The organism is Oceanisphaera arctica (assembly GCF_002936955.1).
GTDB lineage: Bacteria > Pseudomonadota > Gammaproteobacteria > Enterobacterales > Aeromonadaceae > Oceanimonas > Oceanimonas arctica.
In genome coordinates, this window is sequence record NZ_MPZM01000017.1 from 1 (window position 1) to 57,544 (window position 57,544).

Annotated in this window: 50 protein-coding genes and 5 tRNA genes; 18 read left to right on the top strand and 37 right to left on the bottom strand. The window is 58.3% G+C overall.

Translation table 11 applies throughout. The features are described 5' to 3' along the window. Nucleotides 1-422: 422 nt before the first annotated feature. The gene (gene hrpB, locus UN63_RS09350; RefSeq protein WP_244905172.1) at nt 423-1,781 is read right to left on the bottom strand and encodes an ATP-dependent helicase HrpB; all 1,359 of its coding nucleotides are present in this window, start codon (nt 1,779-1,781) and stop codon (nt 423-425) included. A 70-nt stretch (nt 1,782-1,851) separates the two neighbouring features. On the opposite strand from hrpB, the gene thpR reads away from it, so the two are divergent. Next, nucleotides 1,852-2,373: an RNA 2',3'-cyclic phosphodiesterase gene (gene thpR, locus UN63_RS09355; RefSeq protein ID WP_229793557.1), complete on the top strand. Its 522-nt coding sequence runs from the start codon at nt 1,852-1,854 to the stop codon at nt 2,371-2,373. Between the two features lie 553 nt (nt 2,374-2,926). Here thpR and sfsA read toward each other — a convergent pair. Further along, nucleotides 2,927-3,676, bottom strand: a complete 750-nt coding sequence (gene sfsA / locus UN63_RS09365) for a DNA/RNA nuclease SfsA (RefSeq protein ID WP_104486499.1) — start codon at nt 3,674-3,676, stop codon at nt 2,927-2,929. Between the two features lie 295 nt (nt 3,677-3,971). Here sfsA and dksA point away from each other — a divergent pair, with 295 nt between their 5' ends. From dksA to panD, 7 genes are all read left to right on the top strand, one after another. Continuing rightward, nucleotides 3,972-4,424 (top strand): RNA polymerase-binding protein DksA, encoded by a 453-nt coding sequence (gene dksA / locus UN63_RS09370; protein ID WP_104486500.1) that lies wholly within the window; start codon nt 3,972-3,974, stop codon nt 4,422-4,424. 15 nt (nt 4,425-4,439) lie between these two features. Then, nucleotides 4,440-5,363 carry a tRNA glutamyl-Q(34) synthetase GluQRS gene (gene gluQRS, locus UN63_RS09375; RefSeq protein ID WP_104486501.1) on the top strand — a complete coding sequence of 308 codons (924 nt, stop codon included), beginning with the start codon at nt 4,440-4,442 and terminating at the stop codon, nt 5,361-5,363. Between the two features lie 73 nt (nt 5,364-5,436). After that, nucleotides 5,437-6,795: a polynucleotide adenylyltransferase PcnB gene (pcnB, locus tag UN63_RS09380; RefSeq protein WP_229793560.1), complete on the top strand. Its 1,359-nt coding sequence runs from the start codon at nt 5,437-5,439 to the stop codon at nt 6,793-6,795. Then, nucleotides 6,792-7,280 carry a 2-amino-4-hydroxy-6-hydroxymethyldihydropteridine diphosphokinase gene (gene folK, locus UN63_RS09385; protein WP_104486503.1) on the top strand — a complete coding sequence of 163 codons (489 nt, stop codon included), beginning with the start codon at nt 6,792-6,794 and terminating at the stop codon, nt 7,278-7,280. Before pcnB ends, folK begins: the two co-directional genes overlap by 4 nt. An 11-nt stretch (nt 7,281-7,291) precedes the next feature. After that, nucleotides 7,292-8,086, top strand: coding sequence for a 3-methyl-2-oxobutanoate hydroxymethyltransferase (gene panB, locus UN63_RS09390; RefSeq protein WP_104486504.1), 795 nt, complete (start codon nt 7,292-7,294; stop codon nt 8,084-8,086). 9 nt (nt 8,087-8,095) lie between these two features. After that, complete coding sequence (gene panC, locus UN63_RS09395) at nt 8,096-8,944, top strand: pantoate--beta-alanine ligase (protein WP_104486505.1); 849 nt, start codon at nt 8,096-8,098, stop codon at nt 8,942-8,944. Between the two features lie 109 nt (nt 8,945-9,053). Further along, nucleotides 9,054-9,434, top strand: coding sequence for an aspartate 1-decarboxylase (gene panD / locus UN63_RS09400; RefSeq protein WP_104486553.1), 381 nt, complete (start codon nt 9,054-9,056; stop codon nt 9,432-9,434). Between the two features lie 58 nt (nt 9,435-9,492). Here the strand turns inward: panD and UN63_RS09405 are convergent, their stop codons facing one another. From UN63_RS09405 to mpl, 5 genes are all read right to left on the bottom strand, one after another. Next, on the bottom strand, nt 9,493-10,266 hold the full coding sequence (locus UN63_RS09405) for an ABC transporter permease (RefSeq protein ID WP_104486506.1): 774 nt from the start codon (nt 10,264-10,266) through the stop codon (nt 9,493-9,495). Next, nucleotides 10,263-11,186 carry an ABC transporter ATP-binding protein gene (locus tag UN63_RS09410; RefSeq protein ID WP_104486507.1) on the bottom strand — a complete coding sequence of 308 codons (924 nt, stop codon included), beginning with the start codon at nt 11,184-11,186 and terminating at the stop codon, nt 10,263-10,265. Before UN63_RS09410 ends, UN63_RS09405 begins: the two co-directional genes overlap by 4 nt. A gap of 96 nt (nt 11,187-11,282) precedes the next feature. After that, the gene (hpt, locus tag UN63_RS09415) at nt 11,283-11,813 is read right to left on the bottom strand and encodes a hypoxanthine phosphoribosyltransferase (protein ID WP_104486508.1); all 531 of its coding nucleotides are present in this window, start codon (nt 11,811-11,813) and stop codon (nt 11,283-11,285) included. A gap of 81 nt (nt 11,814-11,894) precedes the next feature. Next, the gene (locus tag UN63_RS09420; protein WP_104486509.1) at nt 11,895-12,533 is read right to left on the bottom strand and encodes a flavin prenyltransferase UbiX; all 639 of its coding nucleotides are present in this window, start codon (nt 12,531-12,533) and stop codon (nt 11,895-11,897) included. Further along, nucleotides 12,520-13,893, bottom strand: a complete 1,374-nt coding sequence (mpl, locus tag UN63_RS09425) for a UDP-N-acetylmuramate:L-alanyl-gamma-D-glutamyl-meso-diaminopimelate ligase (RefSeq protein ID WP_104486510.1) — start codon at nt 13,891-13,893, stop codon at nt 12,520-12,522. The genes UN63_RS09420 and mpl overlap by 14 nt, the downstream gene beginning before the upstream one ends. Nucleotides 13,894-14,088: 195 nt before the next feature. Here mpl and ppa point away from each other — a divergent pair, with 195 nt between their 5' ends. Beyond that, entirely contained in the window at nt 14,089-14,619 is a 531-nt protein-coding gene (ppa, locus tag UN63_RS09430; protein ID WP_104486511.1) for an inorganic diphosphatase, read from the top strand. Nucleotides 14,620-15,161: 542 nt separating this feature from the next. On the opposite strand, the gene cysG is transcribed toward ppa, so the two are convergent. The 18 genes from cysG to UN63_RS09520 all read right to left on the bottom strand — a co-directional run bounded on the left by cysG (nt 15,162) and on the right by UN63_RS09520 (nt 35,363). Further along, complete coding sequence (cysG, locus tag UN63_RS09435) at nt 15,162-16,559, bottom strand: siroheme synthase CysG (protein WP_104486512.1); 1,398 nt, start codon at nt 16,557-16,559, stop codon at nt 15,162-15,164. 166 nt (nt 16,560-16,725) lie between these two features. After that, nucleotides 16,726-17,505 (bottom strand): phosphoadenylyl-sulfate reductase, encoded by a 780-nt coding sequence (locus tag UN63_RS09440; protein ID WP_104486513.1) that lies wholly within the window; start codon nt 17,503-17,505, stop codon nt 16,726-16,728. Beyond that, the gene (gene cysI, locus UN63_RS09445) at nt 17,483-19,186 is read right to left on the bottom strand and encodes an assimilatory sulfite reductase (NADPH) hemoprotein subunit (RefSeq protein WP_104486514.1); all 1,704 of its coding nucleotides are present in this window, start codon (nt 19,184-19,186) and stop codon (nt 17,483-17,485) included. The genes UN63_RS09440 and cysI overlap by 23 nt, the downstream gene beginning before the upstream one ends. Further along, nucleotides 19,186-20,982, bottom strand: a complete 1,797-nt coding sequence (locus tag UN63_RS09450; RefSeq protein ID WP_104486515.1) for an assimilatory sulfite reductase (NADPH) flavoprotein subunit — start codon at nt 20,980-20,982, stop codon at nt 19,186-19,188. Before UN63_RS09450 ends, cysI begins: the two co-directional genes overlap by 1 nt. Before the next feature lie 603 nt (nt 20,983-21,585). Further along, nucleotides 21,586-25,797 carry a DNA-directed RNA polymerase subunit beta' gene (gene rpoC / locus UN63_RS09455; RefSeq protein WP_104486516.1) on the bottom strand — a complete coding sequence of 1,404 codons (4,212 nt, stop codon included), beginning with the start codon at nt 25,795-25,797 and terminating at the stop codon, nt 21,586-21,588. 85 nt (nt 25,798-25,882) lie between these two features. Next, nucleotides 25,883-29,911: a DNA-directed RNA polymerase subunit beta gene (gene rpoB, locus UN63_RS09460; protein ID WP_104486517.1), complete on the bottom strand. Its 4,029-nt coding sequence runs from the start codon at nt 29,909-29,911 to the stop codon at nt 25,883-25,885. 223 nt (nt 29,912-30,134) lie between these two features. Continuing rightward, nucleotides 30,135-30,497: a 50S ribosomal protein L7/L12 gene (gene rplL / locus UN63_RS09465; RefSeq protein ID WP_104486518.1), complete on the bottom strand. Its 363-nt coding sequence runs from the start codon at nt 30,495-30,497 to the stop codon at nt 30,135-30,137. Between the two features lie 54 nt (nt 30,498-30,551). Then, a complete protein-coding gene (gene rplJ / locus UN63_RS09470; protein ID WP_104486519.1) occupies nt 30,552-31,055 on the bottom strand; it encodes a 50S ribosomal protein L10 in 504 nt (167 codons plus the stop codon). A gap of 241 nt (nt 31,056-31,296) precedes the next feature. Then, on the bottom strand, nt 31,297-31,992 hold the full coding sequence (gene rplA, locus UN63_RS09475) for a 50S ribosomal protein L1 (protein ID WP_104486520.1): 696 nt from the start codon (nt 31,990-31,992) through the stop codon (nt 31,297-31,299). Nucleotides 31,993-31,996: 4 nt separating this feature from the next. Then, nucleotides 31,997-32,425: a 50S ribosomal protein L11 gene (gene rplK, locus UN63_RS09480; RefSeq protein ID WP_104486521.1), complete on the bottom strand. Its 429-nt coding sequence runs from the start codon at nt 32,423-32,425 to the stop codon at nt 31,997-31,999. 128 nt (nt 32,426-32,553) lie between these two features. After that, nucleotides 32,554-33,102 carry a transcription termination/antitermination protein NusG gene (nusG, locus tag UN63_RS09485; protein WP_104486522.1) on the bottom strand — a complete coding sequence of 183 codons (549 nt, stop codon included), beginning with the start codon at nt 33,100-33,102 and terminating at the stop codon, nt 32,554-32,556. A gap of 9 nt (nt 33,103-33,111) precedes the next feature. Next, nucleotides 33,112-33,483 (bottom strand): preprotein translocase subunit SecE, encoded by a 372-nt coding sequence (gene secE, locus UN63_RS09490; protein ID WP_104486523.1) that lies wholly within the window; start codon nt 33,481-33,483, stop codon nt 33,112-33,114. Between the two features lie 66 nt (nt 33,484-33,549). Continuing rightward, nucleotides 33,550-33,626, bottom strand: a tRNA-Trp gene (locus tag UN63_RS09495). A gap of 51 nt (nt 33,627-33,677) precedes the next feature. Then, entirely contained in the window at nt 33,678-34,862 is a 1,185-nt protein-coding gene (gene tuf, locus UN63_RS09500; protein WP_104486524.1) for an elongation factor Tu, read from the bottom strand. A 106-nt stretch (nt 34,863-34,968) separates the two neighbouring features. After that, nucleotides 34,969-35,044: transfer RNA gene (locus UN63_RS09505), tRNA-Thr, on the bottom strand. A gap of 3 nt (nt 35,045-35,047) precedes the next feature. Then, nucleotides 35,048-35,122 (bottom strand) — tRNA-Gly (locus tag UN63_RS09510). A gap of 71 nt (nt 35,123-35,193) precedes the next feature. Next, nucleotides 35,194-35,278: transfer RNA gene (locus UN63_RS09515), tRNA-Tyr, on the bottom strand. Between the two features lie 9 nt (nt 35,279-35,287). Further along, a tRNA-Thr gene (locus tag UN63_RS09520) sits at nt 35,288-35,363 on the bottom strand. 259 nt (nt 35,364-35,622) lie between these two features. Between UN63_RS09520 and coaA the strand changes: the two genes are divergently transcribed. After that, nucleotides 35,623-36,564 (top strand): type I pantothenate kinase, encoded by a 942-nt coding sequence (coaA, locus tag UN63_RS09525; protein ID WP_104486525.1) that lies wholly within the window; start codon nt 35,623-35,625, stop codon nt 36,562-36,564. 411 nt (nt 36,565-36,975) lie between these two features. Here the strand turns inward: coaA and birA are convergent, their stop codons facing one another. After that, a complete protein-coding gene (gene birA / locus UN63_RS09530) occupies nt 36,976-37,950 on the bottom strand; it encodes a bifunctional biotin--[acetyl-CoA-carboxylase] ligase/biotin operon repressor BirA (protein WP_104486526.1) in 975 nt (324 codons plus the stop codon). Further along, complete coding sequence (murB, locus tag UN63_RS09535; RefSeq protein WP_104486527.1) at nt 37,938-38,972, bottom strand: UDP-N-acetylmuramate dehydrogenase; 1,035 nt, start codon at nt 38,970-38,972, stop codon at nt 37,938-37,940. The genes birA and murB overlap by 13 nt, the downstream gene beginning before the upstream one ends. Before the next feature lie 206 nt (nt 38,973-39,178). Between murB and UN63_RS09540 the strand changes: the two genes are divergently transcribed. From UN63_RS09540 to UN63_RS09550, 3 genes are read left to right on the top strand one after another with little or no spacing between them, the layout of a single operon-like run. Further along, complete coding sequence (locus UN63_RS09540; protein WP_104486528.1) at nt 39,179-39,589, top strand: ketosteroid isomerase-related protein; 411 nt, start codon at nt 39,179-39,181, stop codon at nt 39,587-39,589. Beyond that, nucleotides 39,589-40,197, top strand: coding sequence for a GNAT family N-acetyltransferase (locus tag UN63_RS09545; protein ID WP_104486529.1), 609 nt, complete (start codon nt 39,589-39,591; stop codon nt 40,195-40,197). Before UN63_RS09540 ends, UN63_RS09545 begins: the two co-directional genes overlap by 1 nt. Further along, on the top strand, nt 40,194-41,060 hold the full coding sequence (locus UN63_RS09550; protein ID WP_104486530.1) for a carbon-nitrogen hydrolase family protein: 867 nt from the start codon (nt 40,194-40,196) through the stop codon (nt 41,058-41,060). Before UN63_RS09545 ends, UN63_RS09550 begins: the two co-directional genes overlap by 4 nt. A 553-nt stretch (nt 41,061-41,613) precedes the next feature. On the opposite strand, the gene UN63_RS09555 is transcribed toward UN63_RS09550, so the two are convergent. The 8 genes from UN63_RS09555 to UN63_RS09590 form a co-directional block, all read right to left on the bottom strand. Then, complete coding sequence (locus tag UN63_RS09555) at nt 41,614-42,687, bottom strand: trypsin-like peptidase domain-containing protein (RefSeq protein WP_104486531.1); 1,074 nt, start codon at nt 42,685-42,687, stop codon at nt 41,614-41,616. A 73-nt stretch (nt 42,688-42,760) separates the two neighbouring features. Further along, nucleotides 42,761-44,704: a DNA topoisomerase III gene (locus UN63_RS09560; RefSeq protein WP_104486532.1), complete on the bottom strand. Its 1,944-nt coding sequence runs from the start codon at nt 44,702-44,704 to the stop codon at nt 42,761-42,763. Between the two features lie 68 nt (nt 44,705-44,772). Beyond that, nucleotides 44,773-45,234: a hypothetical protein gene (locus UN63_RS09565; protein WP_104486533.1), complete on the bottom strand. Its 462-nt coding sequence runs from the start codon at nt 45,232-45,234 to the stop codon at nt 44,773-44,775. 309 nt (nt 45,235-45,543) lie between these two features. Next, on the bottom strand, nt 45,544-46,164 hold the full coding sequence (locus UN63_RS09570) for a protein-methionine-sulfoxide reductase heme-binding subunit MsrQ (RefSeq protein ID WP_373294618.1): 621 nt from the start codon (nt 46,162-46,164) through the stop codon (nt 45,544-45,546). After that, nucleotides 46,164-47,189: a protein-methionine-sulfoxide reductase catalytic subunit MsrP gene (msrP, locus tag UN63_RS09575; protein WP_104486535.1), complete on the bottom strand. Its 1,026-nt coding sequence runs from the start codon at nt 47,187-47,189 to the stop codon at nt 46,164-46,166. Before msrP ends, UN63_RS09570 begins: the two co-directional genes overlap by 1 nt. 73 nt (nt 47,190-47,262) lie before the next feature. Further along, nucleotides 47,263-48,606 carry a sigma 54-interacting transcriptional regulator gene (locus tag UN63_RS09580; RefSeq protein WP_104486536.1) on the bottom strand — a complete coding sequence of 448 codons (1,344 nt, stop codon included), beginning with the start codon at nt 48,604-48,606 and terminating at the stop codon, nt 47,263-47,265. A 5-nt stretch (nt 48,607-48,611) separates the two neighbouring features. After that, nucleotides 48,612-49,115: a hypothetical protein gene (locus tag UN63_RS09585; protein ID WP_104486537.1), complete on the bottom strand. Its 504-nt coding sequence runs from the start codon at nt 49,113-49,115 to the stop codon at nt 48,612-48,614. Next, nucleotides 49,108-50,547: a sensor histidine kinase gene (locus tag UN63_RS09590; protein WP_104486538.1), complete on the bottom strand. Its 1,440-nt coding sequence runs from the start codon at nt 50,545-50,547 to the stop codon at nt 49,108-49,110. Before UN63_RS09590 ends, UN63_RS09585 begins: the two co-directional genes overlap by 8 nt. A gap of 504 nt (nt 50,548-51,051) precedes the next feature. Here UN63_RS09590 and UN63_RS09595 point away from each other — a divergent pair. Beyond that, nucleotides 51,052-51,459 (top strand): CBS domain-containing protein, encoded by a 408-nt coding sequence (locus UN63_RS09595; RefSeq protein ID WP_104486539.1) that lies wholly within the window; start codon nt 51,052-51,054, stop codon nt 51,457-51,459. A 65-nt stretch (nt 51,460-51,524) separates the two neighbouring features. On the opposite strand, the gene asnA is transcribed toward UN63_RS09595, so the two are convergent. Next, nucleotides 51,525-52,517: an aspartate--ammonia ligase gene (asnA, locus tag UN63_RS09600; protein ID WP_104486540.1), complete on the bottom strand. Its 993-nt coding sequence runs from the start codon at nt 52,515-52,517 to the stop codon at nt 51,525-51,527. 142 nt (nt 52,518-52,659) lie between these two features. Here asnA and asnC point away from each other — a divergent pair, with 142 nt between their 5' ends. Then, nucleotides 52,660-53,130 (top strand): transcriptional regulator AsnC, encoded by a 471-nt coding sequence (gene asnC / locus UN63_RS09605; protein WP_104486541.1) that lies wholly within the window; start codon nt 52,660-52,662, stop codon nt 53,128-53,130. A gap of 211 nt (nt 53,131-53,341) precedes the next feature. On the opposite strand, the gene UN63_RS09610 is transcribed toward asnC, so the two are convergent. After that, nucleotides 53,342-53,863 (bottom strand): hypothetical protein, encoded by a 522-nt coding sequence (locus tag UN63_RS09610; RefSeq protein ID WP_104486542.1) that lies wholly within the window; start codon nt 53,861-53,863, stop codon nt 53,342-53,344. A gap of 178 nt (nt 53,864-54,041) precedes the next feature. Between UN63_RS09610 and UN63_RS09615 the strand changes: the two genes are divergently transcribed. From UN63_RS09615 to UN63_RS09625, 3 genes are all read left to right on the top strand, one after another. Continuing rightward, a complete protein-coding gene (locus tag UN63_RS09615; protein WP_104486543.1) occupies nt 54,042-54,770 on the top strand; it encodes a response regulator in 729 nt (242 codons plus the stop codon). Then, complete coding sequence (locus UN63_RS09620) at nt 54,760-56,127, top strand: ATP-binding protein (protein ID WP_104486544.1); 1,368 nt, start codon at nt 54,760-54,762, stop codon at nt 56,125-56,127. The genes UN63_RS09615 and UN63_RS09620 overlap by 11 nt, the downstream gene beginning before the upstream one ends. 68 nt (nt 56,128-56,195) lie before the next feature. After that, nucleotides 56,196-57,464, top strand: coding sequence for an O-acetylhomoserine aminocarboxypropyltransferase/cysteine synthase family protein (locus tag UN63_RS09625; RefSeq protein WP_104486545.1), 1,269 nt, complete (start codon nt 56,196-56,198; stop codon nt 57,462-57,464). Nucleotides 57,465-57,544: the final 80 nt, after the last annotated feature.

The following is a 57,544-nucleotide window of genomic DNA, read 5'->3' on the forward strand; positions in this document are numbered from 1 at the left end:
CGCGATCGCCCCCGCCCCCAGCGCCGCCATATCGACCGGCCCATCGGGCTTTTCGACCGTACCACGACCGGGCCGGGTCGTTGGCCCCTTGGAAGGTTACCGGGGACGGTTCGTAGTACTTACCCTACGACGGGTCCCAACCCCGGGGAAAACCCTAACGGACCCCCGGACGTACGTCCGGTCGTCCTACCGACCGGTCCGGACCGACTACGGGGCCAAGGGCCCAAACCCGGAATTTACCGGTAAGGTTCGTTGGGGTCCGGGTTCGGGTCCCTACGTCCGAAAAGGGGGCCCCCAACGAACTAACGGGGTACGGTACCCGGGCCGGCGCACTTTCGTCCTGTTTCAGCCGTTTGAACCAACGCCGGGCCGCCGGTTTCAGCCGTCCCTGACGCGCCAATAGCTGTCCCGACAAGGGGCCATTATCCCAGCGGCCTTCCTCCACGCAGGGCCACCAGATAGGCCGCATCGGCCAAGGCCCCAGCCCGGCCCTGCCGTTGCCAGTCTTTCGCCGTCAACAGCAACTGCCCCAGCCAGGGCTCTGTGCCCAGTTGCCAGACCTGTCGCCCGAGCGGGGTGAGCTGAGCCCCCGTCAGTAAGCCCAGGCTTGCGAGCTGGTTGCGGGCCGCCGCCAGCAGGGGGGAGGGTGGCGGCGTCAGCAAGGGCAGCTGCTCGGGCTCGGCGCCCCAGGCGGCGCATTCCAGCAAGAAGCTTGCCAGGTCACTCTGTTCGATTTCCGCCGGGCGCCGGGCCGCCAGCCGCTCCTGTTGCTCCTGACTCCATAGCCGCAGACAGGCGCCGGGCTGCAAGCGCCCGGCCCGACCGGCCCGCTGGGTGGCCGAGGCCTGGCTAATCTGTCGGCTGTGCAGCCGGGTAATGCCTGACTGGGGCTCGAACTGTGACTGTCGCTCCAGTCCCGAGTCCACCACTATGCTGATGCCGTCGATGGTAAGCGAGGTTTCTGCCACATTGGTGGCCAGCACCACTTTTCGCCGCCCGGGTCCGGCGGGAGCAATGGCCGCCTGCTGTTCGGCCAGCGTCAACCGGCCATAAAGCGGCCTGAGCTCAACCTCCGAGCCTGTTTTGCCGTTCAGCCAATCCTGAGTGCCGCGGATTTCCCGCTCACCGGGCAGAAAGGCCAGTACGCTGCCATCAAAATGATCCAGCGCCGCCAGTATGGCCCGGCCCATGGCTTCATCCAGCCGGCTGTGCTGATTACGGGGCTGATATTCCAGCGTCACCGGAAAACTACGCCCGGCGCTCTGCACCACGGCCGCATCGGGCAGCAGGCTGTCGAGCGCCAGCCCCTCCAGGGTCGCGGACATCACCATGATTTTGAGGTCTTCACGCAGCGCCTGACATTCCAGGGCGAAGGCCAGCGCCAAGTCTGCCTGCAGGCTGCGTTCGTGAAATTCATCGAATATCAGCAGCCCGACGCCGTCCAGCTCCGGATCGGCCTGCAGCATACGCGTCAGCACCCCCTCGGTGACCACTTCCAGCCGGGTGTCTTTGCCGACCCGGCTTTCACCGCGCATGCGATAGCCGATGCGGCCACCCGGCGTTTCACCCAGCTGCGTCGCCAGATACTGGGCGATGGTGCGCGCCGCCAGCCGCCGGGGCTCCAGCATGATGATACGGCCCCGGATCTCGGCCTGCTCCAGCAGCCATAATGGCAGCCAGGTGGATTTACCGGCGCCGGGTGGCGCTTCGATGATGATCTGGGACGCCGTTAGCGCCTGCTGTAACCGGGGCAGGGCCTCGACGATGGGAAGCTGATTCACGTGATTACCTGACTGATCGAAAACGACTATATTGTGCCAAAAGCCCCGGAAAAGGACTACGGTATTGAACATGGATACATCGCGGTTGTTTCTGGCCTTTCCCGCCGACGACCAGGCCCCGGCTCTGAGCCGGTTGCAGGACCGTCTGGCCCTGGCCGGGCGACGAATACCGGCCAGCCAGTTTCACCTGACGCTACGCTTTCTCGGGCCACTCACGCCGGTACAGTCCGGCTCCTTGTTGAAACAGCTACCGAAGATGCGGCTACCTGCCTTCACGCTGGAACTGGATCGGCTCGGCAGCTTTCCCCGAGCCAAGGTGGTCTGGATAGGCCCTTCTCGGGTTCCCTTCGCCCTCTCTACGCTATCCGATGAACTGGCCGCACGTTGTGCCGCCCTTAAGCTGGGGCCGCCTCACAGAGCCTTTCGGCCGCATATTACCCTGTTCCGCCATGACAGCACCCAGGAGTTGCCGCCGATCACCCCCATCCGCTATCGTCCCTCGCGGCTGTGCCTCTACAGCTCCACCTTGAGCGAGCAAGGTCCCAACTACCATATTCTGCAATCCTGGCCGCTGACAGATAGCTTTAACTGAGATGGCAATCAGCTACCGGTTAAAAGGGACGAAGTTTGGAACCGGCTTTCTCTGAAAGCTGAAAACCTGCCTCCTTGTCACAAATCCACTTGCTGAACAAAGAGGCAGCAGGGTTACCCTCACCCGACACGCTTCAAGTACGTCCATGTAACGCTCAGCACATAACATCCCTGTCATGTGACGGTCGGCTGAGGCAATCCCTGTTGCCTCTTGCATGACCCGGAGCTGTCTGTGGGAAGTGTTATCAGGCGACTCCGTTGCCCTGATGAGGGTAAAGGGTGTCCGCTCAGCAGACCATCTGACCGACATGGATGGCGGGAATGCTGGGACGGCAGGAGCATTTCCCGGCCGCGCCAAAGATGCCGCGGTTGAGCCTCAAGGGGGCGAGCTTGCTCGCCGTGACGAGCCGTTTCAGCCTGACCGAATATCCAGTGAATATTCGCAGCAGGCTGAAACAGCGAGTGTCATGTCATACGGCGTGTCGGCGGAGTGGTGCCCTTTGCCCGATTTCATGCTGCCATAATAGGCAAAAACCTGCTTCCAGGGGGCCGCCTCACGCCCCATTATTCACATGCATGTCAAACGGCAGCGCCTGTACCAACTGCATGCCGCCGGGGCTGATGTCGGCCCGCCAAGCCAGACATTCCACCCCCGCCGCCAGCGCCTCGGCCACCAGGGCGCCATAGGCCGAATCCAAATGACTAGCCGGACTGACGCGCTCGATGCCGGTATGCAGCACACAGAACAGCAGTACCGCCCTGTGCCCGTTATTAACGCAGTCGATCAGCTCCCGCACATGCTTCTGCGCCCTGAGACTCTCGGTATCCGGAAAATAGCCCTGACCGGTCATCTCTCCCTCACTCTCATCCAACAGGGTCACGCTCTTGACCTCCACATAACAGACCGGCTCAACGCCGCCGCTCAGCAAAAAGTCGATGCGGCTGCCCTCGTTGCCGTAGCGGACCTCGGCCCTGATATCGCCATATTGCGCCAGCTGTGGAATTCGCTTCTGCTCCAGCGCTTCACCCACCAGCAGGTTGGCCCGGGCGGTATTGACACAGATGAAATCACCGCGCTGGTTTTCGACCAGCTCCCAAGTATGAGCATATTTGCGTTTTTGGTTGTCTGATGTAGAGAAGTACACCGTCCAGCCCGGCTCGGCACAGCCGGTCATTTTGCCAGTATTGGGGCAATGAATGGTCAGCGGAGCCTCTGGCGAAGAGTCCTGATGGATGACGTCGGCCAGAAAGCGCTTGTAGCGCCGGATCAACTGCCCTCGGCACAAAGAAGAGGAAAACTGCACGATTGTACCTATAGTTCATGAATAGAGTTTGATAGTAATCTTTATCACAGCCCCGACTCTACTCTTGAAAATACTGTTCCTCATCCCCATATGGAGGGCTCACCAAGAAGCTGCCGCTCTTTACGACCCGGGCCACTCAACCAGAGTAATTTCAGAAAAAAGTGGTTATGGTCGTATTTAAGGGTCGATTTTCGCAGAAACAGCAATGCAAAATTGCCTTGCCAATATGCTTTCTGCTATAGATAGCCGCTTCTTAACATTGGTTGGCGCAATATTGCTTTTTAGGAGATACGGAATGCCAGCAGTCGAAACCAAAAAATCTCTCGGTATTCTGGCCATTGCCGGTGTTGAGCCCTACCAGGCGAAGCCCGACGAAGAATACATGAACGATGCGCAAAAAACGCACTTTCGCAAAATTCTGGGTGCCTGGCGCAATCAGTTGCGCGAAGAAGTGGATCGCACCATGGGCTACATGAAAGACGAAGCAGCCAACTTCCCCGATCCGGTGGACAGAGCCGCTCAGGAAGAAGAATTCGCGCTTGAACTGCGTGCCCGGGATCGGGAGCGCAAGCTGATCAAGAAGATCGAAAAAACCATGCAGAAAATCGAAGAAGACGACTTCGGCTATTGCGAGCACTGCGGCGTGGAAATCGGCATTCGCCGACTGGAAGCACGCCCCACCGCCGATCTGTGCATCGACTGCAAGACCCTGGCCGAGATCAAGGAAAAACAGATGGCCGGTTACTAAACCGTCCCTGCCAACATGAACAAGACCGCGCCCAACTGCTACATTGGGCGCTTTGCCCCCTCGCCCAGCGGCCCCCTTCACTTCGGCTCTCTGATAGCCGCCCTCGGCAGCTATCTGCAAGCCAGAAGTCATCAGGGTCAATGGTTGCTGCGTATCGAAGACCTGGATCCGCCGCGGGAGGTTCCCGGGGCGGCCGATGCCATATTGCGCACCCTGGACTCCTTTGGTCTGCACTGGGACGATTCCGTCGTGTATCAGAGTCAACGACTCGAGGTGTACCGGGCCGTGCTGGACGACTGGGCCCGACGAGGGTTGACCTATCACTGCCACTGTACCCGCAAGATGGTAAGCGCCACCGGCGGCTTTTATAACGGCCATTGTCGTGATCTTGCTCTGCCGGCCGAAAACGCGGCCATCAGACTGGTTATGGACCAGCCGGTTTACGGCTTTCATGACCGGCTGCAGGGGGTCATCACAGTGCCCGTCGCGCTGGCCGAAGAAGACTTTATCGTGCGTCGTCGCGACGGGCTCTACGCCTATAATCTGGCGGTGGTGGTCGACGATGCCGAGACTGGTATTACCGAGGTGGTACGGGGTGCCGACCTGCTCGACCCCACGGTACGCCAGATTGCACTTTACCGGATGTTGAATGCACCGGAGCCCGGTTGGCTGCATCTGCCGCTGGCTCTGTATTCAGGCCATAAACTGTCCAAGCAGAATCACGCTCCGGCACTGGATGACCAGCAGCCGGGCAAGACGCTCTGGCACGCGCTGGATTTTCTCGGACAAGAACCCCCGCCGGCACTTTTTGGTGCCGGTGCTGCCGAACTACTGCTCTGGGCTTGCCGTCACTGGCGCCTGGATCGAGTGGCCAGCAGACCAAATATCGAGCTGAAGTGCGCAGACAGTTCGCATTTTCAGCGCCCTGCGCTATTATAGTGCGCCGATTTTTTTAGCTTAAGGCCTTGCGAGGTGTCCTATTTTTTCCCAGATTGCTGGCTTTTGTAGAAAGCTGCTTACCCGACAACAGGAGGCGTTGCCATTGCAACCCGTGGTTCTAGAGCGCGCCCAACATGGTATTTCGCGCCGACAGATCAGTGAAAACGCCCTCAAAGTACTGTATCGCCTGAACAAGGCGGGCTTCGATGCCTACCTGGTCGGTGGTGGTGTGCGTGACTTGCTGCTGGGCAGATTGCCCAAGGACTTTGATGTCTCCACCAACGCCACCCCTGACCAGATAAAGCAGCTTTTCAGCAACTGCCGTCTGGTTGGTCGCCGTTTTCGCCTGGCCCACGTGCTGTTTGGTCGCGATGTGATCGAGGTGGCCACCTTCCGCGGCCATCACCATCAGGTTAATACCAACAAGAACGTCTCGTCCCAGTCTTCCGAAGGCATGTTGCTGCGCGACAACGTCTACGGCACCATCGAAGAAGACGCGGAGCGCCGCGACTTTACCGTTAACGCCCTCTATTACAATATTGCCGACTTCAGCGTGGTCGGTTTTGCCAATGGAATCAAGGATCTGGAAGCGCGTCGTCTGGAACTGATCGGCGACCCGGAAACCCGCTATCGGGAAGATCCGGTGCGCATGATCCGGGCGGTACGTTTTTCCGCCAAGCTCGGTCTGACCATCAGCCCCCGCACCGAAGCGCCCATTCACAGCCTGGCGCCGCTGCTGGCCGATATACCCGCCGCCCGACTGTTCGAAGAAACACTCAAGCTGTTTCTTGCCGGTCACGGACTGGAAACCTATCGCCAGTTGCAGCAATACGGCCTCTTTGCGCCGTTATTTCCGGAAGCTGCCGAGGTCATGGGCGCGGGCAAGAATCGCTACGGTCGCTTCATCGAGCTGGCGCTGACCAACACTGACGAGCGTATCGCCCAGGATATGCGGGTTACCCCCGCCTTCTTGTACGCCGCCCTTCTGTGGGGTCCGGTAGAAACCCGCACCCAGGCCTTCATGAATGAAGGCGGCCTGAACCATTACGACGCCTTTATGCTGGCCACCGATGATGTGCTGGGTCGCCAGGTGAAAACCGTCGCTATTCCTCGTCGTTTCAGCTCTGTGGTACGCGATATCTGGCAGCTGCAGGATCGTCTCACCAAGCGCAGCGGTAAGCGGCCGCACCGCCTGCTCGAGCATCCCAAGTTCCGCGCCGGCTACGACTTTTTGCTGCTGCGTGCCGAACTGGACCCGCGCCTGAAGGAGCTAGCCGAATGGTGGACCGATTTTCAGGTCGCCAACCCGGTCGAACGGCAACAGCCGGCCCGGGGTGCGCAGGAAGCTCCCGCCCATGCGGCTAACGAGTCCGAACCACGCAAGCCACGCAAACGGCCACGTCGTCGTCCGCGTCGGAAAAAAGACGCATGACCACCGTATTTGTCGCCCTCGGTGCCAACCTTGGCGAGCCGCTGGCACAAATCAGGGCGGCTCAGCTCGCCCTGGCCTCGCTGGCCACAGCGGGCAGCCTTCAGCATTCGCCGCTGTATCAAAGTCTGCCCATGGGGCCGGCAGATCAGCCGCCCTATATCAACGGGGTATCGATGTTTGATACCCGGCTCGAGCCACATGACCTGCTGGATGCGTTACAACGCATAGAGCAGGCACACGGCCGGGTACGCAAGGAAGAACGATGGGGACCTCGCACCCTGGATCTGGACATGCTGCTCTATGGCGAACGCCACATAGAAGATGAACGGTTGACGGTCCCCCACTATGGCATGAAGCAACGGGAATTTGTGCTTTACCCGCTGGCAGATCTGGCTTCTGGCCTGACACTGCCTTGCGGTACTCCCCTGGCCCAGCTGTTGCAACAGTGCCCGGCCAATAGCATGACCCGACTGCCTCCGCAGTAAAGGAATCACTCATGAGTAAAATCACCACGGCACGCCTGCTGGCGATGAAACAGGCCCGGCAGAAAATCGCCATGATCACCGCCTATGATGCCACCTTTGCCACACTATTCGAACAAGCCGGCGTGCATGCTATTCTGATCGGCGACTCTCTCGGCATGGTACTGCAGGGCGAGGACAGCACCCTCAAGGTGACGGTCGAGGATATCGCCTACCACACAAAATCTGTGGCCAACGGCTGTGAAAAGTCGCTTATCGTCGCCGATATGCCGTTTATGAGTTACAGCAATCCAGAGCAGGCCTGTGCCAGCGCCGCCGCCCTGATGCGCGCCGGTGCCCACATGGTCAAGCTGGAAGGCGGCGACTGGCTGGCCGAGAGCGTCACCCAGCTGACCCGTCAGGGCATTCCGGTGTGCGGTCATCTGGGCCTGACGCCGCAGTCGGTACACGTGTTCGGCGGCTTCAAGCTACAGGGCCGTGAGACCGAGCAGGCCGAGCAAATCAAACGCCATGCCAGAGCGCTGGAAGCCGCCGGCATTCAGCTGCTGGTGCTGGAATGCGTGCCAAGCCAGCTTGCCACCGATATCAGTCAGATGCTGAGCATTCCGGTGATCGGTATCGGCGCCGGTGCCAATACCGACGGTCAGGTGCTGGTGATGCAGGACGCCCTGGGGCTCACTACCGGCTATGTGCCCAGATTCACCAAGAACTTCCTGGCCGACAACGGCAACGTCAAGGCCGCCATCGAAGCCTATGTAGCCGACGTGACCGAGGGCCGTTTCCCTGGCCCGGAACACAGTTTTAACTGAGGACAGACAATGCAGCTGGTCAGCACCCCGGACGAATTAAGAGCCGTCATCAACGGCTGGCGCCGCCACGGCGAGCGTATCGGCTTCGTACCCACCATGGGCAACCTGCACCCGGGGCACCTGGAACTGGTCAAGCAGGCCAGGACCCTCTGCGATCGCGTAGTAGTCAGCATCTTCGTCAATCCGATGCAGTTTGACCGGGCCGCCGATCTCGAAGCCTATCCACGCACCCTGGAGCAGGACTGCGAGCGGCTGGGTGAACTGGCGGATATCGTCTTTACGCCCACGCCGGCGCTGATGTACCCCGATGGCCAGCAGCAGCAAACCCGGGTCGTGGTGCCCGGCATCGCCGAGGTGCTGGAAGGCGCCCTGCGTCCGGGTCACTTCGACGGCGTCAGTACCGTCGTGTGCAAGCTGTTCAACCTGGTGCAACCGGATCTGGCCTGCTTCGGCGAAAAAGACTACCAGCAGCTGGCGCTAATCCGTAAAATGACCGCCGATTTGAACATGCCGGTCGAGATCCTCGGCGTGCCCACTGTACGCGCCGAAGACGGCCTGGCGCTGAGTTCCCGCAATGGTTATCTGACCGACGCCGAACGCGCTCAGGCCCCCGAGCTTGCCGCCACCATGAACTGGCTGGCCAGTCGCATGGCCGACGGCGAGCGGGATATTGAACGGCTGGCAGCAGAAGGCAGTGCCCGGCTGAACGACGCCGGCTTTCGTACCGACGGCATCGATATCGTCGATGCGGACATCCTGTTGCCGTTAACAGCGCAGAGTCGGGCAGTCGTCATCCTGATGGCCGCCTTTCTCGGCAAGGCCCGACTGATAGACAATAAAGTCGTGCCCCTGAAGTGACACTCAGCTGTCGCCAAGGAGAAGGAGCCTGATTCCTCTTCTGTGTGCCGGCACTGAACCAGTAAGCCCTTGAGGCAGTAGTAAAAATGGAGACAAGGTAAAGATGGACATGCAACGCATTATGCTCAGAGGCAAGCTGCACCAGGCCCGGGTCACCCACGCCGAGCTGAACTACGAAGGCTCCTGCGCCATCGATCAGGATCTGCTGGACGCGGTCAACATCCGCGAATACGAGCAGATCGATATCTACAACATCGAAAACGGTGAGCGCTTCCACACCTACGCCATTTCCGGCGAACGTGGCTCGAAGATGATTTCGCTGAACGGCGCCGCCGCCCGCAAGGCCGCCGTGGGCGACCGCATCATCATCTGCGCCTATGCACCGATGAGCGAGCTGCAAATCGAAAGCTACGATCCCAACCTGGTGTATCTGGATGCGGACAACAACATAGTACGCACCAGCAAGAACATCCCCCTGCAGCTGGCCTGATCGCTACCATTCCCCGCAGGTTATATGCAAAAGGCAGCCAGTTGGCTGCCTTTTGCATTCAGGAGCGTAATCCGCGCCCGGTGTGAATTAGATACCAGGCCAGCCCGTAGAACAGGGCGATAACGCCGATGATAATGCCGTAGGCGATGGTCAGCGGCACGTCGGAGATACCGAGAAAACCATAGCGGAAGGCATTCACCATATAGAGTACCGGATTGGCATGAGAAACTGCCTGCCAGAACTCGGGTAACAAATTGATGGAGTAGAACACCCCGCCCAGATAAGTCAGCGGCGTCAGCACAAAGGTCGGAATGATGCTGATATCGTCGAAGCTGCGGGCAAAGATGGCGTTGAGCAGGCCCGCCAGCGAAAACAGCACCGAAGTCAGAAACACGGTAAAGATCACGCTGAACAGGTGGCTTATCTGTAAGTCGACAAAAAACAACGACACCAGGCTGACGATCAAGCCCACCAGCAGGCCCCGTACCACGCCGCCGCCCACATAGCCGGCAATAATCACATAGGTCGGTACCGGCGCCACCAGCAATTCTTCCACGTTGCGCTGGAACTTGCTGCTGAAAAACGACGAGGCCACGTTCGAGTACGAGTTGGTGATCACAGACATCATGATCAGGCCCGGCACTATGAAGGCCATATAGGAATAACCGCCCATATCGCCGATACGGCTGCCGATGAGGTTGCCGAAAATCACGAAATACAGGGTCATGGTAATGGCCGGCGGCACCAGGGTCTGTACCCAAATCCGGGTAAAGCGTACGATTTCCCGGTGCAAGATGCTGTTGAAGGCAACGTAATAATTTTTTCCGCTCATGCCGTCGTTCTCCCCTGCTCCACCAGCGTGACGAATAGTTCTTCCAGCCGGTTGGCCTTGTTACGCATACTCAGCACCCGAATCCCCTGCTCGTTGAGCTGGGCAAAGACGCCGTTCAGCCCCTGCTCTTTCTTCACTTCCACTTCCAGGGTGTGATCGTCCAGCAACTGCCAGTTGAAACCGGACAGAAAGGGTTCCCGACTGTCGGTAGCCAGATCCAGAATAAAGGTTTCCACGTTGAGCTTGCCGAGTAACCCCTTCATGCTGGTGTTCTCGACCAACCGCCCCTTGTCGATGATGCCGATATTCCGGCACAGCATCTCCGCTTCTTCCAGGTAGTGGGTGGTCAGGATAATGGTAATGCCCTGTTCGTTGATATCCTTGAGAAAATCCCACATGGCCCGGCGAATTTCGATATCGACCCCAGCGGTAGGCTCATCAAGAATCAACAACTTGGGCTCGTGCATCAGAGCCCGGGCTATCATCAGTCGTCGCTTCATGCCGCCGGACAGGGTGCGGGCGGGCACATCTCGCTTGTCCCACAGATCCAGCTGTTTCAGGTAACGTTCGGCGCGAGTCTTGGCTTCCTGACGCTCAACCCCGTACAGGCCGGCCTGGTTAACGACTATCTGGCCGACTTTTTCAAACTGGTTGAAGTTGAACTCCTGGGGCACCAGACCAATCTGGGTCTTTGCCTGATTCAGGTGAGTATCGATATCGTAACCGAAGACTTTTACCTTGCCGGCCGTCTTGTTCACCAGAGAGGAAATAATACCGATGGTGGTGGATTTTCCCGCCCCGTTGGGGCCGAGTAAGGCATAAAAATCGCCCTTGTTGACTGTTAGATCTATGCCCTTCAAGGCTTCTACGCCACCGGCGTAGGTCTTGCGCAGGCCATCAATCTCCAGTGCTTTGGTCATTATTGGCTCCATAGAATAAAAAATACCCGGGGCAGGTAACGGGCAAGAACCCGTCGCCCCATTCCCAGGCAGACTTGGCGTATAAGCAAAAAATTCTTAATCGAGCGGTATCACCTTACCGATATAAGGCAGGTTGCGATACAACTGGGCATAATCGATGCCGTAGCCGACCACGAATTCGTCGGGAATAGTAAAGCCGATCCAGTCTACCGGCACCTGTACTTCGCGGCGGTTGGGTTTGTCGAGCAGCGAGCAGATGGTCAGCGAGGCCGGGTTGCGCAGCGACAGTATCTCCTTGACCTTGCTCAGGGTGTAGCCGGTGTCGATGATGTCTTCGACGATCAACACGTGCTTGCCGTGGATCTCGTCGTCCAGATCCTTGAGGATCCGCACGTCGCGGTTACTTTCCATGCTGCTGCCGTAGCTGGAGGCGGTCATGAAATCGAGCCGCACCGGCAGGGTAAGCTGGCGACACAAATCGGCCATAAACACACAGGAGCCACGCAGTAGCCCAACCATCACCAACTCATCAACTCCCTTATAATGGGCGTTGATCTGCTCGCCCAGGACCTGGATCCTGGCGTTAACTTCCTCGGTGCTGATCAGGACGTCTACTCTGTGTTTCATTTTTAGCTCCGCTGGGCCTGAAATGCCCGACTGTGATTAAAGCGGTATTCTAGCGGAATTCTCGCTTATCTGCATACCGGGTCAGCTTTCCGACCCGCCATAGCCCCACCGCGGCACCAGATCCTGATCCACCTCGAGATGATCCAGAATGCGCGCCACCATGAAGTCGACCAGATCAGCTATGGTGCGCGGCTGATGATAAAATCCCGGCGACGCCGGCATTATGGTCACACCCAGCCGCGCCAGCTTGAGCAGATTTTCCAGATGCAGCGCCGAGAATGGCGACTCTCGTGGCACCAGGATCAACTGACCCTTTTCCTTGATCACCACATCGGCGGCACGCTCGATCAGGTTATCCGACGATCCCATGGCGATGGATGCCACAGTGCCCATGGAGCAGGGGCAGATCACCATGCGCCGCGGCGCGCCCGAGCCCGAGGCCACCGGTGAAAACCACTCTTCCTTGCCGTAGACCAGAAGCTGCTCCGGGGCCGCCTGATAGCGTTCGGTCAGCAGGGCCGCCAGCGCTTCCGGTTTGCCCGGCCACTGCTCGCCCTCTTCGGTAGCCAACACCACCCGCGCGGCGCTGGACACCAAAAGGTGCACCTGCATGCCGGCGGCCAGCAGGCGCCCCAGCAGTGCCAGCGCATAGGGAGCGCCGGACGCGCCGGACAAGGCCAGGGTGATCTGTCGATGCCGCGGGTACTTATGCACAGACATGAGCCGCCTCCAGCGCCTGCAGTAGGCGGTCGTGAATGCCGCCGAAGCCGCCGTTACTCATCACCAGGATCTGATCGCCCGGCTGTGCCGCCTCGATCAGGGCCGCGATCAGCGCGTCCAACTCCTCAAACACCCGGCCTTGAGGGCAGAGTTCGGCCACCGCCGTCAAATCCCAGTTCAGGCCCGGGGGCCGGAACAGATAGGTCTGATCCGCCAATTGCAGGGAGTCCGCCAGGGGCTGCTGGTGCACGCCCATCTTCATGGTGTTGGATCGCGGCTCCAGCACCGCCAGTACCCGGCCACCTTCTTGAGCCTTCACCTGAGCCTTGAGCCCGGCCAGGGTCCATTCGATGGCGGTGGGATGATGGGCAAAGTCGTCCCATACCCGAATGCCGGCCACCTCGCCTTTCAGCTCCATGCGCCGCTTCGGCGACACGAAGAGGCACAGCGACTTTATGGCTTCCGCCACCGGCACACCCACATGACGCGCGGCGGCCAGCGCCATCAGGCCGTTGTGCACGTTATGCAAGCCGATACAGCCCCAGTGCACTTCGCCGACCGGTTTGCCGTCGAGCAAGACGGCAAAGTGGCCGCCATCGGCTTGCAAGGGCTCGGCCTGCCACAGACCGTCTTCGCCCAGATATTCCACCTCACTCCAACAGCCCATGGCCAGCACCTGGTCCAGCGCCGGCGTCCGGGTCGGCACCAGCACTCGGCCGTGGCCCGGCACCATCCGCAGCAGATGATGAAACTGCCGCTGGATAGCCGCCAGATCGTCGAAGATGTCTGCATGATCAAACTCGAGATTATTGAGGATCAGAGTGCTGGGCCGGTAGTGCACGAATTTGGATCGCTTGTCGAAGAAGGCGCTGTCGTATTCGTCGGCCTCGATCACGAAGAAGGGTGCCTCGCCCAGACGGGCGGACACCTCGAAGTTGCCGGGCACACCACCTATCAGAAAGCCGGGCGCAAGGCCGCAGTCTTCCAGAATCCAGGCCAGCATGCCGGCTGTGGTGGTTTTGCCATGAGTGCCGGACACCGCCAGCACCCAGCGATCCTGCAGCACATGCTCCAGCAGCCACTGGGGACCCGAGGTATAGGGAATGCGACGATCCAGCACCGCCTCCACGCAGGGATTACCCCGGCTCATGGCGTTGCCCACCACCACCAGATCCGGCGCCGGATCCAGCTGGGCGGGATCATAACCTTCGATCAGTTCGATGCCCTGGCGTTCGAGCTGGGTACTCATCGGCGGATAGACGTTGGCGTCGCTGCCGGTGACGCGATAGCCCAGCTGTTTGGCCAGTACCGCCAGCCCGCCCATGAAAGTGCCGCAAATACCGAGAATATGAATGTGCATAAAATGCCCTTGGCTGCTGTATTGAGCGCATTCTAACAATCCGCCGTCGCTTTGGGCACTTGTATGGTGATCTGTGCGACAGCGGTTATAATGTGCGCCTTGATAACCGTTACCCATTTGTATAACAGATGTCCCCCGGCGTGGGTGATAAACTCGGTAATCAAACCCGTCACAGACAACACTAAAGGAAACGTCATGAGCCTGAACCAGGTACCGGCCGGAAAAAGCCTGCCCGAAGATATCTATGTAGTGATCGAGATCCCGCAGAACGCCGATCCCATCAAATATGAAGTAGATAAAGACACCGGAGCGATTTTTGTCGATCGTTTCATGTCTACTCCCATGTTCTATCCCTGCAACTACGGCTACGTAAACAACACCCTGTCTCTGGACGGCGACCCGGTTGACGTACTGGTACCCACCCCGCATCCGCTGGTGCATGGCTCCGTGATCCGCTGCCGCCCGGTTGGCGTGCTGAACATGACCGACGAATCCGGTGAAGACGCCAAGATACTGGCAGTTCCGCATAGCAAGCTGACCAAGGAATACGACCATATTCAGGACATCAACGATGTACCCGAACTACTCAAGGCGCAGATCAAGCACTTCTTCGAGCGTTACAAAGAGCTGGAAGCAGGCAAGTGGGTCAAACTGGAAGGATGGGGCGATAAAGCCGCCGCCGAAGCCGAGATTCTCAGCTCCGCCGAGCGTTACAACAAGGCCTGATCGCCTCTGTTGATGACAAGACGTCAAAAAAGAGCACTTCGGTGCTCTTTTTTTATGCCCGCGGCGGGTGTGGCAGACAGATAATATGGCGGACTAAATAAGGCCAGCCTGGGGCTTATTCTATGATGGCGATGATGGTCGCCAGTATCCCCAGGCTTGAGAGATAGCCCACCAACAGGAGCAACCTGCCCATGCTGGGTTTACCTTTCTGGATTTGTTGCATGTGCATCCGGCGCTCCTCTTTAAAATTAAGGTTAAGGCCTTAATTTTAACATGATCGCAACCTTGTTAACAATAGAAGTCTATGGTGACTAAAAACGCAGTACAGGAGCATAAAATCAAGAACCGCAATACACTGCTTCTCAGCCTGCCCGAAGTAGATCTGGTGAGTTATCGGTACTGCTGCTGTCACCGCTGGGGCAACTGAGTCAGAAATGACTGAAACGTGAGGCGTGAGGCGTGAGGCGTGAGGCGTGAGGCATGAGGCGTGAGGCGTGAGGCAACTCAGTTTATCTTACTTCCTCACGCCTTATCTATGATTCTCAAGCGTATTGTTCTTGCCCGATGTCGGTTTCGGGCTGGGGGTTGAACCAGGCCAGGGAGTCGGCCAGTGCAGCCACTTCGCCGATGACCATCAGGGAGGGGCTGACGACTTGCTCCGCCAGAGCGCCCAGCTCCCTGAGCTCACCACGCACCACTCGCTGATGCACAGTCGTACCACGCTCGATCAGCGCTACCGGGGTGGCTGCGTCCAGGCCGTGTTCGATCAGCTGTTGCTGAATATGGGCCGAGCGCATCAACCCCATGTAGATCACCAGGGTCTGGCGGCCCCGGGCCAGCGAGGCCCAGTCCGGCTCCTTGCCGTCTTTTTTGCTGTGGCCTGTGATAAAGACCGCACTCTGGGCGTGATCCCTGTGAGTCAGAGGGATGCCCGCATAAGCGGTGGCCCCGGCGGCGGCGGTGATGCCCGGCACCACCTGATAGCGAATGCCCGCAGCCTTCAGGCTCTGCAGCTCTTCGGCACCACGACCGAACATGAAGGGGTCGCCCCCTTTCAGTCGCACCACCCGCTTGCCTGCCTGCGCCTGCTCCACCAGCAACTGATTGATCTGATCCTGGGGTACGCTGTGATGACCGGCTTTCTTGCCCACCGAAATCAGCTCGGCCTCGGGACGGATCAGCGCCAGTATTTCTTCCGACACCAGCTGATCGAACAGCACCACCTCGGCTTTCTGCAATTCATTGAGGGCCTTGATGGTCAGCAAGTCCGGATCACCGGGGCCAGAGCCTACCAGTATCACTTCACCGGTCTGGGGCTTCTGTATCTCCTGCTGCAGCCAGAGCTCGGCGGCGGCAAGATTGCCCTGTTTCAGAAAGGCATTCAGGGTCGTATCGTCCTGGGTCCGGGCCCAGAACCGGCGCCGCGCATCGCTGCTGTCCAGCGTCCGCTTGACCTTTTGCCGTAATTTACCCGCCACCAGACTGAGCTGACCCCAGTGTTTCGGCAAAAGAGCATCCAGCCGGGCACGCAACAGACGCGCCAGCCAGGGTGCATCGCCCCCGGTACTGAAAGCCACCTGTATCGGAAGACGTTCGACGATAGAAGGAAAGATCACCGCCGATCGCTTGCTGTCGTCGGCCTTGTTGACCAGCAGTCCACGCTGATTGGCGAGCTGATAAACCAGGGCGTTGACTTCGGTATTGTCGGTTGCCGCCACCACCAGAAACTGGTCGTCGAGGTAGCTTTCGGAAAACACATCGTTCTGCCAGACAAACTGCGCCTGCAGCCGCTGCAACTCGGGAGAAAGCTCGGGTGCTACCACAGTGACCCGGGCCCCCCGCGCCAGCAGAACCCGGACCTTACGGGCCGCCACGGCACCACCACCCACCACCAGACAAGGGCGGTGCTTGATTTTGATAAACAGGGGCAGATGTTCCATGGCCGGCTCCATTGATTCATTGAGATAGACCGACTATAAACAGAAATGAATAGCTCGCAAAAGAATATAAAATGACTTTTTATTCCAAACTGATATTAAGGAAGCGAGAGGTCAAGAAGAGAGGGTAAAGAAACACGGCCGACCGGCGCCGGCCCGTGCAGTTCGATCAGATGCCGCTGCCGTCTGACTCGGGGGTTTCATGCAGGCCGCATTCCCGCTTCAGACCATTGAAGCGGGTATCGGCTTCGCTCATGCCCGGCTCCCACCTGGTGGTGGTGTGTACATCGCCGACCGAGACATAGCCCTGCTCCCACAAAGGGTGATACGGCAGATCGAATTCCTTGAGGTAGTAGTGTACGTCCTTGTTGCTCCAGTCGATGATCGGCAGAAACTTGAACAGGCCGTTCTGCAGCCCCAGCACCTGCAGCTTGCCGCGGGTATCGGACTGGCTGCGACGCAGGCCGGAAAACCAGGTACTGGCCTGCAGATCACGCAGGGCACGCTGCATCGGCTCCACCTTATTGAGCTGGTTGTAGCGGCTGATGCCCTCTACCCCCTGCTCCCACAGCTTGCCGTAACGGGCTTCCTGCCAAGCGGCCGAACTGGCGGCCTGATAGACCTTGAGGTTCAGCCCCAGACGCTCGGTCAGCTCATCGATGAAACGATAGGTTTCCGGGAACAGATAGCCGGTATCGGTGAGAATCACCGGTACGTCGGCTTTCTCTTGCGTCACCAGATGCAGCATCACCGCCGCCTGAATACCGAAACTGGAGGAGAGCACCGGCTCTCCTTCCAGATTCTCCAGTGCCCAGCGTACCCGCTCGGCGGCCGTCATGGCCGCCAGTTGCCGGTTAAGGGGAGCCAGAAACTCCTGCTGCTCCGCCCGGGACAGACTGTTCAGCTCGTTCAGGCAGGGCTGCAGACTAGATGTCATAGTTGCTGGCATAAAAATCCCTCGCTGAATCTATTACCGGCGCTATGATGCCGGCCCGGATAACAAAGTCGCCGAAGCCTTCGCCCGCTTCGCGCTCGGTCGCCCAGCGACCGATAAGGCCGTCCATCTCTTCCAGGATCTGAGCGTCGGTGATGTTTTCCTTGTACATGCGCGGAATACGGGTGCCTTCCCGATTGCCGCCCAGGTGCAGGTTGTAACGCCCCGGCGCCTTGCCCACCAGACCAATCTCGGCCAGCATGGCCCGTCCACAGCCGTTGGGGCAACCGGTCACCCGGAAGATGATGTTTTCACCGGCCATGTCATGTTTGGCCAGCAGGCCTTCGATGTCGGTGACATAGGCGGGCAGCATGCGCTCCGCTTCGGCCATCGCCAGCGGACAGGTCGGCAGGGCCACACAGGCCATGGAGTTCTTGCGCTGCTCCGAGACACTGTCTTCCAGCAGGCCATGCGCCCGTGCCAGCTGCTCTATGGTGTCCTTGTCCCCGGCGGCCACGCCGGCGATGATCAGGTTCTGGTTGGCGGTCAGACGGAAGTCGCCCTTGTGCACCCTGGCAATCTCGCGCATGCCGGTTTTCAGCGGCTTGCCCGGATAATCCAGCAGACGACCGTTTTCGATAAACAGGGTCAGATGGTGTTTGCCATCTATGCCTTCCACCCAGCCGAAGCGATCACCGCGTTCGGTAAATTCATAGGGCCGCGTGTCGGCAAAGGCAATACCGGCCCGCTTCTCGACCTCGGCCTTGAATACCTCGACGCCCACCCGCTCCAGGGTGTACTTGGTCTTGGCGTTCTTGCGGTTGCTGCGGTTACCCATGTCACGCTGGGTAGTCACCACGGCGGCCGCCACATCCAAGGTGTGGGACAACGGAATAAAACCGAAGTCGGTCGCCTTGCGCGGATAGGTGGCGTTATCGCCGTGCGTCATGGCCAGGCCACCGCCTACCAGCACGTTGAAGCCCACCAGCTTGCCGTTGTCGGCGATGGCGATGAAGTTCAGATCGTTGGCATGCACGTCCACGTCGTTCTGGGGCGGTATCACCACAGTGGTCTTGAACTTGCGCGGCAGATAGTTGGAGCCCAGTATCGGCTCTTCGTCCGGGGTGTCCAGACGCTCGCCGTCCAGCCAGATCTCGGTATAGGCACGGGTCTTCGGCAACAGGTGCTCGGAGATTTTCTTGGCCCACTCGTAGGCTTCCTGGTGCAGCTCGGACTCAACCGGGTTGCTGGTACAGAGCACGTTGCGATTAACGTCACCGGCTGTGGCGATGGAGTCAATACCGGTGCTGTTCAGCACCTGATGCATGTGCTTGATGTCACGCTTGAGCACGCCGTGAAACTGGAAGGTCTGACGGGTGGTCAGGCGAATGCTGCCATAGATACTGCTCTCTTCGGCAAACTTGTCGATCGCCAGCCACTGATCGGGGTTGATGATGCCGCCGGGCAGGCGGGCCCGCAGCATGACGTTGTGCAGGGGTTCCAGCTTCTGGGCGGTACGCTCGTTGCGGATATCGCGATCGTCCTGCTGATACATGCCATGAAAGCGGATCAGCTGGAAGTTGTCGCCGTTGAAGCCACCGGTCAGTTCGTCCTGCAGATCCTGCTCTATGGTGCCGCGCAGGAAGTTGCTCTCGCGCTTGAGGCGCTCGTTGTCGGACAGTTTTTGTTCGCTCATCAGTAAACATCCCTCTGGTAACGCTTGGCGCTGCGCAGCGCATCTACATAGTCTTCGGCCTGTTCACGGCTCTTGTTGCCGTGCGCGGCCACCAGCTCGATCAGGGCCTCATGTACGTCTTTGGCCATCTTGTTGGCATCGCCACACACATAGAAGTGGGCGCCCTGCTCCAGCCAGGCATACACCTCGGCACCCTGCTCACGCAGCTTGTGCTGAACGTAGACCTTTTCCTGCTGATCCCGGCTGAAGGCCAGTGAGATCTTGTTGAGCAGGCCGCTCTTGACGTAACGCTGCCACTCGGTCTGGTAGAGGAAGTCCTGGGTAAAGTGCGGATTGCCGAAGAACAACCAGTTCTGGCCATCCGCATCCCGGGCTTCCCGCTCCTGCATGAAGGCACGGAAGGGCGCTATGCCAGTGCCCGGCCCCACCATTATCACCGGGGTGTCGTCACTGGCCGGCAGACGGAAGTTATCGTTGTGCTCGACAAAGACCCGCACCTGGCCGCCTTCTTCCAACCGATCCGACAGGAAGGAGGAGGCACCACCGGCACGGGCTTCGCCGTCCTGTTCGAAACGCACCACGCCCACGGTCAGATGAACTTCTTCTTCCACTTCCGCCTGAGCCGAAGCGATGGAATAGAGGCGCGGTGTCAGGCGGCGCAGGGCCCCCTGCAGCTGCTCGGCGGTAAGGCTGGCTGGCTGCTCCCGGACTATGTCCAGGATCTGGTGGTTGGCGCAGTATTCACGCAAGGCCGCCTTGTCGGCCAGCAGCTGCTGCAGCTTGTCGGCACCGGACAGTTCGGCATAGGCCTGCACAAAGCTGGCGTAACCCTGGGTCAGCTCATAGTGGTTGATCAGCGCCTCGCGGATGCTGACCGACTCATTGTCTATCTTGACCTGGGTGTCGGCCGACAGTTCAAGCAATGCCAGCAGGGCATCGACCAGGCTTTCGTCGTTGCTAAACCAGACACCCAGGGCATCGCCGGGCTGATAGCTCAGATCAGAGCCTTCGAGCGATATCTCGAAATGACGGATATCCTTGTCGGAATCACGGCCGGTGACCTTCTGATTGGTCACCAGCTCGGCCGTAAAAGGGTTCTTCTTATTGTAGAGACTGGCCGCGCCCTGGGTCAGGCCAACAGTCGGGGCCACGTCATTGGCGGCCTCCAGCTGCAGCGCATCCTTTACCAGCGCAACCACAGACTGACTCCAGCTCTCGGCGACCGCATCGTAGTCCACGTCGCAGTCTAGCCTGCCCAGCAAGGGCGTTGCACCGGCCTTCTGCAGATACTCGTCGAAGTCTTTGCCGGTCTGGCAGAAGAATTCGTAAGACGAATCTCCCAATCCCAGCACGCCGTAATGAAGGCCATCCAGCTTGCCGGCCTTGCCGGCTTTCAACTGCTTGTGGAACTCGATGGCGTCATCGGGCGCCTCACCCTCACCATTGGTGCTGGCGACGATCAGTACATGCGTCTCTTTCTTGAGCTGCTTGATCTTGTAGTCGGCCGCGTTAAACAGATCGACCGCTACGCCGTTGGCTCTGGCCTGGGCCTTGAGCGCCTCGGCCACGCCCTTGGCGTTACCGGTCTGAGAGGCATAGATGATGGTCAGCTTGCCGGCAGGCTGAGCCGCCGCCGCAGGAGCCGCGACACCGCCCGGCTGCTGGCTGATGCCGTAAAAATAACCGCTGACCCAGGCCAGCTGAGTCGCACTCAACTCGGCTGCCACCTGAGTAAGCTTATGGACTTGCTGTTCGTTGAGCGGGCTGGCAGACGCCGCGAGTTCCTTTAAAAGCATGACATTCACTTCCACTTTTCCAGATTGGATACAGCTTAAGCCAAGGCAAGGATAAACAATAAAGAATAAAAGATGATTTTTTATACTTATAAAGAATATGAAAGGAACATGAGGGGTGAAGAGTGAGGCGTGAGGAGAATTGCAGACCTGGCTCGGGATGGTTTTATACCAATCCCAGTAAAGATCTGATCACCTTTTAGATTTGGGCTCCAGAGGCAACACAGTCACCTCCCACGACGCGCTACGAGTACATCCCTGTAAGCTCGGACATGCCATCCCTGGCATGTCACGGTCGTGGGAGATGTTCTCTGTTGCCTCTGCTATAGCACCGAGTCGTCCGCAGACGGCGCCAACAGGCAACTCCGGTGCATCAGGGAGGATAAAGGGATCTGCTCAGCCGACCATCCGCGCCACGGATGGCACGGCTGAGCCTCCAGGGAAGGATTCACGGCGAGTCGGGAGAGCGGGCCCTTTATCCGACGTTTATACAAAAATGAAAGAGATCATTTATTTAGTGGAATTGGTATTACGCCTCTCCCCCTCACAGAATAAAAAAAGGCCCCCTTGCGGGAGCCCTTGTCTTATCAGCGAGTCGAGATAATTTTATTCTTCGTTGCCGCCGGCCGCGTTCAGCAGGTTGGCCAGGTTCTGTTCGGCTTCGTCTGCCGATACAGTCATCGGCTGTTCCGGATTACGGTTGCCGTGGCGGCTCTGATGGTAGGCGAAACCGGTACCGGCAGGTACCAGACGGCCCACAATCACGTTTTCCTTCAGGCCGCGCAGATCATCTACCTTGCCGGAGACGGCTGCTTCGGTCAGCACTCGGGTGGTTTCCTGGAAGGACGCCGCCGAGATGAAGGATTCGGTGCTCAGAGAAGCCTTGGTAATACCCATCAGCACGTGACGGTAAACAACAGGCTGCTTGCCTGCGGCTTCCAGTGCACGGTTGGCCTGACGGATACGAACCACTTCGGCCTGTTCACTGGTGATGAAGTCGGAGTCACCGGCGTTCATGATCTCGGCACGACGCAGCATCTGACGGACGATGGTCTCGATGTGCTTGTCGTTGATCTTAACGCCCTGCAGACGGTAAACCTCCTGCACCTCGTTGACGATATAGTTCGCCACCGGGCTGATACCACGCAAACGCAGGATATCGTGCGGAGATTCGGGACCGTCGGCCAGTACTTCGCCTTTTTCGACCTTTTCACCTTCGAACACGTTGAGGTGACGCCATTTCGGAATCATCTCTTCGTAAGCATCGCCACCTTCCAGTGGGGTAATGACCAGACGGCGCTTGCCTTTGGTCTCTTTACCGAAGGAAATGGTGCCGGATACTTCGGCCAGAATGGCCGGTTCTTTCGGCTGACGGGCTTCGAACAAGTCGGCAACCCGCGGCAGACCACCGGTGATGTCCTTGGTACCACTGGATTCCTGCGGGATACGCGCAACCGCGTCACCCACGTTCACCACGGCACCATCTTCCAGACTGACGATGGCACGGCCAGGCAGGAAGTAGAGGGCAGACAAGTCGGTACCGGGGATGAACACATCCTTGCCCGCATCGTCGACCAGTTTCACGGTCGGACGCAGTTCTTTACCAGAAGCCGGACGCTCGTTGACATCCATCACCACGATGCTGGACAGACCGGTCAGTTCGTCGGTCTGACGGCTAATGGTCACGCCATCGATCATGTCGATGAACTTGATCTGACCCGCTACCTCGGTAACGATTGGGTGCGTGTGCGGATCCCAGTTTGCCACTATCTGGCCAACCTGTACCAGCTCACCGTCGGCTTTATCCAGCAGGGCACCGTAAGGCAGCTTGTGGTTTTCCCGGGTCTGACCCATCTCGTCGATGATGGTCAGTTCGGAAGAACGCGACACGATAACGGTCTTGCCGTCGGCATTGGTAACGAACTTGGCGTTCTGCAGCTTTAAAGTACCGGCATTTTTCACCTGAATACTGTTTTCTGCTGCCGCTCGTGATGCCGCACCACCGATGTGGAAGGTCCGCATGGTCAGCTGGGTACCGGGTTCACCGATAGACTGAGCCGCAATAACACCAACCGCTTCGCCCTGGTTCACCAGGTGGCCACGGGCCAGGTCACGGCCGTAACAATGCGCACAAACACCGTGGTCGTTATCACAAGAGATAACGGAGCGTACCTTGATGCGGTCGACAGAGCTGTCTTCCAACTCGTCACACCACTTCTCGTCGAGTAGGGTGTTACGAGCCACCAGGATTTCGCTTTCGGTGCCCGGGCGGATCACGTCTTCAGCCACAACACGGCCCAATACGCGCTCACGCAACGGTTCAACTACGTCACCACCTTCAATCAAGGAGGTAATCCACAAGCCATTGAAGGTGCCACAGTCATCGGTAGTGATAACCAGATCCTGTGCCACATCTACCAGACGACGAGTCAGGTAACCGGAGTTAGCGGTCTTCAGTGCGGTATCCGCCAGACCCTTACGAGCACCGTGGGTCGAGATGAAGTACTGCAGTACGTTCAGACCTTCACGGAAGTTCGCGATAATCGGCGTTTCGATGATGGAGCCATCCGGCTTGGCCATCAGACCACGCATACCCGCCAACTGACGGATCTGAGCGGCACTGCCTCGAGCGCCGGAGTCGGCCATCATAAAGATGCTGTTGAACGAGTCCTGCAGCTCTTCTTTGCCGTCACGATTGATTACCACGTCTTTCGACAGGTTTTCCATCATCGCCTTGGACACACGCTCGTTGGCGCTGGCCCAGATATCGATAACCTTGTTGTAACGCTCACCGGCGGTAACCAGACCAGACTGGAACTGCTCCTGAATTTCGGTTACTTCCGCTTCGGCATCGGCAATGATGTCTTTCTTGGCATCCGGGATCACCATGTCGTTGATACCGACAGATACGCCGGACAGGGTGGCGTAATGGAAACCGGTATACATCAGCTGATCGGCGAAGATCACGGAATCTTTCAGACCCAGACGACGGTAACAGCCGTTCAGCAGCTTGGAGATCTGCTTCTTGCCCATGGCCTGATCGATCATGCCGAACGGCAGACCCTTGGGCACGATCAGAGACAGGATGGCACGACCGATGGTGGTATCACGGATAGCGGTGGTTTTCACTTCGCTGCCGTCTTCCATACGTTCGAAGTCGGTGATCCGAACTTTAACCTTGGCGTGCAGCTCTGCGTGACCGGCACGATAGACCTTTTCGGCCTCTTTCGCGCTGGTCAGCAACATGCCTTCGCCCTTGGCGTTGATCCGGTCGCGGGTCATGTAATACAGACCCAATACCACGTCCTGTGAAGGAACTATGATAGGTTCGCCGTTGGCCGGTGACAGGATGTTGTTGGTAGACATCATCAGTGCACGGGCTTCAAGCTGCGCTTCGATAGTCAGCGGTACGTGTACCGCCATCTGGTCACCATCGAAGTCGGCGTTATAGGCCGCACATACCAGCGGGTGCAGCTGGATGGCCTTACCTTCGATCAGAACCGGCTCGAACGCCTGGATACCCAGACGGTGCAGAGTCGGTGCCCGGTTCAGCAGTACCGGGTGCTCGCGGATGACGTCGTCCAGGATATCCCAGACCACGGCTTCCTCGCGCTCAACCATTTTCTTGGCAGCCTTGATGGTGGTCGCTAAACCACGGGCTTCCAGCTTGCCGTAGATGAAGGGCTTGAACAGTTCCAGCGCCATCTTCTTGGGCAGACCGCACTGGTGCAGACGCAAGGTCGGACCCACGGTGATAACGGAACGACCGGAGTAGTCGACGCGCTTACCCAGCAAGTTCTGACGGAAACGACCCTGTTTACCCTTGATCATGTCGGCCAGGGACTTCAGCGGGCGCTTGTTGGAGCCGGTGATGGCGCGGCCACGACGACCGTTGTCCAGCAGGGCATCCACAGACTCCTGCAGCATCCGCTTTTCGTTGCGCACTATGATATCGGGTGCAGCCAGGTCCAGCAGGCGCTTTAGACGGTTGTTACGGTTGATCACTCGGCGATACAGATCGTTCAGATCCGAGGTCGCGAAGCGACCGCCGTCCAGGGGTACCAGCGGACGCAAGTCCGGCGGCAGCACTGGCAGCACTGTCATGACCATCCACTCGGGCTTATTGCCTGAGCCAAAGAAGGCTTCCATCAGCTTGAAGCGCTTGGTGATTTTCTTGCGCTTGGTTTCGGAGTTGGTCTGACCCAGCTCTTCACGCATGGTGTTGATTTCGCTTTCCAGATCGATGGCACGCAGCAAAGCCAGTACGGCCTCGGCACCCATCTTGGCGTCGAATTCATCACCCCATTCTTCCAGCGCATCCAGGTACTGTTCTTCAGACAGCATCTGGCTCCGCTCCAGGTTGGTCATACCCGGTTCGATTACCACGAAGGATTCGAAGTACAGTACCCGCTCGATGTCACGCAGGGTCATGTCCAGCAACAGGCCGATACGGCTGGGCAGGGACTTCAAAAACCAGATATGGGCAACCGGGCTGGCCAGCTCGATGTGACCCATGCGCTCACGGCGCACCTTGGTCTGGGTAACTTCAACGCCACATTTTTCGCAGATAACACCACGGTGTTTGAGGCGCTTGTACTTACCGCACAGACACTCATAGTCCTTGACCGGACCGAAAATCCGGGCACAGAAAAGGCCGTCACGCTCCGGCTTGAAGGTACGGTAGTTGATGGTCTCTGGCTTCTTGACTTCGCCATAGGACCAAGAGCGGATCATGTCCGGCGAAGCCAGACCGATTTTGATACCGTCAAACTCTTCGGTCTTATTCTGCGCTTTCAAAAACTTAAGCAAGTCTTTCACGTTAGTCTCCTGTGAGGAGTTCTACCTGGGCGCCCCCCTCCCCTAAGGAAAAGGGGCGCCGTTATTTCCGAGGCAGTCTGTCGCCTTAACTTTCGTCCAGCTCGATGTTGATACCGAGGGAGCGAATTTCCTTCAACAGTACGTTGAAGGACTCGGGCATGCCCGGCTCCATGCGGTGATCGCCGTCCACGATGTTTTTATACATCTTGGTCCGACCGTTAACATCGTCCGACTTGACGGTCAGCATTTCCTGCAGAGTATAGGCGGCACCGTATGCTTCCAGTGCCCACACTTCCATCTCACCGAAACGCTGACCACCGAACTGGGCTTTACCACCCAGCGGCTGCTGGGTAACCAGACTGTAGGAGCCAGTAGAACGGGCATGCATCTTGTCGTCCACCAGGTGGTTCAACTTCAGCATGTACATATAGCCCACGGTGACCGGACGCTCGAAGGTGTTACCGGTACGACCGTCGAACAGGGTGATCTGACCGGACTCCGGCAAATCAGCCAGCTTCAGCAGGCGTTTGATCTCTTGCTCACTCGCACCATCAAAGGCCGGCGTTGCTATCGGCACGCCCTTGCGCAGGTTGTTGGCCAGCACCCGGACTTCTTCGTCGGTGAAGGTGGACAGGTCCACTTTCTGCTGCACGTTGTCACCCAGATCATAAACTTCCTGGATGAATTCGCGCAGGCGGGCCAGCTCTTGCTGTTCCTTGATCATGCGGTCTATCTTCTCGCCAACGCCCTTGGCCGCGAGGCCCATGTGCGTTTCGAGGATCTGACCGATGTTCATCCGCGAGGGTACGCCCAGCGGGTTCAGTACGATGTCGACCGGTACACCATGCTCGTCATGTGGCATATCTTCTACCGGTACTATGGTAGAGATAACACCCTTGTTACCGTGACGACCCGCCATCTTGTCACCGGGCTGAATGCGACGCTTCACCGCCAGGTAAACCTTGACGATCTTCAGTACGCCCGGTGCCAGATCATCGCCTTGGGTGATTTTGCGACGCTTGTTCTCGAACTTCTTGTCGAAGTCGGCTTTCAGCTCGGCATGCTGCTCGGCGAGCTGTTCCAGCTCGATTTGCTTGGCTTCGTCGTCAATCGCCTGTTCCAGCAACTGGTTACGGGCAATTTTCTCGACTTGGGCCGCACTGACACCTGAGGTGAGCAGCACCGTACGAGCACGAGCGTAAACGCCGTCTTCGAGGATGCTGAACTCTTCGGTCAGGTCTTTCTTGGCCTGCTTGAGCTGCATGTGCTCGATGTCCTGAGCACGCTTGTCTTTTTCCACGCCATCGCGGGTAAAGACCTGCACGTCAATGACGGTGCCGAATACGGAGTTGGGAACCCGTAGTGAAGAATCCTTCACGTCGGACGCCTTCTCACCGAAGATGGCTCGCAGCAGCTTCTCCTCGGGGGTCAGCTGGCTTTCGCCTTTCGGCGTGACTTTGCCGACCAGGATATCGCCGGGCTGCATTTCTGCACCCACGTAAACGATACCGGACTCATCCAGCTTGCTCAGCGCCGCTTCACCCACGTTGGGGATGTCGGCGGTGATCTCTTCCGGACCCAGTTTGGTGTCACGGGAGATACAGGTCAGTTCCTGAATGTGAATGGTGGTCAGACGATCTTCTTCTACCAGCCGCTCGTTCAGCAAGATGGAATCTTCGAAGTTGTAACCGTTCCAGGGCATGAAAGCGACGCGCAGATTCTGACCCAGCGCCAGTTCGCCCAGATCGGTGGACGGGCCATCGGCCAGTACGTCACCGGCCAGTACCCGCTCGCCCGGCATCACACAAGGACGCTGGTTGATACAGGTGTTCTGGTTGGAACGGGTGTATTTGGTCAGGTTATAGATGTCGATACCGGCTTCGCCCGGCAGCATCTCTTCTTCATTAACCTTCACCACGATGCGAGACGCATCGGCGTAGTCGACGATACCGCCACGCTTGGCGACAGAGGTAACACCGGAGTCTACCGCAACCGCGCGCTCGATACCGGTACCTACCAGCGGCTTGTCGGCACGCAGGGTCGGTACGGCCTGACGTTGCATGTTCGAACCCATCAGGGCTCGGTTAGCATCATCGTGCTCGAGGAAGGGGATCAAGGAAGCAGCAACAGAAACAATCTGCTGCGGGCTCACGTCCATGTACTGGACCTGATCCGCGTTCATGTAGGTGGCTTCACCCTTGTGACGAGACGGAACCAGTTCGTCCAGCAGACGACCTTCTTCATCGATGGCAGCATTCGCCTGGGCGATCACGAAGTGACCTTCCTCGATGGCGGACAGGTAATCCACGTCATCGGTAATCTTGCTGTCGATCACTTTACGATACGGGGTCTCGAGGAAACCGTATTCGTTGGTGCGCGAGTAACAAGCCAATGAGTTGATCAGACCGATGTTCGGACCTTCAGGCGTTTCGATGGGACACAGACGACCGTAGTGGGTCGGGTGTACATCTCGCACTTCAAAGCCGGCGCGCTCACGGGTCAAACCACCCGGGCCCAGGGCCGAAATACGACGCTTGTGGGTCACTTCCGACAGCGGGTTGTTCTGATCCATGAACTGGGACAGCTGGCTGGAACCAAAGAACTCCTTAACGGCCGCCGAAATCGGCTTGGCGTTAATCAGATCCTGCGGCATCAGGGTATCCAGATCGCCCAGAGACAGACGCTCTTTCACCGCCCGCTCAACACGAACCAGACCGACGCGGAACTGGTTCTCAGCCATCTCGCCCACGGAACGGATACGACGGTTACCCAGGTGGTCGATATCGTCCACTTCGTCGTTACCGTTACGGATGTCGATCAGACGCTTCATCACGTCGACGATATCGGACTTGGTCAGGGTACCGGCACCGGTAGACTCTTCACGGAACAGGCGACGGTTGAATTTCATCCGGCCGACGGTGGAGAGATCGTAACGGTCTTCGGAGAAGAACAGGTTTTCGAACAGGGTGTCGGCCGCTTCGCGGGTCGGCGGCTCGCCGGGACGCATCATGCGATAGATTTCCACCAGCGCTTCGAGGCGGCTGTTGGAGGAATCGATACGCAGGGTCTCGGACATGTAGGCGCCGTGATCCAGTTCGTTAGTGAACAGGGTCTCGAACTGCTTGATGCCGGACACAGACAGGTTGGCCAGGTTTTCCAGGCTCAGCTCGCTGTTGGCAGGAATAATCACTTCACCGGTATCGGCGTTGATATAGTCCTTGGCAGACACTTTACCGACGGCATATTCCACCGGTACTTCAAGCTTGTCGATGCCGGCCTTTTCCAGTTGACGGATATGGCGGGCAGTAATGCGGCGTCCGGTTTCAACCAGCACTTCGCCATCCACCAGGATGTCGAAAGAGGCGGTATCACCACGCAGGCGCTCAGGCTTGAGCTCCATCATCAGCTTGCCGTCAGTCACTTCGAAACGGGTGGTTTCGAAGAACATTTCCAGGATCTCTTCGGTGCTGAATTCCAGCGCTCGCAAGATAATGGACGCAGGCAGCTTACGACGGCGGTCGATACGGACAAACAGGTTGTCTTTCGCATCAAACTCAAAATCGAGCCAGGAACCACGGTAGGGGATCACGCGCGCGTTATACAGGACCTTACCGGAAGAGTGGGTCTTGCCACGATCGTGATCGAAAAACACACCCGGGCTGCGATGCAGCTGGGAGACAATTACCCGCTCGGTACCGTTGATAACGAAGGTACCGTTTTCAGTCATGAGCGGGATTTCGCCCATGTAGACTTCTTGCTCTTTGATGTCCTTGACAGTACCGGCCGCAGCCTCTCTGTCATACAGGACCATCCGCAACTTCACACGCAGCGGGGCCGAATAGGTTACACCGCGGATTTGACACTCCTGCACGTCAAACACGGGCTCGCCCAGACGGAAACTGACATACTGCAATTCGGCAGTGCCAGAATAGCTGGTGATGGGGAAAACGCTGCGGAAAGCCGCTTCCAGTCCGTACTCGCCTTGCGGATCTGCTTCAATAAACTGTTTGAAGGAGTCAAGTTGGATTGATAGCAGGTAAGGCGTGTCCAAGACCTGGTCACGTTTACCGAAGTCCTTACGAATGCGCTTTTTCTCTGTGTAAGAGTAAACCATAGGGTTCCTCAGCTCGCTGATAAGTGACCCACTCTGTCCAAATGGGACAGCTCTAAAACATCGTTTTTTGTCAGACCGAATGTCTCGACAACACCCGGTGGCTGGTACAACAAGAGGCACAAACGATGTGAAAATTCCTCTCATCCTACAGCGCAAAAGGGCCGGTGAATAAAGATTCACCAGCCCTAGCCTGATTTCTCAGGCCGCTAAGCTATAAAATAGCTTATTTGAGCTCAACAGAAGCACCGGCTTCTTCGAGTTCTTTCTTCAGTGCTTCGGCTTCGCCTTTGCTCAGTGCTTCTTTAACAGCACACGGAGCGGCTTCAACCAGGCCCTTGGCTTCTTTCAGGCCCAGACCGGTAGCGCTACGAACGGCTTTGATAACAGAAACCTTGTTGGCGCCAATTGCGGTCAGCATAACGTCAAATTCGGTCTGCTCTTCTACAACAGCAGCTTCGCCAGCAACGGCAACAGCAGCAGCGGCAGAAACGCCGAACTTCTCTTCCATAGCTTCGATCAGTTCAACAACTTGCATTACAGACATTTCTGCAACGGCTTCGATGATTTGGTCTTTAGTGATAGACATGACTCAAATTCCTAATGTTCTGAAGTTTTCGGTAATCAAGCAGCCAGAAACAGCTTAGGCGGCTTCGGCTTCTTTCTTGTCGCGCAGGGCAGCGATGGTACGAACCAGCTTGCCAGCAGAGGCTTCTTTCATGGTCGCCATCAGCTTCGCAATTGCTTCGTCGTAAGTCGGCAGTTTTGCGAGACGGTCAATATCGGCTGCGGGGATAAACTCGCCCTCGTATGCCAGACCTTTAACCTCAAACTCTTTCTGTTCTTTAGCAAAATCTTTGAACAGACGAGCAGCCGCACCGGGATGCTCGTTAGAGAAGGCGATCAAAGTAGGACCAACGAATACCTCGTTCAGGCACTCATAGCTGGTCTCTTCCACTGCCAGGCGAGCCAATGTGTTACGGACTACCTTGAGGTAGATTCCGTTTTCACGGGCTTGCTTGCGCAGTGTGGTCATGGCAGCTACAGTAACGCCGCGAGAATCGGCAACTACTGCAGACAGGGCGCCCTTGGCAGCTTCGTTGACTTCAGCAACAATTGCTTTTTTGTCGTCGAGTCTTAATGCCATTGGCTAAACTCCTGGATCCACCTGGGATATACCCAGATTAAACACACGCCTCTGTAATATCAGAGACACCAAGGTGGCAGATTCCAGAAGAAAGGAATGCTTTCTAACTGGGTCCCGGCACCATCTACGCTGGAAAATTAAGACGTTAAAGTCTCCAGCGGTCTTGGACGGGAGTCGAAGCCCCCAACCAAATCACAAGGCGCAAAATTCTACGGGAATCGGTGCGCCTTGTAAATGCTTATTAAGCGTCCAGGCTAGCCTGTTCAATCGTCACGCCGGCACCCATGGTGGTGGACAGTGTGATTTTCTTGATGAACACGCCTTTGGCGGAAGCAGGCTTGGAACGCTTGAGCGCACCCAGCAGGGCTTCCAGGTTGCCTTTCAGGCTTTCAGCGTCGAAATCAACCTTACCGATAGTGGTATGGATGATACCGTTTTTGTCGTTGCGGTAGCGCACCTGACCGGCCTTGGCGTTTTTAACGGCTTCGGCAACGTTCGGGGTCACAGTACCCACTTTCGGGTTAGGCATCAGGCCGCGCGGGCCCAGGATTTGACCCAGCTGACCAACAACGCGCATGGCATCGGGAGATGCGATAACAACGTCGAAGTTCATTTCGCCTTTCTTGACCAGATCGGCCAGATCATCCATACCTACCAGTTCAGCACCGGCAGCCTTGGCGGCTTCGGCGTTGGCACCCTGGGCGAATACGGCAACGCGAACGTCACGACCGGTGCCGTTAGGCAGTACGGTAGCACCACGTACGTTCTGGTCGGATTTACGCGCGTCGATGCCCAGGTTAACGGCAACATCGATGCTTTCTACGAATTTGGCGGTGGCCAGCTCTTGCAGCAGGGCAACAGCTTCGTTGATTTGGTACTCATTGGTGGCGCTTACACGCTCACGGATGGTACGCATACGCTTAGTCAGTTTAGCCATCGTCTTAGCCCTCCACTACCAGGCCCATGGACCGGGCAGTACCTTCGATACAACGAACACGAGCATCCTCATCGGCGCCGGTCATGTCTTTCTGCTTCACGCCGGCAATTTCTTCCAGCTGAGCGCGGGTTACGGTACCCACCTTATCGGTGTTGGGCTTGCCGGAACCGGACTTGAGACCAGCCGCTTTCAGCAGCAGGAAGGCTGCGGGCGGAGTCTTGGTTTCGAAAGTGAAGGAGCGGTCGCTGTATACGGTGATGATAACCGGAGTAGGCGAGCCTTTTTCCATGCTTTCTGTGCGGGCGTTGAACGCCTTACAGAATTCCATGATGTTAACGCCGTGCTGACCCAGAGCAGGACCAACGGGCGGGCTCGGGTTAGCTGCACCGGCTGCAACCTGCAGCTTGATGTAGGCTTGTACTTTCTTAGCCATTTATTAATACCTCGTGAATGGGTGATAGCGCCTCGGAGTCTTGCTCCTGAACGGCTCCCCAGTGTTAAAAGGGCGGCAAATTGTAGTTTTATTTGCCGCCCCTCGCAAGTTTTATGGCTGAATTTCGCTCAAGATTTTTCTACCTGACCGAACTCCAGCTCTACCGGTGTAGAACGACCGAAGATAAGCACAGATACCTTGACCCGGCTCTTCTCGTAGTCGACCGATTCCACCACGCCGTTGAAGTCGGCGAAAGGACCATCGGAGACGCGAACCACTTCGCCCGGCTCGAACAGCGTCTTCGGTTTCGGCTTGTCGATCGCATCCTGCAGACGATTGAGGATGGCGTCGGCTTCCTTGTCGGAAATCGGTGCCGGACGCTCGGGCGTACCGCCGATAAAGCCCATCACCCGGGGAATGCTACGCACCAGGTGCCAGGTGGCATCGTTCATCTGCATCTGCACCAGCACATAGCCGGGGAAGAATTTGCGTTCGCTTTTGCGTTTCTGGCCAGCGCGCATTTCTACCACTTCTTCGGTAGGAACCAGCACTTCGCCGAACTGTTCTTCCATGCCCTGCATCTTGATATATTCACGCAGCGACTTGGAGACGCGACCTTCATACCCGGAAAACGCCTGGACCACATACCAACGCATTCTTTGTTCTGGTTCTGACATGGTTAATCCTTATACTCCGGTGACCAGATTGACCAGCCACACCAGCAGGCCATCCAGCAAAAACAGAAAAAGGCCAACCAGAGCGGTGACGGCCAATACGATCAGGGTGGTCTGGATTGCTTCCTGGCGACTCGGCCAGACAACTTTACGCATTTCCAGACGGGATTCTTTGGCGAAGGCAAAGCTGTTCTTGCCTTTCTGGGTCTGATAGGCGAGCAAACCGGCTACGCCCGCAGCCACTACGACACCGGCAGCGCGAATAACCACCGCCAGATCACTATAGAGATAATTGGCGACCACGGCTGCGATCAAAATGATGAAAACCAGCCCCCATAACAGGGTGTCTTTGGCCCCGCCCTGGCTCTCAATGTTTGCACTCATAAAAGCTACCCGTTTAAAAAACTGAGTCTGTCACAGACGCGAAAACCCCGCTGTTGGCGAGGTAAGTGGCAGGGGCGGAGGGACTCGAACCCCCAACCGTCGGTTTTGGAGACCGCCGTTCTACCAATTGGAACTACGCCCCTATACAAGAAAGCCCCTATTATAGGGGCTTTCCGATGCGATTGTAAGCGCAATTACTCGATGATTTTGGCTACTACACCAGCACCAACGGTACGGCCACCTTCACGGATGGCGAAGCGCAAACCCTCCTCCATCGCGATGGGAGCAATCAGGTTGACCACCATCTGGATGTTGTCGCCGGGCATGACCATTTCAACGCCTTCCGGCAGCTCTATGGTACCGGTCACATCGGTGGTACGGAAGTAGAACTGAGGGCGGTAGCCCTTGAAGAATGGAGTATGACGGCCACCTTCTTCCTTGGACAGGACGTATACTTCAGACTCGAAACCGGTATGCGGGTTGATGGAACCCGGCTTGGCCAGCACCTGACCACGCTCAACGTCTTCACGTTTGGTACCACGCAGCAGAACGCCGACGTTCTCACCGGCACGGCCTTCGTCCAGCAGCTTGCGGAACATTTCAACGCCGGTACAAGTGGTCTTGATGGTATCCTTGATACCCACAATTTCCACTTCTTCACCAACTTTAACGATACCACGCTCAACACGACCGGTAACCACGGTACCACGGCCCTGGATGGAGAACACGTCTTCGATAGGCAGCAGGAAGGCACCATCAATGGCACGCTCCGGCTCGGGGATGTAGGAATCCAGAGCAGCAGCCAGTTCCAGGATCTTCGGTTCCCACTGCGGGTCGCCTTCCAGGCCTTTCAGAGCGGAGCCCTGAATAACCGGAATATCGTCGCCCGGGAAGTCGTACTCGGACAGCAGTTCACGCACTTCCATTTCTACCAGTTCGAGCAACTCTTCATCGTCAACCATGTCACACTTATTCATGAATACAACGATATAAGGTACGCCTACCTGGCGGGCCAGCAGGATGTGCTCACGCGTTTGCGGCATGGGTCCATCGGTCGCGGCAACCACCAGGATGGCGCCATCCATCTGAGCCGCACCGGTAATCATGTTTTTCACATAATCGGCGTGACCAGGGCAGTCAACGTGTGCGTAGTGACGCGCTTCGGTGTCGTACTCGACGTGAGAGGCGGCGATGGTGATACCACGGGCTTTTTCTTCCGGGGCATTATCGATTTGGTCGAACGCGCGGGCAGCACCGCCAAACTGTTTGGCAAGGACGTTGGTGATAGCAGCGGTCAGGGTCGTTTTACCGTGGTCAACGTGGCCTATGGTGCCGACGTTTACGTGCGGTTTGTTACGTTCAAATTTTTCTTTAGACATGCTAGTCCCTCTAACTGGTTGGGTGGTGAGCTATACCACACGAATCGCAATTAGAAAGTATATAACAAAAAAGGCTTGAGGTACTGGGGGTACAAGAGTAAAGAAGTGGTGCTGATACCCGGATTCGAACTGGGGACCTCACCCTTACCAAGGGTGCGCTCTACCAACTGAGCTATATCAGCAACTGGAGCGGGCAGCGGGAATCGAACCCGCATCATCAGCTTGGAAGGCTGAGGTAATAGCCATTATACGATGCCCGCAATACTCTTTGTCTTTAACAGCTTTTAAGCTGTTTTATTTCGAGCCCGTCACGTTGAACAGACCCGGAAATTGGTGGAGGGAGCTGGATTCGAACCAGCGAAGGCTGAGCCGTCAGATTTACAGTCTGATCCCTTTGGCCACTCGGGAACCCCTCCAAATTTTAATGGTGCCGGCACCAAGAGTCGAACTCGGGACCTACTGATTACAAGTCAGTTGCTCTACCAACTGAGCTATGCCGGCACTTGAGCGAGCGGAATTCTAGGGCAAGGCCATGACTCTATGCAACACCTTTGCCGCAAGTTTTTTCAATTGCAGGCTCAAGCGAACAAAAAAACAACAAGACAACACCATTTCGACGTCAAATCCCTCCGCGACTGGTCGGATGTTATCCAATCACCATCGTAACAGAGCGGTTCACGGCTCCGGCTGTAGCCCTTTACCGCCTTGTTCATCCCCAAACCATGGTGTATCGTCCTCGAGCGACCCACAGGACACGCCCATGACGATAGACAACTACTCACCCTATCTGGCCTTTTCTCGCGAAACCTGGTCAGAACTGCGCGATACCGTACATCAGCCCCTGAGCGAAGCAGAACTCACGCGCCTGCGAGGCATCAACGACAAGGTGTCACTGGCGGAAGTCAGAGACATCTATCTTCCCCTGTCCCGCCTGCTCAACCTCTATATCAAGGCCAAGCAGCGCCGCAATCGGGTGCTGGATCAGTTTCTCGGCAAAGAACCCCGTCACGTGCCTTATATCATCAGCATCGCCGGCTCGGTCGCGGTGGGCAAGAGCACTACGGCGCGCATTCTTGAAGCGCTGCTGGAACGCTGGCCTCAGCACCCCAGGGTGGCGCTGGTGACCACCGACGGCTTCCTCTACCCCAATGCGGTACTGGAAGAACGCGGTCTGATGCGCAGAAAAGGCTTCCCCCAGTCTTATGATATTCGCCGGCTGGTGCAGTTTGTCTCCGATATCAAGTCCGGCAAGCCCAGGGTCACGGCGCCGGTGTATTCCCATCTGAGCTATGACGTGGTACCGGGGCAGGAAGCGGTGGTAGAGCAGCCGGATATCGTGATCATCGAGGGCCTGAACGTGCTGCAGAGCGGCATGGACTATCCCCACGAGCCGCATCGGGTATTTGTGTCGGACTTCGTGGATTTCTCCATCTTCGTGGATGCAGACGAGCGCCTGCTGAAGACCTGGTATATAGAGCGCTTTCTTAAATTACGCTCCGGCGCCTTCACCAACCCGGCGTCTTATTTTCACCACTACGCCCAGCTATCGGAAGAAGAGGCGGTGGCCACGGCCGGCCGCATCTGGCAGGAAATCAACTACAAGAACCTGAAGCAGAATATCCTGCCCACCAAGGACAGGGCCGAGCTGATCCTCACCAAAGGCAGGGAGCACGGCATAGATCAGGTGTGGTTGAAAAAATGATTCTGAAACAAAGCGTTAAGCCATAAGCTATAAGCCTGTCTCTTAGTCACAAGTCATTGAACATGACCGCCACGCGAAGCAGCAGCGCGGTTGCGCTCCGCCGACACGCTTCAAGCCCATCCATGGGACGCTCGGCAAATGCCATCCGTGGCATTTGACGGTCGGCTCCGGCAATCCCCGCAGCCACTTCGTGAAGATGCTGTGCGGCCTGTCAGATACTGACCGTCAACTCCGTGCTCAACCAAGGAGGGCAAAGGGTATCTGCTTCGCCGGCCCTCTGCGCCATGGATGGCGCAGCGGAGCCCTCAGGGATGAGTTCACGGCGTGCCGGAGAAGGAGTGCGCTTTGTCCGACGAAAGTGCACAATACGGCAAGCGACAAAAACTTGTGACCAAGAAGCAGGCTTAAGGCTTACAGCTGCCCTTCCCCGCGCAGTGATATTTCGCCGCCGAGAAAGTGTTTGGTTTCACCGCTTTCCAGCTCCAGCAGCAGGGCGCCCTGGGCATCGATGCCCCGGGCGATGCCGTGTATCTCCTGCTCTCCCATCAACACCCGTACCGTCTTGCCGTTGAAGTAGTCCAGCCGGTTCCACTGCTCGCGAAAGGCGGCAATCCCCTGCCGCTCGAACAACACCAGACTACGCTGCAAATGGCTCGCCACGGCAATCACCAGGCCATTACGATCTTCGATATTGCCGAGCTCGGCCAGCTCCGCCCAGGGTTGGTCGATACGCTCCTGCTCGGTCTGGGGTAGAAGCAGGTTGAGGCCCATGCCGATCACCAGCTGACAGGGTCCACCCGCGGTGCCGGACATCTCCACCAGAATGCCCGCCAGCTTGCGACCGTTCAGATAAAGATCGTTGGGCCATTTCAGCTTCACGCCGGCAAAGCCTTGCGCCTCCAGCGCCTCGACCACGGCAATGCCCACCACCAAACTCAGGCCCATGGCCGCCGCCATGCCCTGCTCCAGTCGCCAGTACATGCTCATGATCAGCTGACCGCCAAAGGGAGAGATCCACTGGCGACCGCGTCGTCCACGCCCGGCGGTCTGACATTCGGAGACACAGATATCGCCTTTTTCCAGCCGGGAGAGCGAGTCCAGCCAATGCTGATTGGTGGAACCGATCACCGGCACCAGTTCGGCCCGCTTCGGTGCCAGAGCCTCGCTCAGCCGTGTCTGATCCAGCAGCTGCAGCGGCACTGCCAGTCGGTAGCCCTTGCCGCTGACGCTGTATACCTCAAGCCCCAGGGCCTTGAGCGCCTGCACGTGCTTACCGACCGCCGCCCGGCTGACGGAAAGCCGCTCTCCCAGCTGTTCGCCGGAATGAAACTGACCATCGGCCAGCAGGCGGAGCAGGGCCTCGCGCAAGGGGGTCAGTTCAGACATGCCAGCGCCTCGTCCAGATGGGTTTCACCTGTTGAACCTATCATGCGCACCTCGGGTTCGAGCCGCACACCAAACAGCAGCTCTACCCGCTCCCGCACCAGCGCCGCCAGCCGCAGCACATCCTCGGCGGTCGCGCCGCCGTGGTTAACCAGCACCAGCGCCTGTTCGGTATGAACCCCGGCGCCCCCGATCTGAGTGCCCTTGAGGCCCGCCTTGTCGATCAGCCAGCCGGCAGCCAGCTTGCTCCGTCCCGGTTCCGCCGCAAACATCGGCAACGCCGGCCAGGCCAGCTTAAGCGCCTCGGCCTGGGCGGTCACCACCTTGGGATTCTTGAAGAAGCTACCCGCATTGCCCAGCACCGCCGGATCCGGCAGCTTGGCCCGGCGGGTAGCACAGACCCGCTCGAAGACTTGCTGCGCCGTAGCCGCCTCGCCCAGCTCCGCCAATGGGCCATAACCCAGCACCGCTTGCCAGGCCTTGGGCAGTCGCAGGGTCACACTCAGGATCAGGTGATGACGCGCCTCATGCTTGAACACGCTGTCTCGATAGCCGAAGGCGCACTCGACTGCCGACCAGTGATGCGTTTCACCCGTGTCCCAGTCGAAGCTTTCCACCTGCTCGCAGAATTGTGCCAGCTCTACCCCGTAGGCGCCGATATTCTGGATCGGCGAGGCACCGACGGTGCCGGGGATCAGCGCCAGGTTTTCCAGCCCCGACATCTTCTGCGCCAGGGTCCAGCACACCAGCTGATGCCAGTTTTCTCCGCCCTCCACCTTCAGCAGCCAGGCATCGTCGGTTTCGGTGACATTGATGCCCTTGAGCCGGTTAACCAACACCAGACCATGAAAAGGTGCTGTAAACAGCAGATTGGACCCTTCTCCCACGATCAGCAGGGGCTCATCCTGGCGGGCTTGCCACAATGCGAGTAAGTGTTCCCTCTGCTCCAGCACCGTCAAACGGTCGGCAGTCTGGGTCAGGGCAAAGGTGTTATAGGGGGCAAGGGATGCCGGGGTGAGCTGCATGGTCACGGTTCCTGAATAAATGCCGTCCAAGTGTACCCCAAGTACCCAAGCGGGTTAAGCCGCGCCGTAACGACACCGGCACATATCTGTCGCCACTTTTTCCGAGCTGAAAAAGTCATTTGCCGGCCGCTTTGGCCCACTGGTCTTGACCGGTTCGGCGCTTTCACCGAGATTAGCCTGCTATTGTCAGAATCAGGAGCCTCATCATGAACAGAGCCAATACCGAACAATTGATCGCCGATTATTACCAGGCCTTTAACGCCGGTGATATGGACACCTTCCTCACCCTGCTGACCGACGATGTGCAGCACGACATCAATCAGGGCGACCGCGAAACCGGCCGCGAGGCCTTCGCCGCCTTCATGGACCGCATGAACCGTAACTACCGGGAACAGCTGGTCGACATTCAGATCATGAGCAGTGCAGATGGCAGCCGTGCCGCCGCCGAATTTGTGGTGCTGGGCGAATATCTGGTCACCGACGACGGCCTGCCCGAAGCCCGCGGCCAGCGCTACCGACTGCCTGCCGGCGCCTTCTTCGAGCTACGCGATAACAAGGTGGCCCGCATCAGCAATTACTACAACCTCAACGACTGGATAGCCCAGGTCGGTGCCTGATGAGTGAACCGGTCCGACTGCTGACGGTCACCGGCCCCGAGCTGGCACCCTGGCTGAACAAGCTGGCCGAACTGCGTATCCGGGTATTTCGCGACTTTCCCTATCTCTATGATGGAGATCCGGGTTACGAAGCCGACTACCTGAACACCTACCTGGAGACCGACAGCAGCGTCTGTGTGCTGGCCCTCGACGGCGACCGGCTGGTGGGTGCCTCCACCGGTCTGCCCCTGAGCCATGAAACCGATGCCTTTCGCCGCTCCTTTGTCGAGCGAGGGCTGGATACCGACCGCATCTTCTACTGCGCCGAGTCAGTGCTGCTGCCCGCCTATCGCGGACAGGGGCTCTACAAGGCCTTCTTCAATGGTCGCGAGGCTCACGCCCGGCAACTGGGCGGCTTCGAGCTCGCGGCCTTCTGCGCCGTAGTTCGCCCCGCCGAGCATCCGCTGCGACCCCATGGCTATCGGTCGCTGGAGCCGGTCTGGCAACACTTCGGTTACCGGCCCGAGCCGGGCCTGCTGGCCCACTTCGGCTGGAAGGATATCGACCAGCCGAACGAGACCGACAAACCGATGCAGTTTTACCTCAAGCCACTGGAGACAGCTCTATGACGCCCGCTCTGCGCCTGGCCTGCGCCCAGTATCAAATCGACTTTCTGCCGGACTGGACCGCCTATGAGCACAAGATCCGGCATCTGGTGCAGGACGCAGTCGGCCAGGACGCCAACTTCCTGCTGTTTCCGGAATATTTCAGCATGGAGCTGGCGTCCCTGTTCGAGGAAAGTGTCTATCGTTCGCTCCATGGCCAACTCGACGCCATGCAAAGCCTGCTGGCGGACTTCAAGGCCCTGTTCGGTGCTCTGGCACAGCAACATGGGCTGCATATTCTGGCCGGTACCTTTCCGGTTCGCCAGGCCGATGGCAGCTACTGCAACCGCGCCTTCCTGTTTTATCCCGATGGCCGTATCGACTGGCAAGACAAGCTGCAGATGACCCGCTTCGAGAACGAACAATGGCAAATCCGGTCCGGTACCGAGCTCAAGGTGCTGGATACCTCCTTCGGCAAGGTAGGGGTGGCCATCTGCTACGACAGCGAGTTTCCGCTGCTGGCCCGCCGCCAGGTCGAGGCCGGCGCCAACCTGATACTGGTGCCCAGCTGTACCGATACCGAAGCCGGTTTCAACCGGGTGCGCATCGGTTGTCAGGCCCGGGCGCTGGAAAACCAGTGCTTTGTGGCGCAGTCCCCCACCATAGGCACGGCGCCCTGGTCGGAGGCGGTGGACATCAACACCGGCCGGGCCGCCATCTATACCCCGGTGGACTACGGCTATCCGGACGACGGTGTGCTGGTAATGGGTGAGCCAGAGCAGGCCCAGTGGGTAGTGGCCGAACTGGATCTGGCGGCCCTGGCCGAGGTCCGAGCCCAGGGACAGGTATTCAACCACAGAGACTGGGATGGTCAGGCCCGATTTTGACGCTCCCTATATTCCAATCACCTCAAGTATCTGAGCATTCTGTGGGTTGCCTCTTCTTGAACACCGAGTTATACCAAACAGAGTAAATAACTGATCTATTTGGTTGCTCTGCAAAGGTTGGACAAAGGGCCCGCTCCGCCGACACGCCGTGAATACCTCCATGTAGGCTCCGCCGCGCCATCCTTGGCGCGGAGGGTCGGCGGAGCAGATCCCTTTATCCTCCCTGATGCCAGGGAGTTGCCTGTTGGCATCGTCTACAGACAACTCGGTGCTTGAGAAGAGGCAACAGAGATCGACTACCACGACCGTGAAATGCCATGGACGGCATTTCCCGAGCCCTCAGGGATGAGTTTATGGCGTGTCGTGGGAGGCGGCTGTGTTGCCTCTGGTCTGGGGCCTCAATATGATCAGATCATTACTGGGATTGGTATTACAGATGACTCTGTAGCATCAAAGAGGACAAAGGGTCGGCGGAGCCCCATATACGGGTTTATGGCGAGTCGGCGGAGCTGGCCCTTTGTCCGATGTACAAGGTGTACAAGGTGAAGACCGCCTACTCAGCCAGAAAGGCCTGAACCTCATCCATCGACAGGGCGAAGTTGAAATTACCCCAGGCCTGCACGCCCTTGATGGTCATGCCGATCAGCCGCCCTTCGGTATCGAACAGGGCGCCGCCCGAGGAGCCATAGGTGATGGGGGCCGTGGTCTGGATCAACCGCACCCCGTTCTCGGTTCTCAGGGCAGAGACGATGCCCTCGGTCAGGGTTTTATCCAGCCCGGCCGGGGCGCCGATGGCAAAGACCTTTTCACCGACCCGAACCCGATCGAAAGGTGACATTGTATTGGTGAAGTTCAACTCTCGAACCGGCTCGGCCAGAGTCAGCAGGGCCAGATCTCGCCGGGGATCCACCCGGGTTACCTGCCATACCTGCACATCAGACTCCCGCACGGCATCAGTGTCGGTGCGGCGGTCGATGCTGACAGGTACACCTCCGGCCTGCAGCAGATGGTAACTGGTGATGGCGCGGTAAGGATCTATGGCAATGGCCGAGCCGACGCTGATGGGCTCGAGGCCGGCGCCCAGTTGCTCATACACCACTATCTTGTACACGCTGGAAGCATGACGGGCATAGATGTTTACTGCCGGCAGGCCGGAAGCTGCGCTTTCGCTGCTCGCCGCCACTACCCGCAAGGACGGTGGGGTAAGCAGCGTCAGCAACCGGTCACAGCCTGCATCCCCCAGCCCGGCGCAGAGGCGGAAGTGTTCCGCCGCCTTCCGTCGATCCCGGTACCCTTCCCCATGATCGCCCCGGTAGATGATGCCCAGTTGCCGGTGAGCCTGGAGGCTCCACTGCGGATCGTCTGCATCCGCCACCCGCGTTAACCAGCTTATGGCCTGGCCCGTATCCTGCCGGGTTCCCCTGCCCTCAAGATACATAGCCGCCACCTCGTAACGCGCCTCGGGATAATCATCGCTCTTGGCCGCGCCCAGATAATGCTCAAAGGCCCTGTCGTCGTCTCCGGCAAGACGGGCGGCGTAACCTGCCTGATACTCGGCACCTCCGCTCAGGCCGCAGCCGGCGAGCAGCAAGGAAAATAGGGCGAACAACAGCGATATTCTATCCATGATGGGCTTCCGTCTGCGGCGTTAAAAGCCTAAGCATAGCAGCCCACCAGCATCGAACTTCGCAGGCAATCGCCTAGCGCATTTTCGCCTTAGCACCAGCGCTAGCGGCCGTTTTACGGGGCTTTCGTTTGCGGAAATTCTTCGGCTTGCCGCCACCCTCCAGCCCCCTGAACGCCGCCGGGTCTACTTGGCTAATCAGCACGGGCAGCGAGGCCTCCAGCTCGGCCATAAAGTCCTGATAACCGGCCTGCTTGCGGCTGATGGCATCGAGCACCGCCTCCCAGCGGGCGGTCATGTCCGGGGTGGTGGCCGACTCGGGCAGACTGGCGATCAGCTTGGTTCCCGCTTCGGTGGCCCGGATCTGCTTGCCCTCCCGCTTCAGGAAGCCACGATTGAACAGCAACTCGATAATGCCGGCGCGGGTCGCCTCTGTGCCCAGGCCATCGGTGTCGCGCAGTATCTTCTTGAGCTCACCGTCGGTGACATAGCGGGCAATATTGGTCATGGCCGCCAGCAGGGTAGCATCGGTAAAATGCTTGGGCGGCTGGGTCAGCTTATCGAGTAATTCGCCCTCGAGGCACAACAAGGCATCACCCACCGCAAGCGTGGGTAACGTCGGCTGTAACTCGGGGTCTTCATCTTCTTTTTTACCCGGCTGGGCAAACAGGGCCTTCCAGCCTTGCTTCATTTGCTGGCGGGAGCGAGCGATAAAGCGGCCACCGGCGATGTCGACATCCAGCTGCTTGTCAGCATATTCCCAGGGCGGATAGAACTGGACCAGATACTGACGGGCAATCAACTGATACACGTTTTGCTCGGCTCCGGACAGCTTGCCGCCGTCCATCGCTCGGGCGGTAGGAATAATGGCGTGGTGCGCTTCGACTTTCTTGTCGTTCCAGGCCTTGCTGCGCAGGCTTAACTTCGCCTCGGCCACCGCCGGCGCCAGCTCGGGGCAGGTTTGGGCCAGGGCCCCGGTGACCGCTGCGGCCTGATGATAATGATCTTCCGGCAGATAGCGGCAGTCGGAGCGGGGATAGGTGATCAGCTTGTGCCGTTCATACAGGGTCTGACAAACATCCAGCACCTGCTTGGCGCTGAGCCCGAAGCGACGGGCGGCGTCAATCTGCAAGGTCGACAGATTGTAAGGCAGGGGCGGCGCCTGACGGCGCTGCTTGCGTTCGGCTCCGACTACCCGCCCCGACTGACCCTGAATGCGTTTGATGACGTTTTCTGCCAACGCCCGGGAAAGCACCCGACCTTCTTCATCCTGCCAAGGCTGACAGGCATCACTGGGCTGCCATTTGGCCTTGAATCTCTCACCGTCGTCGGTCTGCAACAAGGCCTGTACTTCGTAATAGGGTTTGACGGTGAAGGAGCCAATGTCCTGATCCCGGCGCACCACCAGGCCCAGTAGCGGGGTCTGCACCCGCCCGACCGACAGCACCCCCTGATAACCCATTTTCTGACCCTGAATGGTACAGAGTCGACTCATGTTGATGCCATAAAGCCAGTCGGCCCGGGAGCGCGCCAGCGCCGACACCGACAGCGGCACAAAGTCCCGGTTGGGCCGCAGCGCCGCCAGCGCCTTCCTGACCGCAGCCGGGTTAAGGTCGCTGATCAGGCAGCGTTGCACCTTTTCCCGCCGGGCGGCGGACACCCCGCAGAAGCTGATCACCTCATCTACCAGCAACTGGCCCTCGCGATCCGGATCGCCAACATGAACGATGTCGTTCGCCTGTTTCAGGAGCTTTTTCAGCACCGTCAGCTGGCTGCGGGTCTTTGGCTTGGCTTCGAGCTTCCACTCGCGGGGGATGATCGGCAGGTGTTCCAGCCGCCATTGCTTGAATGCCGGATCATAGGCGTCGGGCTGGGCCTGCTCCAGCAGATGACCAATGCACCAGCTGACCACGTCACCGTTGCCCACACGAATAAAACCATCTCCCTTCTGATGGGGTTTGGGCAACACCTCGGCCAGGGCGCGGCCAAGGCTGGGTTTTTCGGCAATATAGAGGATCATAGGGGGCACTTGTTGCTGCATCTGGCTACTGTATATGAATACAGGTTAGCAGCAGGGCGGGGCCGACTTCAATAATCGTCCTGCAGCAAAAAGTCGTCCATGGCTTCCACCAGATAAATCCAGTCATCTTCCACCACAGGGGTCACCGGGTCTTCTTCACCCTCGCCGTACTCTTCCCAGTAATAGGCGCGTAGCGCCAGGGCAAAGTCGCCGTAGTCTTCGGCCAGGGCAGAAAGCGGGCCAAACCAGAGGATGCGGGTCAGGCCACTGGTGAGATCGTTGAGGTATTCCACCAGGGTTTCCGGCTCTGGATATTGCTCCATCAGCAATTCGAACCGCTCCCGGGCCGCCGAGGTTTGCTCCTTGTCCAGCTCACCCAGTTCTGCCACATGATCCAGGTAATCACTGAGCAGATACTCGCGGGCATGATCTTCGTCGCTCAGCCACTGGCAACGGGTCTCCTTGCGGCTGATCACCGATAACGCCACGCCCTCGTCGAGAAAACACAATCCCCATAACCGGTTATCCATTCAATACTCCGCTGCTTGCCCGTAAAGCCGCCAGTTTAACCGATAGCCGGCAAAGATGTGAGGGGTGAGGTGAAGGGCGCCTACAGGCAACGCCCGGAGCTTCAAGGAGGACCAAGGGATCTGCTTTACCGACCATCACATGACAGGGCCAACAAAAGCTCCTGCAATGCTGGCACTCCCGCCGTCCCTGGCGGTCGGATGTCATGTGCTGAGCGCCACAGGGAGGTGCTTGAACGAGTCGGAGAAGCGGGCCCTTTGTCCGGGATTGATATCGCAGTCAAAAAGATCGAATGTGTAATATGATGGATATCACCCCACTCTCTTCGCTTTCAGCCTGGTGCGCCACCAGCGGCTCAGCTTGTCACGCCGCCACCACAACAGACTCAGACTGAGTGCCAGATAGATGGCCGGCTCAATCCAGCCGGACTTCACGCCCCACCAGAAGTGTATCGGTATCAGCAGGGCCGGCAGATAAACCCAGTTGTGCAGCCGCTGCCAGCGAGAGCCGAGCCGGCGCTGCCAGCCCCGGGTAGAGGTAACCGCCAGCAGCAGCAGCACCAGCCAGGACACCATCCCTAAGGTAATAAAGCCGCGCTTGACGATCTCCTCGCCAATCTGGCCCCAGGCCAGCTGTAAGTCGAGCAGCAGCCACACCAGCAGGTGCAGGCTGGCATAGGCGAAGCACCAGAGCCCCAACAAGCGGCGCACCTTGATCAGGGCGCCGCTTTTCAGTTTTTTGGCCAGGGGGGAAATACAGAGCGTCAGCAGCAAGAGCCGCAGTGCCCAGTCACCGAGAAACTGCAGCAGCTCGGGAATGGGGTCGGCGCTGAAGCGCCCGACCTCGAAGGCCCAGGGCAGCCACAGCAGCGGCAGCACGGCCGCCACATGCAGCAGTGCCTTCAGCCCGGTTACCCCTTTGGGGGACATCATCAGTAAAACTTCCTCAAGTCCATGCCCCGGTAGAGGCTGGCGACTTCGTCTTCATAGCCGTTGAACATCAGGGTCGGCTGGCGCTCACTGCCGAACAGGCCACCTTCGGCGATGACCCGCTCGCTGGCCTGGCTCCAACGGGGATGATCCACCTCTGGATTCACGTTGGCATAAAAGCCATATTCGTAAGAGGCCAGCTGATTCCAGGTGGTGGGCGGCTGCCGGTCAGTCAGGTGGATGCGAACGATGGACTTGATGCCCTTGAAGCCGTACTTCCAGGGCACTACCAGTCTTATCGGCGCCCCGTTCTGGGGCGGCAGCGTCTTGCCGTACATCCCTACCGCCAGCATGGCCAGCGGGTTCATGGCTTCGTCCAGTCGCAGCCCTTCCACATAGGGGTAATCGATACCGCCGCCGGTAAAGCGCGAGGCCTGGCCGCGCATCTGTTCCGGATCGTAGAGAGTTTCGAAAGCCACATATTTGGCCTTGGAGGTCGGCCCGGCCGCCTTGATGATGTCCGCCAGGGGCACCCCCAGCCAGGGAATGACCATGGACCAAGCCTCGACACAGCGATGACGATAGATACGCTCTTCGAGTTGCTGTTTTTCCATCCATTCCCATACATCCAGAGTCTGGGGCCGGTCGACTTCTCCCGAGATGGTCAGGGTCCAGGGCTGGGTCTTGAACTGCTGCGCATAACGAACCGGATCCGACTTGTCGGCGCCAAACTCGTAGAAGTTGTTATAGCTGGTTGCTACCCGCTCGGCCGTTTGCGGTATGGCCAGCCGATAGGCGTCGGGCCGTTCGAAGGTCAGGGGCGTGGTGGTGGCCACGCCAGCACTGGGCGCGGATTCCTTGTCACCCAGCAGGGAACCGAGAAAGCCGGCGCTGGCCGGCCCACTCAGCGCCGCCGCCCCAAGGCCTAACCCCAGGCCTCGCAGTATCTGCCGGCGCTGACGGTAAATGGGTTCGGGGGTAACCTGATTTTCACTCAGTTCCGATTTTTTCTTGTTGTTAATCCGCATAAGAGGTCCGTTGTGTTTGTCTGATTGCATACCAAGAGTTGCATACAAAGAGCGTTACCCGCGCGGAAAAATTTCACCCCTTACCTTTTTCCTTGTAGATGCCCGCCTCGATGCCGTGCCGGTTAAGCAGCTTGTAGAAGTCGGTTCGGTTGCGTCCGGCAAGCGCTGCCGCCTGGCTGACATTGCCTTCTGTCATGCGCAGTATCTTGTGCAGGTACAGCCGTTCAAACTCGGCCCTGGCCTCGTTGAAGGTGGGAAACTGCTCGCCGCTGCCCGCCAGTATGCCTTCGAGCAGCTGCGGGCCAATCACCGGGGCCGAGGCCAGCGCCACCGCCTGCTCCACCACATTCAGCAATTGCTGCACATTACCCGGCCAGCTGGCCGCCGCCAGCATCGACAGCGCCTCGGGGGAAAACCCTGTCACCTGGGTCTGCTGACGCTGCCTGAGATTGTCCAGCGCATGACGCGCCAGCAGCGGAATATCTTCGGGCCGCTGCTGTAACGCAGGCAGGTTCAGGTTTACCACGTTGAGTCGATAAAACAAGTCTTCCCGAAAGGCCCCCTGCTCCATGGCGGAAACAAGATCCCGGTTGGTAGAAGACAAGACCCGCACATCAGTTTCTATGCTGCGGGTGGCCCCCAGCGGTCGTACCTTCTGCTGCTCCAGTGCCCGCAATAGCTTTATCTGCAGCGAAGACGACAGTTCGCCGACCTCTTCCAGCAGCAGGGTACCGCCCCGCGCGGCGAGAAAGACGCCCGGATGATCGGACACGGCGCCGTCGAAGGCGCCTTTGACATGGCCGAACAGCTCCGATTCCAGCAGTTGCTCCGTCATGGCGCCGCAATTGAGGGAAATAAAGGGATAATCCCGCCTCGGGCTGGCATCGTGCAGCGCCTGGGCCATCAAGGCCTTGCCCGAGCCGGAAGGTCCGGTCAGCATCACGCTGATATCCAGCGGTGCCATGCGCCGGGCCTGCTCCAGCAACGCCACCATGGCCGGGCTGCGGGTCATGATTTTTTGCTGCCAGTCGTCTTCCATCGCCGGCAACGACACCGCCAGGGCTTCGTTGATGGTCTTGCGCAAGGCTTCCTTGTCGATAGGCTTGGTCAGAAAGCCGAACACACCGGAACGCGTAGCGCTGACTGCGTCGGTAATGGAGCCGTGGGCGGTCATGATCACCACCGGCAGCCCCACATGCTGGCGCTGAATCCGGTCGAACAAAGCCAGACCATCCATGCCATCCATACGCAGATCGCTCAACACCAGATCCGGCCTTTCCTGCTCCAGCCACTCCAGCGCCTCGGCGCCGCTGGCGGCCGTGTTCACCTCGAAGCCTTCGCTTTTCAGGCGCAGACCCAATAGCTTCAGCAGGCTGACGTCGTCATCCACCAGCAGTATTCGGGCTTTACGCTTCATGGCGTCTACTCTCGGAATTTACGTTCGTTGATCTGCTCATCGATGCTGGCCAGCTCCTTCAGTTTGCGCGTCAGGGTGTCGACCTGCTGCTGGCGTTCGGCCAGCTGCCGTTGCTGGTTCAGCAGTTCCTGATTATAGCCCTGATAGGCACCAAAAAATTGCTGCACCCGGGTGTTCACCGCCGGCAGGTGCTGTTTGAACAGCTGCTGGGCCTGCTGCCGCTGGCTGATACTGGCCCGCGGATGGCTTAACCACAAGGCCAGTTTCAGCTCCTTGTTGGCGGACTCACTGTTGGCAGACATTTGCTGCCACTTCTGTACCTGTTGCTGACGCTCGGCTTCGCTGCTGTGCATCATATCGGCCGACAGCTGCAACCAGTCATTGAGCTCCTGATTGTCGGAAGCCGGACTCCAGATGGGATCTGCCTGCTGCTGATAAGGCAGCGAAAACGGCAATGAACAGCCAGTCAACATCAAGGCCAGCACACCGCAATACAACGCTCTATTCATCTTTTATCCCTTTGTTATTATCTCTTGGCAGACTCAGCTCAAAACAAACCAGCTCTGCCACGCTTGTATTCAATATCAGGCGCCCGCCCATGCTGACGGCGGCCTCCCGCGCGATACTCAGCCCGATACCGGAGCCTTTCAGCACCCCCTTGCGCACCTGGCTACCCTGCACGAAGGGTTCGAAAATGCGCTCTCTGTCCCGCTCCGGTATCGGCTGACCGGTGTTCGCCACCGTCAGCACGTAATCTTCTGCCTCGGAGTGGGCTTCCACCCTGATCTCGCCGCCGACGTCGGCGTAATTGACCGCATTGGAGATCAGATTATCCAACACCAGCTTGAGTCGATGCCCATCGGCCAGCGGACATGCATTATCCAGCGTCAGGCTTACCTCTAACCTCTTGTTTTCGATGGTCAGCCGATGGGCCTCCAGGCTTTGCTTCAGCAGTGGTAACACCACTACCGGCTCCTGATAGACCTGCACCTGCTGAATGCGGTTGTAATCGAGCAGTTGCTCGATCAGGCCCTGCAGGCGAAAGCTGTTATGTACCAGCAGCTCGCAGATTTCTTCCTGATCGGCGGTCAGCGGACCCGTCACCTGTTCCAGCAACAGGTCGGCTCCTTCCCTAAGGCTTGCCAGCGGCGTTTTCAGCTCGTGGGAAAGGTGACGCAAAAATTGCAGCTTCTGTGCTTCAAGCTCGCGTAACCGCTGATGCAGCCACTGCAGCTTGTCGCCCAGCGCCACCAGCTCCGCCGGGCCCCGTATCGGTTTTTCGTCCGGCTCGACTCCGGCACCCAGGCTAAGAATTCGCCGCTCCAGCTGTCGAACCGGACGAATGATGAGGTAGGTAAACAGCAGTACCAATAACAGGCTGGCGCCCCCCAGGGCCGCGCTCAGCATCCAGAGTTGCTGCCGCACCTGAATAACATGTTCCCGCAGCTGCCGAATGCGTCCGTCAATCTGTGCCCGGGTCAACTGATCCAGCGCCAGGGTGTCGCTGTTGAAGGCGTTAAACATCTCCACTCGCTCACGAATCTGTTCACCACTGGCCTGGGCCAGATCCACCAGATAGACCAGCTGTTGCTGCAAGGAGGCGCCCAGGTCGCCGCCGTCTATCCCCAGCAACAGCTGATCCAGCTCCAGACGATAGCGTTCCAGCAACCGCAGATAGGAGTGACGTAATTCCGGATTTCCCAATACCGCATAGCGACGGATGGCACGCTCCATCTCGAGGGCAAGATCGTTCATATCCGAGGCACGCCGGGTATCGATGACAGCGCTTTCAATCCCGTCCTGCGCCAGCAGGTTGACCCTGTCCAGGCTGCGGCCGTTCTGGATGACCAGCAGGATCAGAGGTAGCAATACCAGGGTAAAGGCGATCAATACCAGTCGCAGCAAAGAGCGGGGGGCAAACCCCCTGACCGCGTTAGACATTATTCATACACTCAATCGGTTATTAGGGTCTGTTGACCTTTCGAGATGATTTTTACAGCAGTTTGTGGGGTCTTGATACAAGGCAACGCTTATGCCATGTAGTCATTCTACATAAATGAGCGATAACGCAGTAGCAAGACCCCACAAACGCTGCCCTGCTGGTTCGGCTAAACGCGTTTTTCTCTTTGTTGAGAGGGCATTGCTTAGAATGACTAGGCTACCCTCCTCTCGCCGCGATAAAAACGCGTTTAACTCGAACAAAATTTCACCGCGAAAGGTCAACAGACCCTAGCAACGCAGAATAACAAAAATGCCTGAAAACGCAGACTACAGAAACAAAAACGGTCACCCGAAGCGTATCGTGCGCGCCAGCTCCTGGCCGTAAAGCCGCCGCTGCTATCGCAACGGCAGGGCCCTGACTATCAATCGTTCAGTCTGTACCTATTGGCTTACCGGGCGTAACAATGCCACACTTGGTTTATGAGTAATGGAAGGAGAGTTGCGATGGCAACAGTAAGCGAAATTATGCGGCACAGCCTGCCGTTACTGAGGGCCGAGATGTCGATCACCGAGGCGCTGGATAAACTGCTGGCGTCCGAGTTGAGTGGTTTGCCGGTAGTAGACTCTCAGCGGCAGATTATCGGCTTTCTGTCTGAGCAGGACTGCATCCCCAAGTTAATTAACGCCAGTTACCACTGCGATAACAGGGTCACGGTCAATGACCTGATGCGCAAGGATCCGTTGACGGTCACTCCAGATGCCGATGTATTCGAGCTGGCTCGCACCATGGGCGGCGCCAAACCCAAACTTTATCCGGTAGTAGAGGAGAGTAAAGTCATCGGTATCGTGACCCGCCATCAGGTAATGATTTTTCTCAACAAGCAGCTGCAAAACTGCTCTATCAGTTACTGATAACAATTTTCATAACGTAAAACGGGAACCCGAGGGTTCCCGTTTTTACATTTCTGCGCCGCCGATTACAGCAAGCCGTCGACCGATTCGCTCAGTTCGGCAGGCCACACACCACACTGTACTTGACCGATATGCGACAGTTGCAGCAGCAGCATGGCGAGGCGCGACTGACCGATACCGCCGCCGATGGTCTGGGGCAGCTCACCGGCCAGCAGGGCCTGGTGCCATTCCTGACCGGCTCTGTCTTCATGACCGGTCAGCGCCAGCTGACGGCGCAGCGCTTCCTGATCGACCCGGATACCCATGGAGGAGATCTCGAATGCGTCTTCCAGCACCGGGTTCCACACCAGAATGTCTCCGTTCAGGCCAGCCAGGCCGTCTTTACCTGCACTGGACCAGTCGTCGTAATCCGGTGCACGCACATCGTGAATGTCGCCGTGGCTGAGCTTGCCGCCGATGCCGACCAGGAACACGGCGCCCAGCTCTTTGGCGATGGCGCGCTCTCGGCCCTTGGCGTCCAAATCCGGATAACGAGTCAGCAGCTCTTCTGCGTGCAGAATCTGGATCTGCTCGGGCAGGAAGGACGTCAGGCCGAATTCGGCAGCGGCGGCCTGTTCGGTCCGCTTGATGGCGCCATAGATGCGGTTAACGGTACCGACCAAAAAGTCTGCATCCCGATCCTGTGCCGACATCACCTGCTCCCAGTCCCACTGATCCACATAGACGGAATGGATGGGGCTAAGGCGGTCTTCGTCCGGGCGCAGAGCCTTCATGTGGGTGTAGATACCTTCACCCGCTTCGAAGCCGAACCGACCCAGGGTGTGACGCTTCCACTTGGCCAGGGAATGCACCACTTCGAAGGAGGCGGCGGGAATGGCCTTGACCTTTACCTGTACCGCTTTTTCGGAGCCGGACAGGTTGTCTTGCATACCGTCACCCAGGCGGCTGAGAATGGGGGCCTGCACTTCCAGCAGATTGAGTTGCTGCGCCAGTTGACCGGAGAAATACTCCTTCACAAAACGGATCTGGCGTTGGCGTTCAATATAGGATTGCTTCATCTCATTCACCTGAGGTTGCTGATTGGTTTTGATGAATACTCAGGGAATATCATCTTAAATTCAACATTGAATGGCAAAAACTCAATACTTAATTTAAATTCATCAAAATACCGCCTTATTTTTGCAGGATATTCAAAATACCATGGAAAAAAGCGACCTTCATTATCGAATCGACAATCTGGATAAATCCATTCTGATGGCGTTGATGGAAAATGCCCGGGTGCCCTATGCCGAGCTGGCCAAGCGTTTCTCGGTCAGCCCCGGCACCATTCATGTACGGGTAGAAAAGATGAAACAGGCGGGCATCATCGAAGGCACAAGGGTCCAGGTGAACCCTAAAAAGCTAGGTTACGACGTCTGTTGTTTTATCGGCATCATACTGAAAAGCGCCCGGGATTATCCCCAGGCGCTGGCCAAGCTGGAACAGCTCGAAGAAGTGGTCGAGGCCTACTACACCACCGGCCACTACAACATCTTCATCAAGGTGATGACCCGCTCCATCGACGAACTGCAACAAGTATTGATCCACCGCTTGCAGCCCATCGACGAAATTCAGTCCACCGAAACGCTGATCTCCCTGCAACAGCCGATAGACAGGGATGTGACGCCTTAAAGCGGTGAATACATCGAGGTGTCTGTAGACGTTGCCAACAGGCAACTCCCTGGCATCAGGGAGGATGAAGGGATCTGCTCCGCCGACCCTCCGCGCCAAGGATGGCGCGGCGGAGCCTACATGGAGGTATTCACGGCGTGTCGGAGGAACAGGCCATTTATCCGACCTTTACAGAGCCACCAAATAGAGCAGTTATTTAATCTGTTTGATATCAGTTCAGCTTGTTCAGGGTCTCTTGCATCTGCTTCAGGCGCAGCTGCTTCAGCTTGCTGTCGGCGGCAATTTTCTCCTGAGTGGCGGCTTTCAGCTCCGCATTTTCTATCTTGCCCGCCTTGTGCTCGGCCATCAGCTTGTGCAGCAACATCTGCTGCTCCATGGCCGCCAGACCGGCCTTGCGGCTGGTCAGAAACTGCGCCTTCAGCTCGGGACTATCCAGCTTTTCCAGCTTTTTGTTCAGGTGCTGCTCGAAACGGGCCGGGTCCATCATCTTGCCGCCCATCATGCCATGATGACCTTGGCCGTGATGGCGCTGACCGTGATGCCCCCGCTCTTTCATGCCCCAGTGTGCTTTCATACCCTTGTACTCTCCCTCGCAGCCCTCTTTCATGTGCGCTTTGCGCGCCTCCTGAGCTCCGGACTGGCCGTCGGCTTCGTGATGCGCGGCGCTCACCAGAGCGGGAACCGTCAGCAGGGTGGCGGCGAGTAACAGGGTGCTGTATTTGGCTTTCATCATAATGACCTCTAATCAGTGGTGGTTTCATCATCAATTAAAGCAGCCCCCTGTCAGCCAACTGTGTCACTCAGCGGCTTTTTTGTCACAGAGTGTGACACCTTTGCTCACTGCCATACTTTGACATTATTTCCCGGGCCGAGGCGCTTATACTGGCCCGGTAACAACGAGAGGGCGACTAATGAGCAGCAAAGGCAGGCAATTACTGGTGGTGGACGATCACGGAGAAATCCGTGATTTGTTGAAACGCTTTCTGGAACAGCACGGCTATCGGGTACAGGGCGTGCGTGACGGCCAGGAAATGCGCCAGCACCTGAGCCGCCAGAGCCCGGACCTGATCATTCTGGATCTGATGCTGCCCGGTGACGATGGCCTGACCCTGTGCCGCGAATTACGCGTCCATGGCAACCAGGTACCCATCATCATGCTCACCGCCGTGGGTGAAGAGACCGACCGCATCGTCGGGCTCGAAATGGGGGCCGACGACTACCTGCCCAAACCCTTCAACCCACGCGAACTGCTGGCCCGCATAAAGGCGGTATTGCGCCGGCAACCCGAGCCGGGCCTGACGCCGCCGGCCGATGAGCCAAAACACATCCACTTCGCGCACTGGACCCTGGATCTGGCCCGCCGCGAGCTGCTCGACGACAAGGGGGTGACCATCAGCCTGAGCACCGCCGAGTTCGACCTGCTGCGGGTCTTCACCCAACACCCCAACCGGGTGCTGAGCCGGGATCAGCTGCTGGATCTGGCGCGGGGCCGAGAAGCCCAGGCCTTCGACCGCGCCATCGACACCCTGGTCAGCCGACTTCGGCGCAAGCTGGAGTCCGACTCCCGACATCCGCAGCTTATCAAGACCATCTGGGGCGGCGGCTACATGCTGGTGGCCGATATTCACCATGGGGATTAAACGGCTGCGTTACTGGCTGGGCAGCCTGACCGGCCAGGTTATACTGGTGGCGCTGGGCGTCCTGTTATTGATCCAGCTGGTGGGCATACAAATCTATCGCATGGAGCGGGAAGAAACCCTGGGCCTGGTCAATAGCCGTTTCACCCTGCAACGGCTGATTGCGGTGACCCGTCTGCTGAATCAATCGCCCCCCGGCCTGCACGCCGAAATTCTGCGCGCCAGCCGCAGCGAAACCCTGCATCTGCACCTGGGTGAAAGCGGCCCCGAGCCCGGTGATCGCAGCGGAAACTTCGAGCGCATAGTGCGGGGCAAGCTCGACTATCCCGACCGGCTTAACATTTATATCAGTGCCGAGTCCAGCCAGGGCCTGACCGACTGGGCACCACGGGAACATCGGCGACACCCACACCCGCCACGGCGCCCCGATATTCGCCTGCGGGGCGCAATCGAACTCGATGACGGCCGCTGGCTGAGCTTCACCTCGCTGAGCGATCGAGACGTACCCGGCTGGTCCGCCAGGGCCATACTGTCTTTCATTGTGCTCGCCGCCCTGCTCACCGGCCTGATGATCTGGCTGCTGCAACGCACCATCCGGCCCCTGAAAAAGCTGGCCCGTCAGGCCGAACGGCTGGGCCGGGGCGACAAGGCCGAGCCCATTACCGAAAGCGGGCCCAGTGAAATTCGCGACACCCTGTCGGCCTTTAACCGCATGCAGGACCGGCTCGATCGCTTCGTGTCCGATCGCACCCGCATGCTGGCGGCCATTTCGCACGACTTGCGCACCCCCATAACCACACTGCAGCTGCGTTGCGAATTTTTGCCCGAGGGTGAAGACAAACAGAAAATACAGCTGGGCCTGAAACGCATGGAGCAGATGCTGAATGCCACCCTGCAATTTGCCCGGGAAGATGGCCTGGCCGAGCCGGTACGGGATCTGGACCTGCCCAGCCTGCTGCAAAGCCTGTGTGACGATCTGCAGGACAACGGCCATCAGGTCTCGCTGGAAGAGCAGGCCCCCGTCATCTACCGGGGCCGCCCCACGGCCCTGCGCCGGGCGTTGCAGAACCTGCTCGACAACGGCGTCAAATACGGCGGCACGGTAGAAGTGCGACTGCAGGTCGAACCGAAACAGGTGCACATATCAATCCGCGACTTCGGCCCCGGCATTCCGGTTGCTCAACTAGAAGAGGTGTTCAAGCCCTTCACCCGGCTGGACTCGGCTCGCAATCTGGATGACGGCAGCATCGGCCTGGGGCTGGCCATCGCCCGCACCCTGATCCACCAGCATGGCGGTACACTCGTTCTGGACAATCATCCTGAGGGGGGTCTGCTGGTCAGCGTGCAGCTACCGCGTTAACGCCGACTTTACAGCCAGAATGAAAGTTCCTACATTGGACGGCCTCACTCCTACAAGGAAAGTATTCGATGAAAGACGAAACCCTGGCGGTCCATCACGGCTACACCACGGATCCCACCACCAAGTCGGTGGCCGTGCCTATCTATCAAACCGTGGCCTTCGAATTCGACAGCGCCCAGCACGGGGCCGATTTGTTCAACCTGGAAGTGCCGGGCAACATCTATTCCCGCATCATGAACCCGACCAACGACGTGCTGGAGCAGCGGGTGGCCGCGCTGGAAGGCGGCATCGCCGGATTGGTGGTCTCGGCCGGCAGCGCCGCCATCCATTACGCCATCCTCACCCTGGCCAAAAACGGCGACAACATCATCACCACGCCTCAGCTGTACGGCGGCACCTACACCCTGTTCGCCCACATGCTGCCGAGCCTGGGCATTGAAGTGCGCTTCGCCGAAGATGCCAGCCCAGAAGCCATCGCCAAACTGATCGATGCCAACACCAAGGCGGTGTTCTGCGAAAGCATCGGCAACCCGGCGGGCAACGTCGCCGATATCCAGGGACTGGCCGACGTGGCCCATGCCCAGGGCGTGCCGTTGGTGGTCGACAACACGGTCGCCACTCCCCTGCTGTGCAAGCCCATCGAGTTCGGTGCCGACATCGTCGTTCACTCGCTCACCAAGTACATTGGCGGCCACGGCAACTCTCTCGGTGGCATCATCGTCGACAGCGGCACCTTCCCCTGGGCCGAGAACAAGGAACGCTTCCCCCAGTTCAACGAACCCGAGCCGGCCTATCACGGCGTGGTCTACACCGAGGCCTTCGGCCCGGCCGCCTTTATCGCCCGCGCCCGCACCGTACCGCTGCGCAACACCGGCAGCGCCCTGGCGCCGCTCAACGCCTTCCTGCTGCTGCAGGGGCTGGAAACCCTACCGCTGCGTATGGAACGTCATGTAGAAAACACCTTCAAGGTGGCCAACTTCCTGAAAGATCATCCGCAGGTGGCCTGGGTCAATTATGCCGGCCTGCCGGAACATCCGGACTTTGAACGCGCCCAGCGTTTCATGAAAGGCAAACCTTCGGCCATTCTGTCGTTCGGTCTCAAGGGCGGCTACGAAGCCGGCGTGCATTTCTACGATGCGCTCGCGCTTATCAAGCGACTGGTAAATATCGGTGACGCCAAGTCACTGGCCTGCCACCCGGCCTCCACCACCCACCGTCAGATGAGTGAAGCCGAGCAGGCCCAGGCCGGCGTCAAGCCGGAGATGATCCGTTTGTCCATCGGCATAGAGCACAGCGACGACATCATCGCCGATCTGGAGCAGGCGCTGAAGGCCTGATCCCTTCCGCCCTCGCCTTATATGCAAAGAGCTAACTCCAGCAGCAAAGGAGTTAGCTCCCCGACTCGCCGTAAATCCCT

Excerpts from the sequence above, each read along its gene's own strand:
- secE (WP_104486523.1), bottom strand. The coding sequence starts at position 33,483 with ATGAGTGCAAACATTGAGAGCCAGGGCGGGGCCAAAGACACCCTGTTA.
- gluQRS (WP_104486501.1), top strand. The coding sequence starts at position 4,440 with ATGAACAAGACCGCGCCCAACTGCTACATTGGGCGCTTTGCCCCCTCG.
- panB (WP_104486504.1), top strand. The coding sequence starts at position 7,292 with ATGAGTAAAATCACCACGGCACGCCTGCTGGCGATGAAACAGGCCCGG.
- coaA (WP_104486525.1), top strand. The coding sequence starts at position 35,623 with ATGACGATAGACAACTACTCACCCTATCTGGCCTTTTCTCGCGAAACC.
- UN63_RS09565 (WP_104486533.1), bottom strand. The coding sequence starts at position 45,234 with ATGGATAACCGGTTATGGGGATTGTGTTTTCTCGACGAGGGCGTGGCG.
- UN63_RS09555 (WP_104486531.1), bottom strand. The coding sequence starts at position 42,687 with ATGGATAGAATATCGCTGTTGTTCGCCCTATTTTCCTTGCTGCTCGCC.
- panC (WP_104486505.1), top strand. The coding sequence starts at position 8,096 with ATGCAGCTGGTCAGCACCCCGGACGAATTAAGAGCCGTCATCAACGGC.
- UN63_RS09410 (WP_104486507.1), bottom strand. The coding sequence starts at position 11,186 with ATGACCAAAGCACTGGAGATTGATGGCCTGCGCAAGACCTACGCCGGT.
- birA (WP_104486526.1), bottom strand. The coding sequence starts at position 37,950 with ATGTCTGAACTGACCCCCTTGCGCGAGGCCCTGCTCCGCCTGCTGGCC.
- rpoB (WP_104486517.1), bottom strand. The coding sequence starts at position 29,911 with ATGGTTTACTCTTACACAGAGAAAAAGCGCATTCGTAAGGACTTCGGT.
- panD (WP_104486553.1), top strand. The coding sequence starts at position 9,054 with ATGCAACGCATTATGCTCAGAGGCAAGCTGCACCAGGCCCGGGTCACC.
- UN63_RS09545 (WP_104486529.1), top strand. The coding sequence starts at position 39,589 with ATGAGTGAACCGGTCCGACTGCTGACGGTCACCGGCCCCGAGCTGGCA.
- UN63_RS09615 (WP_104486543.1), top strand. The coding sequence starts at position 54,042 with ATGAGCAGCAAAGGCAGGCAATTACTGGTGGTGGACGATCACGGAGAA.
- UN63_RS09550 (WP_104486530.1), top strand. The coding sequence starts at position 40,194 with ATGACGCCCGCTCTGCGCCTGGCCTGCGCCCAGTATCAAATCGACTTT.
- cysI (WP_104486514.1), bottom strand. The coding sequence starts at position 19,186 with ATGAGCGAACAAAAACTGTCCGACAACGAGCGCCTCAAGCGCGAGAGC.
- UN63_RS09450 (WP_104486515.1), bottom strand. The coding sequence starts at position 20,982 with ATGCTTTTAAAGGAACTCGCGGCGTCTGCCAGCCCGCTCAACGAACAG.
- murB (WP_104486527.1), bottom strand. The coding sequence starts at position 38,972 with ATGCAGCTCACCCCGGCATCCCTTGCCCCCTATAACACCTTTGCCCTG.
- nusG (WP_104486522.1), bottom strand. The coding sequence starts at position 33,102 with ATGTCAGAACCAGAACAAAGAATGCGTTGGTATGTGGTCCAGGCGTTT.
- asnA (WP_104486540.1), bottom strand. The coding sequence starts at position 52,517 with ATGAAGCAATCCTATATTGAACGCCAACGCCAGATCCGTTTTGTGAAG.
- thpR (WP_229793557.1), top strand. The coding sequence starts at position 1,852 with ATGGATACATCGCGGTTGTTTCTGGCCTTTCCCGCCGACGACCAGGCC.
- asnC (WP_104486541.1), top strand. The coding sequence starts at position 52,660 with ATGGAAAAAAGCGACCTTCATTATCGAATCGACAATCTGGATAAATCC.
- rplJ (WP_104486519.1), bottom strand. The coding sequence starts at position 31,055 with ATGGCATTAAGACTCGACGACAAAAAAGCAATTGTTGCTGAAGTCAAC.
- folK (WP_104486503.1), top strand. The coding sequence starts at position 6,792 with ATGACCACCGTATTTGTCGCCCTCGGTGCCAACCTTGGCGAGCCGCTG.
- UN63_RS09590 (WP_104486538.1), bottom strand. The coding sequence starts at position 50,547 with ATGTCTAACGCGGTCAGGGGGTTTGCCCCCCGCTCTTTGCTGCGACTG.
- UN63_RS09625 (WP_104486545.1), top strand. The coding sequence starts at position 56,196 with ATGAAAGACGAAACCCTGGCGGTCCATCACGGCTACACCACGGATCCC.
- dksA (WP_104486500.1), top strand. The coding sequence starts at position 3,972 with ATGCCAGCAGTCGAAACCAAAAAATCTCTCGGTATTCTGGCCATTGCC.
- ppa (WP_104486511.1), top strand. The coding sequence starts at position 14,089 with ATGAGCCTGAACCAGGTACCGGCCGGAAAAAGCCTGCCCGAAGATATC.
- UN63_RS09610 (WP_104486542.1), bottom strand. The coding sequence starts at position 53,863 with ATGATGAAAGCCAAATACAGCACCCTGTTACTCGCCGCCACCCTGCTG.
- mpl (WP_104486510.1), bottom strand. The coding sequence starts at position 13,893 with ATGCACATTCATATTCTCGGTATTTGCGGCACTTTCATGGGCGGGCTG.
- UN63_RS09620 (WP_104486544.1), top strand. The coding sequence starts at position 54,760 with ATGGGGATTAAACGGCTGCGTTACTGGCTGGGCAGCCTGACCGGCCAG.
- UN63_RS09570 (WP_373294618.1), bottom strand. The coding sequence starts at position 46,164 with ATGATGTCCCCCAAAGGGGTAACCGGGCTGAAGGCACTGCTGCATGTG.
- UN63_RS09440 (WP_104486513.1), bottom strand. The coding sequence starts at position 17,505 with ATGCCAGCAACTATGACATCTAGTCTGCAGCCCTGCCTGAACGAGCTG.
- cysG (WP_104486512.1), bottom strand. The coding sequence starts at position 16,559 with ATGGAACATCTGCCCCTGTTTATCAAAATCAAGCACCGCCCTTGTCTG.
- UN63_RS09540 (WP_104486528.1), top strand. The coding sequence starts at position 39,179 with ATGAACAGAGCCAATACCGAACAATTGATCGCCGATTATTACCAGGCC.
- tuf (WP_104486524.1), bottom strand. The coding sequence starts at position 34,862 with ATGTCTAAAGAAAAATTTGAACGTAACAAACCGCACGTAAACGTCGGC.
- UN63_RS09580 (WP_104486536.1), bottom strand. The coding sequence starts at position 48,606 with ATGAAGCGTAAAGCCCGAATACTGCTGGTGGATGACGACGTCAGCCTG.
- UN63_RS09560 (WP_104486532.1), bottom strand. The coding sequence starts at position 44,704 with ATGATCCTCTATATTGCCGAAAAACCCAGCCTTGGCCGCGCCCTGGCC.
- UN63_RS09420 (WP_104486509.1), bottom strand. The coding sequence starts at position 12,533 with ATGTCTGTGCATAAGTACCCGCGGCATCGACAGATCACCCTGGCCTTG.
- msrP (WP_104486535.1), bottom strand. The coding sequence starts at position 47,189 with ATGCGGATTAACAACAAGAAAAAATCGGAACTGAGTGAAAATCAGGTT.
- rplK (WP_104486521.1), bottom strand. The coding sequence starts at position 32,425 with ATGGCTAAGAAAGTACAAGCCTACATCAAGCTGCAGGTTGCAGCCGGT.
- rplL (WP_104486518.1), bottom strand. The coding sequence starts at position 30,497 with ATGTCTATCACTAAAGACCAAATCATCGAAGCCGTTGCAGAAATGTCT.
- rplA (WP_104486520.1), bottom strand. The coding sequence starts at position 31,992 with ATGGCTAAACTGACTAAGCGTATGCGTACCATCCGTGAGCGTGTAAGC.
- UN63_RS09595 (WP_104486539.1), top strand. The coding sequence starts at position 51,052 with ATGGCAACAGTAAGCGAAATTATGCGGCACAGCCTGCCGTTACTGAGG.
- UN63_RS09405 (WP_104486506.1), bottom strand. The coding sequence starts at position 10,266 with ATGAGCGGAAAAAATTATTACGTTGCCTTCAACAGCATCTTGCACCGG.
- hpt (WP_104486508.1), bottom strand. The coding sequence starts at position 11,813 with ATGAAACACAGAGTAGACGTCCTGATCAGCACCGAGGAAGTTAACGCC.
- UN63_RS09585 (WP_104486537.1), bottom strand. The coding sequence starts at position 49,115 with ATGAATAGAGCGTTGTATTGCGGTGTGCTGGCCTTGATGTTGACTGGC.